Source organism: Pseudomonas sp. A-RE-22, from assembly GCF_019956035.1.
In the GTDB taxonomy this organism is placed as follows: Bacteria; Pseudomonadota; Gammaproteobacteria; order Pseudomonadales; family Pseudomonadaceae; genus Aquipseudomonas; species Aquipseudomonas brassicacearum.
The window spans coordinates 57,672-115,342 of the sequence record NZ_JAHBCZ010000005.1 but is presented as its reverse complement, the minus strand read 5'-3'; the positions used below and the strand labels follow the sequence as shown (position 1 = coordinate 115,342).

General features: G+C 62.5%; 48 protein-coding genes (1 of these 48 only partly in view). 22 read left to right on the top strand and 26 right to left on the bottom strand.

The genetic code is table 11. The annotated features are described in order from the left end of the window. A protein-coding gene (locus KGA89_RS03425) for a WG repeat-containing protein (RefSeq protein ID WP_223470609.1) crosses the window boundary here: on the bottom strand, positions 1 to 1,081 show its 5' portion. Its footprint begins 1,073 nt before the window's first position; 1,081 of the gene's 2,154 nt are visible here — the first part of the coding sequence; it begins with the start codon at positions 1,079 to 1,081; its stop codon lies off the left edge, out of view. 255 nt (positions 1,082 to 1,336) lie between these two features. On the opposite strand from KGA89_RS03425, the gene KGA89_RS03420 reads away from it, so the two are divergent. From KGA89_RS03420 to KGA89_RS03400, 5 genes are all read left to right on the top strand, one after another. Then, on the top strand, positions 1,337 to 2,362 hold the full coding sequence (locus tag KGA89_RS03420; RefSeq protein WP_013693550.1) for a LacI family DNA-binding transcriptional regulator: 1,026 nt from the start codon (positions 1,337 to 1,339) through the stop codon (positions 2,360 to 2,362). A gap of 153 nt (positions 2,363 to 2,515) precedes the next feature. Then, positions 2,516 to 3,298 (top strand): sugar phosphate isomerase/epimerase family protein, encoded by a 783-nt coding sequence (locus tag KGA89_RS03415; protein WP_013693551.1) that lies wholly within the window; start codon positions 2,516 to 2,518, stop codon positions 3,296 to 3,298. Further along, positions 3,291 to 4,271: a sugar kinase gene (locus KGA89_RS03410; protein WP_223470607.1), complete on the top strand. Its 981-nt coding sequence runs from the start codon at positions 3,291 to 3,293 to the stop codon at positions 4,269 to 4,271. Before KGA89_RS03415 ends, KGA89_RS03410 begins: the two co-directional genes overlap by 8 nt. Before the next feature lie 86 nt (positions 4,272 to 4,357). After that, the gene (locus tag KGA89_RS03405; protein WP_003202651.1) at positions 4,358 to 5,656 is read left to right on the top strand and encodes an MFS transporter; all 1,299 of its coding nucleotides are present in this window, start codon (positions 4,358 to 4,360) and stop codon (positions 5,654 to 5,656) included. A gap of 15 nt (positions 5,657 to 5,671) precedes the next feature. Next, positions 5,672 to 6,649: an NAD(P)-dependent oxidoreductase gene (locus KGA89_RS03400; RefSeq protein WP_223470605.1), complete on the top strand. Its 978-nt coding sequence runs from the start codon at positions 5,672 to 5,674 to the stop codon at positions 6,647 to 6,649. Between the two features lie 164 nt (positions 6,650 to 6,813). Here KGA89_RS03400 and KGA89_RS03395 read toward each other — a convergent pair whose 3' ends face one another. Further along, positions 6,814 to 7,182: a DUF6124 family protein gene (locus KGA89_RS03395; protein ID WP_223470603.1), complete on the bottom strand. Its 369-nt coding sequence runs from the start codon at positions 7,180 to 7,182 to the stop codon at positions 6,814 to 6,816. A 584-nt stretch (positions 7,183 to 7,766) separates the two neighbouring features. On the opposite strand from KGA89_RS03395, the gene KGA89_RS03390 reads away from it, so the two are divergent. From KGA89_RS03390 to KGA89_RS03350, 9 genes are all read left to right on the top strand, one after another. Beyond that, the gene (locus KGA89_RS03390) at positions 7,767 to 8,726 is read left to right on the top strand and encodes an AAA family ATPase (protein WP_003202654.1); all 960 of its coding nucleotides are present in this window, start codon (positions 7,767 to 7,769) and stop codon (positions 8,724 to 8,726) included. A gap of 9 nt (positions 8,727 to 8,735) precedes the next feature. Further along, positions 8,736 to 9,680, top strand: a complete 945-nt coding sequence (locus KGA89_RS03385; protein ID WP_003202656.1) for a DUF58 domain-containing protein — start codon at positions 8,736 to 8,738, stop codon at positions 9,678 to 9,680. After that, positions 9,677 to 10,171, top strand: a complete 495-nt coding sequence (locus KGA89_RS03380; protein WP_223470601.1) for a DUF4381 domain-containing protein — start codon at positions 9,677 to 9,679, stop codon at positions 10,169 to 10,171. Before KGA89_RS03385 ends, KGA89_RS03380 begins: the two co-directional genes overlap by 4 nt. Then, entirely contained in the window at positions 10,164 to 11,243 is a 1,080-nt protein-coding gene (locus KGA89_RS03375) for a vWA domain-containing protein (RefSeq protein WP_223470599.1), read from the top strand. The genes KGA89_RS03380 and KGA89_RS03375 overlap by 8 nt, the downstream gene beginning before the upstream one ends. Continuing rightward, positions 11,240 to 12,976, top strand: coding sequence for a tetratricopeptide repeat protein (locus KGA89_RS03370; RefSeq protein WP_223470598.1), 1,737 nt, complete (start codon positions 11,240 to 11,242; stop codon positions 12,974 to 12,976). The genes KGA89_RS03375 and KGA89_RS03370 overlap by 4 nt, the downstream gene beginning before the upstream one ends. Then, positions 12,973 to 14,610, top strand: coding sequence for a BatD family protein (locus tag KGA89_RS03365; protein ID WP_223470596.1), 1,638 nt, complete (start codon positions 12,973 to 12,975; stop codon positions 14,608 to 14,610). The genes KGA89_RS03370 and KGA89_RS03365 overlap by 4 nt, the downstream gene beginning before the upstream one ends. A 226-nt stretch (positions 14,611 to 14,836) precedes the next feature. Beyond that, a complete protein-coding gene (locus KGA89_RS03360) occupies positions 14,837 to 16,081 on the top strand; it encodes an exonuclease SbcCD subunit D C-terminal domain-containing protein (RefSeq protein ID WP_223470594.1) in 1,245 nt (414 codons plus the stop codon). Beyond that, positions 16,078 to 19,719, top strand: coding sequence for an AAA family ATPase (locus KGA89_RS03355; RefSeq protein WP_223470592.1), 3,642 nt, complete (start codon positions 16,078 to 16,080; stop codon positions 19,717 to 19,719). Before KGA89_RS03360 ends, KGA89_RS03355 begins: the two co-directional genes overlap by 4 nt. Beyond that, positions 19,716 to 20,318, top strand: a complete 603-nt coding sequence (locus tag KGA89_RS03350) for a glutathione S-transferase (protein WP_223470591.1) — start codon at positions 19,716 to 19,718, stop codon at positions 20,316 to 20,318. The genes KGA89_RS03355 and KGA89_RS03350 overlap by 4 nt, the downstream gene beginning before the upstream one ends. Positions 20,319 to 20,461: 143 nt before the next feature. On the opposite strand, the gene KGA89_RS30500 is transcribed toward KGA89_RS03350, so the two are convergent. From KGA89_RS30500 to KGA89_RS03320, 7 genes are all read right to left on the bottom strand, one after another. Beyond that, positions 20,462 to 20,587 (bottom strand): hypothetical protein, encoded by a 126-nt coding sequence (locus KGA89_RS30500; RefSeq protein WP_003202672.1) that lies wholly within the window; start codon positions 20,585 to 20,587, stop codon positions 20,462 to 20,464. A gap of 175 nt (positions 20,588 to 20,762) precedes the next feature. Continuing rightward, positions 20,763 to 20,942 (bottom strand): hypothetical protein, encoded by a 180-nt coding sequence (locus tag KGA89_RS03345; RefSeq protein ID WP_003202673.1) that lies wholly within the window; start codon positions 20,940 to 20,942, stop codon positions 20,763 to 20,765. A 156-nt stretch (positions 20,943 to 21,098) separates the two neighbouring features. Beyond that, positions 21,099 to 22,274 (bottom strand): lactonase family protein, encoded by a 1,176-nt coding sequence (locus KGA89_RS03340; protein ID WP_223470590.1) that lies wholly within the window; start codon positions 22,272 to 22,274, stop codon positions 21,099 to 21,101. Next, complete coding sequence (locus tag KGA89_RS03335; RefSeq protein WP_043042412.1) at positions 22,261 to 22,557, bottom strand: DUF5629 family protein; 297 nt, start codon at positions 22,555 to 22,557, stop codon at positions 22,261 to 22,263. The genes KGA89_RS03340 and KGA89_RS03335 overlap by 14 nt, the downstream gene beginning before the upstream one ends. A gap of 236 nt (positions 22,558 to 22,793) precedes the next feature. Beyond that, positions 22,794 to 24,374: an aldehyde dehydrogenase (NADP(+)) gene (locus KGA89_RS03330; RefSeq protein WP_223470589.1), complete on the bottom strand. Its 1,581-nt coding sequence runs from the start codon at positions 24,372 to 24,374 to the stop codon at positions 22,794 to 22,796. A gap of 12 nt (positions 24,375 to 24,386) precedes the next feature. Beyond that, positions 24,387 to 25,379, bottom strand: coding sequence for an AraD1 family protein (gene araD1 / locus KGA89_RS03325; RefSeq protein WP_079305527.1), 993 nt, complete (start codon positions 25,377 to 25,379; stop codon positions 24,387 to 24,389). Between the two features lie 138 nt (positions 25,380 to 25,517). Further along, on the bottom strand, positions 25,518 to 26,840 hold the full coding sequence (locus KGA89_RS03320) for an MFS transporter (RefSeq protein WP_003202683.1): 1,323 nt from the start codon (positions 26,838 to 26,840) through the stop codon (positions 25,518 to 25,520). Between the two features lie 193 nt (positions 26,841 to 27,033). Between KGA89_RS03320 and KGA89_RS03315 the strand changes: the two genes are divergently transcribed. The 3 genes from KGA89_RS03315 to KGA89_RS03305 all read left to right on the top strand — a co-directional run bounded on the left by KGA89_RS03315 (position 27,034) and on the right by KGA89_RS03305 (position 34,664). Then, complete coding sequence (locus tag KGA89_RS03315; protein WP_003202685.1) at positions 27,034 to 28,770, top strand: IlvD/Edd family dehydratase; 1,737 nt, start codon at positions 27,034 to 27,036, stop codon at positions 28,768 to 28,770. A gap of 257 nt (positions 28,771 to 29,027) precedes the next feature. Then, complete coding sequence (locus KGA89_RS03310) at positions 29,028 to 29,747, top strand: FadR/GntR family transcriptional regulator (protein ID WP_003202686.1); 720 nt, start codon at positions 29,028 to 29,030, stop codon at positions 29,745 to 29,747. Between the two features lie 216 nt (positions 29,748 to 29,963). Next, positions 29,964 to 34,664, top strand: coding sequence for a dermonecrotic toxin domain-containing protein (locus KGA89_RS03305; RefSeq protein WP_043042406.1), 4,701 nt, complete (start codon positions 29,964 to 29,966; stop codon positions 34,662 to 34,664). A gap of 136 nt (positions 34,665 to 34,800) precedes the next feature. Here the strand turns inward: KGA89_RS03305 and KGA89_RS03300 are convergent, their stop codons facing one another. The 10 genes from KGA89_RS03300 to KGA89_RS03255 all read right to left on the bottom strand — a co-directional run bounded on the left by KGA89_RS03300 (position 34,801) and on the right by KGA89_RS03255 (position 47,020). Continuing rightward, positions 34,801 to 37,176 carry an efflux RND transporter permease subunit gene (locus KGA89_RS03300; protein ID WP_043042404.1) on the bottom strand — a complete coding sequence of 792 codons (2,376 nt, stop codon included), beginning with the start codon at positions 37,174 to 37,176 and terminating at the stop codon, positions 34,801 to 34,803. 43 nt (positions 37,177 to 37,219) lie between these two features. Next, positions 37,220 to 38,272: a WD40/YVTN/BNR-like repeat-containing protein gene (locus tag KGA89_RS03295; protein ID WP_028237622.1), complete on the bottom strand. Its 1,053-nt coding sequence runs from the start codon at positions 38,270 to 38,272 to the stop codon at positions 37,220 to 37,222. A gap of 256 nt (positions 38,273 to 38,528) precedes the next feature. After that, positions 38,529 to 41,186, bottom strand: a complete 2,658-nt coding sequence (pepN, locus tag KGA89_RS03290) for an aminopeptidase N (RefSeq protein ID WP_043042402.1) — start codon at positions 41,184 to 41,186, stop codon at positions 38,529 to 38,531. Positions 41,187 to 41,199: 13 nt separating this feature from the next. Beyond that, complete coding sequence (locus KGA89_RS03285; protein WP_223470588.1) at positions 41,200 to 42,030, bottom strand: DUF2797 domain-containing protein; 831 nt, start codon at positions 42,028 to 42,030, stop codon at positions 41,200 to 41,202. Then, positions 42,027 to 42,287 (bottom strand): YeaC family protein, encoded by a 261-nt coding sequence (locus KGA89_RS03280; protein WP_043042398.1) that lies wholly within the window; start codon positions 42,285 to 42,287, stop codon positions 42,027 to 42,029. Before KGA89_RS03280 ends, KGA89_RS03285 begins: the two co-directional genes overlap by 4 nt. A 74-nt stretch (positions 42,288 to 42,361) precedes the next feature. After that, positions 42,362 to 43,285, bottom strand: a complete 924-nt coding sequence (locus KGA89_RS03275) for a tetratricopeptide repeat protein (RefSeq protein WP_043042396.1) — start codon at positions 43,283 to 43,285, stop codon at positions 42,362 to 42,364. Further along, entirely contained in the window at positions 43,285 to 43,770 is a 486-nt protein-coding gene (locus tag KGA89_RS03270) for a hypothetical protein (RefSeq protein ID WP_043042394.1), read from the bottom strand. The genes KGA89_RS03275 and KGA89_RS03270 overlap by 1 nt, the downstream gene beginning before the upstream one ends. After that, entirely contained in the window at positions 43,770 to 45,119 is a 1,350-nt protein-coding gene (locus tag KGA89_RS03265; RefSeq protein ID WP_043042393.1) for an ATP-binding protein, read from the bottom strand. The genes KGA89_RS03270 and KGA89_RS03265 overlap by 1 nt, the downstream gene beginning before the upstream one ends. Positions 45,120 to 45,158: 39 nt before the next feature. Continuing rightward, a complete protein-coding gene (locus KGA89_RS03260) occupies positions 45,159 to 46,133 on the bottom strand; it encodes a metallophosphoesterase (protein ID WP_200893678.1) in 975 nt (324 codons plus the stop codon). Beyond that, positions 46,130 to 47,020 (bottom strand): NAD(+) kinase, encoded by an 891-nt coding sequence (locus tag KGA89_RS03255; protein WP_003202709.1) that lies wholly within the window; start codon positions 47,018 to 47,020, stop codon positions 46,130 to 46,132. Before KGA89_RS03255 ends, KGA89_RS03260 begins: the two co-directional genes overlap by 4 nt. 105 nt (positions 47,021 to 47,125) lie before the next feature. Between KGA89_RS03255 and KGA89_RS03250 the strand changes: the two genes are divergently transcribed. Further along, positions 47,126 to 48,094 (top strand): DUF1853 family protein, encoded by a 969-nt coding sequence (locus KGA89_RS03250; RefSeq protein WP_003202712.1) that lies wholly within the window; start codon positions 47,126 to 47,128, stop codon positions 48,092 to 48,094. A gap of 121 nt (positions 48,095 to 48,215) precedes the next feature. Here the strand turns inward: KGA89_RS03250 and KGA89_RS03245 are convergent, their stop codons facing one another. From KGA89_RS03245 to KGA89_RS03235, 3 genes are all read right to left on the bottom strand, one after another. Then, a complete protein-coding gene (locus KGA89_RS03245; protein ID WP_223470587.1) occupies positions 48,216 to 49,499 on the bottom strand; it encodes an arsenic transporter in 1,284 nt (427 codons plus the stop codon). 37 nt (positions 49,500 to 49,536) lie between these two features. Further along, positions 49,537 to 49,887: a metalloregulator ArsR/SmtB family transcription factor gene (locus KGA89_RS03240; protein ID WP_223470586.1), complete on the bottom strand. Its 351-nt coding sequence runs from the start codon at positions 49,885 to 49,887 to the stop codon at positions 49,537 to 49,539. 197 nt (positions 49,888 to 50,084) lie between these two features. Further along, on the bottom strand, positions 50,085 to 50,642 hold the full coding sequence (locus KGA89_RS03235) for an NADPH-dependent FMN reductase (RefSeq protein WP_003202716.1): 558 nt from the start codon (positions 50,640 to 50,642) through the stop codon (positions 50,085 to 50,087). A gap of 185 nt (positions 50,643 to 50,827) precedes the next feature. On the opposite strand from KGA89_RS03235, the gene KGA89_RS03230 reads away from it, so the two are divergent. Together KGA89_RS03230 and KGA89_RS03225 are read left to right on the top strand one after the other, a co-directional pair. Beyond that, positions 50,828 to 51,091: a hypothetical protein gene (locus tag KGA89_RS03230; RefSeq protein WP_223470584.1), complete on the top strand. Its 264-nt coding sequence runs from the start codon at positions 50,828 to 50,830 to the stop codon at positions 51,089 to 51,091. Positions 51,092 to 51,177: 86 nt separating this feature from the next. After that, positions 51,178 to 52,071, top strand: a complete 894-nt coding sequence (locus tag KGA89_RS03225; RefSeq protein ID WP_223470582.1) for a LysR family transcriptional regulator — start codon at positions 51,178 to 51,180, stop codon at positions 52,069 to 52,071. Here the strand turns inward: KGA89_RS03225 and KGA89_RS03220 are convergent. The 4 genes from KGA89_RS03220 to KGA89_RS03205 all read right to left on the bottom strand — a co-directional run bounded on the left by KGA89_RS03220 (position 52,037) and on the right by KGA89_RS03205 (position 55,220). Then, complete coding sequence (locus KGA89_RS03220; protein WP_223470580.1) at positions 52,037 to 52,651, bottom strand: GNAT family N-acetyltransferase; 615 nt, start codon at positions 52,649 to 52,651, stop codon at positions 52,037 to 52,039. The two genes, KGA89_RS03225 and KGA89_RS03220, sit on opposite strands and share 35 nt — an antisense overlap. A 264-nt stretch (positions 52,652 to 52,915) precedes the next feature. Then, positions 52,916 to 53,677, bottom strand: a complete 762-nt coding sequence (gene dnaQ / locus KGA89_RS03215; RefSeq protein WP_013693564.1) for a DNA polymerase III subunit epsilon — start codon at positions 53,675 to 53,677, stop codon at positions 52,916 to 52,918. A gap of 244 nt (positions 53,678 to 53,921) precedes the next feature. Beyond that, the gene (gene rnhA / locus KGA89_RS03210; RefSeq protein ID WP_223470579.1) at positions 53,922 to 54,374 is read right to left on the bottom strand and encodes a ribonuclease HI; all 453 of its coding nucleotides are present in this window, start codon (positions 54,372 to 54,374) and stop codon (positions 53,922 to 53,924) included. Between the two features lie 87 nt (positions 54,375 to 54,461). Continuing rightward, positions 54,462 to 55,220, bottom strand: a complete 759-nt coding sequence (locus KGA89_RS03205) for a methyltransferase domain-containing protein (RefSeq protein WP_223470577.1) — start codon at positions 55,218 to 55,220, stop codon at positions 54,462 to 54,464. Positions 55,221 to 55,285: 65 nt separating this feature from the next. Between KGA89_RS03205 and gloB the strand changes: the two genes are divergently transcribed. Next, entirely contained in the window at positions 55,286 to 56,053 is a 768-nt protein-coding gene (gene gloB, locus KGA89_RS03200; protein ID WP_223470575.1) for a hydroxyacylglutathione hydrolase, read from the top strand. Between the two features lie 99 nt (positions 56,054 to 56,152). Next, a complete protein-coding gene (locus KGA89_RS03195; protein WP_223470573.1) occupies positions 56,153 to 57,601 on the top strand; it encodes a transglycosylase SLT domain-containing protein in 1,449 nt (482 codons plus the stop codon). Positions 57,602 to 57,671 lie beyond the last annotated feature (70 nt).

The following is a 57,671-nucleotide window of genomic DNA, read 5'->3' as shown; positions in this document are numbered from 1 at the left end:
TCGGATCGAGCACATGAATGACGATGCGTTGCGGGGTGGCCTCGAATTGATAGTCGACCTCGGTGTTTTTCAACGGCCCCACCTGAGCGGCCAACGCCTGGGTCAGGCGCTCCAACTGCTGCTGTACCGCCTGGCCGGTCTTGAGCTGCTTGAGATCGTCCTTGGTCTGCAGCAGCGCTTTGTAATAGTCGTGCAACGCCGCGATATCGCCTTCGGAGGGGAACGCGCGGGAGTTGTTGCCGTTGCTGTAGAGCGCCTTGCCCGCGTCCTCCAGCCCCTGCACCACGAAGGTCGACATCTTCGGCGTACTCAGGCGCACAGAGGCGCTGGCGTCACCCAGGGCGGTGAGCTGGAAGGACTGGCCATCGTCCAGGGTCACCTTCGGGTGATCCTTGTCCAGGACCACTTTCCTGAACGCCGGATAACTGCGGTAAGCGACCGTCAGGCCGAGACTCGCCAGAGGCTTGTTCACCGCAAGTGCGAAGGCGTCATGGGACGTGATCATGTCGTCGGACTCGACCTTGGGCGGCGCCTTGAGATCGGCGAAGGTTTTTTCGCTGCCATCGCGAAACCGCAGGCGCTGCGGCAGGTACTGCTCGGCCACCGGTTCATCCGGCGTCGCGGCGCGCTTCCAGAGCGGATCAAGGCTGCTGGTGTCGAGCCTCACTTCGGAACCGTCGGCGAATAGCCTCTGGGCAAAACGCAGGCCCTGGATCGAGGCCAGTTCAGCTTTCAGTTGCGCACTGGTGAGTGGGACAAACAGCGGTTCGTACTGCAACGGCCGCTCGTCGGCAGGCTCGGTCGTCTCAATACTCAGGCTCAATTGCGCGTCACTGATCAGCTCCAGGGAACGGAGCGTTTCACCGGTGTCCTGAATCAAATAGTTGAGGCGTCTCTCCACCTCGGGCAGTGCCAGCGTGCCGATGTCTTCCATGCCCCCTTCGTTCAGTTGCTCGGCGGCGAAACCTTCATCCACCGGCGCGCCGCTGTGGCGAAACAGGGTGTAGGACGCACAACCCAGCACCAACAAGGTCACGCTCAGTATCGACAGCAATCTCACGCGAGGCTGGGAGAAGTTCATGGAGGCTTCGATCGTCAAAGGGCTTGGGGAAGGCAGGCAGCTAACCACACGGCCTTACGCGCTGCAAATCGCCCTGGAGGGCCTGTTCTGTTACTTCGGCCTGCCGACCTGCCTGGATCGTCGCCCTTGTCCGGCTGAAGTGAACCACCGTCGGTCGTGCCTCTGACACGTCGCCCTTGACGGAGGGATGGATTCTGATGTTTCCTGAAACCGGTTTCAGAACCGCTAATAAATCCAATAAGCAGGTTTCAATCCGTGAATTCTTTCTCCGCCGCCCAGCGCAGCCGCGTGACCATGCTTGATGTCGCCGAACGCGCCGGGGTCTCCAAGGCCAGTGTCTCGCGTTTCATTGGCGAGGACCGCGCCCTGCTCTCCGAGGCCATTGCCCGGCGTATCGAGCAAGCCATCAGCGAACTGGGCTACCGGCCGAACCAGATGGCCCGCGGCCTCAAGCGCGGGCGCACACGCCTGATCGGCATGCTGGTGGCCGATATCCGCAACCCCTATTCGATTGCCGTGATGCATGGCGTGGAAACCGCCTGTCGTCGCCATGGCTACAGCCTGGTGGTGTGCAACACCGACCGTGATGACGAGCAGGAGCGCCAGCACCTGGCGCTGTTGCGCGCCTACAACATCGAAGGGTTGATCGTGAACACCCTGGGTCACCACCGTGACGAACTGTTTGAACTGCGCAGCGAAATGCCTCTGGTGTTGGTGGATCGCAAGGTCGATCAACTCGACAGCGACCTGGTCGGCCTCGACAACCCAAAGGCCGTCGAGATGGCCCTCGATCACCTCGAACAACGGGGCTACCGCGATCTGTTGCTGGTGACCGAACCGTTCGACGGCACCAGCTCACGAATCGAGCGAGTCGAGAGTTTCAAGACCGGCATCGCGCGACGCCCTGCCCTGACCGGCGCCGTGGTGGAAACCTGCGATCAACTGAGCGCGCGCATCAAGGCTTTCCTGGCCCAACCGGGGCAAGGCCCCAAGGCGCTGTTCTGTGCCAATGGCATTGCCGCGCTGGCCGCCACGACGGTGTTGCGCGAGCTCGGTTGCCACTTGTTCGACGACGTAGGCCTGATTGCCCTCGACGATCTGGATTGGTACCCCTTGGTGGGCAGCGGCATCACGGCCCTGGCCCAACCGACAGCGGAGATCGGCGCCAGTGCGTTCGACTGTCTGCTCAAGCGTTTGCGTGGGGATAAAGGGCCAGTGCGGACCTTGGATTTTGCGGCGCGGTTGATCGAGCGTGGGTCGACGCGTGGGGTTTCTCGATGATCGAGCCGGCCTTATCGCGAGCAAGCTCGCTCCCACAGGGATTTCCAGCGCGACGCAGATCCCGTGTGGGAGCGAGCTTGCTCGCGATGAGGCCCTGAAGCACACCACCTTTTTTTGCACAAAACTGAAACCGGTTTCAGAGGTATAAAAACAATGCACAATCCACCCGTCTCCATCAGTCTTTCCAGCTACGGCGCCGACCTGGTACGGCAACAAGGCCAAGGCAGTTTCATCGATCTGCTGGCAGCAGCCGGTGCCTCGCGCATCGAATGGCGCGAAGAATTGCTCACCACCGAACAGCCCGCCGAGCTGGCCGCTCGCGCTCGCGCCCAGGGGCTGCAAAGTATTTTCTCGTCGCCACTGGAGCTGTGGCTCGCCGGGCAGTCCAGGCCCAACCCCGCCCTGGCGCTGACCCTGCAACGGTCCGAGGCGTTCGGCTCGGCATGGCTGAAAGTCTCCCTCGGGCACTTCACCGACTCCCATGATCTGTCGGCATTGGCGGATGTGCTCGGCGCAAGCCCGGTGCAGTTGCTGGTGGAAAACGACCAGACCTTGCAAGGCGGACGGATCGAACCGTTGCAACGTTTCTTCAGCGCAGCAGAAGCGCACGCATTGCCCGTCGGCATGACCTTCGACATCGGCAACTGGCAATGGCAGGACCAATCGGCCGCCGTCGCCGCCCGACAGCTCGGACGGTATGTGGCTTACGTGCATTGCAAGGCAGTGGCCCAGCGCGCCGACGGCAAACTGGTCGCCGTGCCTCCGGCCATGACCGACCTGCACCTGTGGGAACAACTGCTCAAGCACATGCCCGTCGGTGTGATGCGCGCCGCCGAATATCCGCTGCAAGGCGAAGACTTGTTGCAATTGACCGCTGGACATGTCGCCACGCTGTCCCGTCTCGGACAATCGCGCCGGGAGCCTGCCCATGCCTGAGTTCGATGTGTTGTCGTTCGGCGAAACCATGGCGATGCTGGTGGCTGACCAGCGCGGTGAGCTGGCCAGCGTCGACCAGTTCCACAAGCGTATCGCCGGGGCCGACAGCAACGTGGCCATCGGCCTGTCGCGACTGGACTTCAAGGTTGCGTGGCTGAGCCGGGTCGGCGCTGATTCCCTGGGACGCTTCGTGGTGCAGACCCTGGAAAACGAAGGCCTGGATTGTCGCCACGTAGCGGTCGATCCAACGCACCCCACCGGCTTTCAGTTCAAGTCGCGTACCGACGATGGCAGCGACCCGCAGGTCGAGTATTTCCGTCGTGGCTCGGCGGCCAGTCATCTGTCGATCGATTCCATCGCGCCAGCGCTGCTTGAAGCCCGTCACTTGCACGCCACCGGCATCGTCCCGGCGTTGTCGGCCACGGCCCGCGAGATGTCCTTTGAATTGATGACCCGCATGCGCGAAGCCGGCCGCAGCCTGTCGTTCGACCCCAACCTGAGGCCGAGCCTCTGGACCAGCGAGTCGGCCATGATTGCGCAAATCAATCGCCTCGCCGCCCTCGCCCACTGGGTCCTGCCGGGGCTCGGCGAAGGTCGCTTGCTGACCGGTTTCGACGACCCGGCCGATATCGCCGCGTTCTATCTGGATCAAGGCGCCGAAATCGTCGTGATCAAGCTCGGCGCGGACGGTGCCTATTACCGCACGCACCTGGACCAGGGCGTTATCGCCGGCGTACCGGTAGCCCGGGTGGTGGACACCGTGGGCGCTGGCGATGGCTTCGCCGTCGGCCTGATCAGTGCGTTGCTCGAAGGCCGCGCCATCACCGAGGCCGTGCAGCGCGCCAACTGGATCGGCAGCCGCGCGGTGCAGAGCCGTGGGGATATGGAAGGGTTGCCGACGCGCACCGAGTTATTGGCTGAATTTGAAACCGCCTATCGCGAGCAAGCTCGCTCCCACATGGGATCGAGTTAACCCCTGTGGGAGCGAGCTTGCTCGCGATAGAGCTACCACAAAACGCACCTGCTGCAACAAAAACAACAAGCTCAGGAGTCAACGACATGCAAACGCTCAACCTCGCCACCCGTCGCTGGTGGTACATCATGCCCATCGTGTTCATCACCTACAGCCTGGCCTACCTGGACCGGGCCAACTATGGATTTGCCGCCGCCTCGGGCATGGCCAAGGACCTGATGATCACCCCGGGGCTGTCATCGCTGCTCGGCGCACTGTTTTTCCTCGGCTACTTTTTCTTCCAGGTACCGGGGGCGATCTACGCGCAAAAGCACAGCGTGAAGAAGCTGATCTTCGTCAGCCTGATTCTCTGGGGCTCACTGGCCACCCTGACGGGCGTGGTCTCCAACGCCTACTGGTTGATCGTGATCCGCTTCATGCTCGGGGTGGTCGAGGCCGCCGTGATGCCGGCGATGCTGGTGTACCTGTGCCACTGGTTCACCCGGGCCGAACGCTCGCGCGCCAATACCTTCCTGATCCTTGGCAACCCGGTGACCATGCTCTGGATGTCGGTGGTGTCGGGTTACCTGGTGCAGCAGTTCGACTGGCGCTGGATGTTCATCATCGAAGGCCTGCCGGCGGTGCTCTGGGCCTTTATCTGGTGGCGCCTGGCCGATGATCGCCCAGCCCAGGCCAAGTGGCTCAGCGATCAGGAGAAACGGGACCTGGAAAGCGCCTTGGCGGCCGAACAGGTCGGCATCAAGGCAGTGAAGAACTACGCCGAGGCCTTTCGCTCGCCCAAGGTGATCATCCTGGCGCTGCAGTTTTTCTGCTGGAGCATCGGGGTCTACGGGTTCGTGCTGTGGTTGCCGTCGATCCTCAAGGCCGGCCTGCAGATGAACATGGTCGAGGCCGGGTGGCTATCGTCCTTGCCTTACCTGGCGGCAGTGATCGGCATGCTGGTGGTGTCCTGGGCGTCGGACAAGGCGCAGAAGCGCAAGCGTTTTGTCTGGCCGCCCCTGCTGATCGCCTCCGTCGCGTTCTACGCCTCCTACCTGCTGGGGGCCGAGCATTTCTGGTGGTCCTATGGCTTGCTGGTGGTCGCCGGCGCTTGCATGTACGCGCCGTATGGTCCGTTCTTTGCCATCGTTCCGGAAATCCTCCCGGCCAACGTCGCCGGCGGCGCCATGGCGTTGATCAACAGCATGGGCGCGCTGGGTTCGTTCGGCGGCTCGTATCTGGTGGGCTACCTCAACGGCACCACCGGCTCCCCTGGCATGTCCTTCCTGCTGATGAGCGGCGCTTTGCTGCTGTCGGTGGTACTGACCCTCGCCCTCAAGCCCGGCGCCAGCGACCGGGAAGTCTCCAATACCGCGACGCCACACCCGGCGCCCGCCCGTTCCTGAATCGAGACCCGTCCCATGAAAAAGCATGTGGTGTTGTACAAAGCGCTGTCCCCTCAATTGATGGCCCGTCTGCAAGCCCAGGCCCACGTCACGCTCATCGAGCGCCTCGATGCCCAGGGCCTGGCGCAACTGCGCGACGCCCTCCCCGCCGCCCACGGCCTGCTGGGCGCCAGCCTCAAGCTGGATGCGGCGCTGCTGGACCTGGCGCCGAACCTGCAAGCCATCGCCAGCGTCTCGGTGGGGGTCGACAACTACGACATCGATTACCTGACCGAACGCCGGATCCTGCTCAGCAATACCCCCGACGTGCTGACCGAAACCACCGCCGACACTGGGTTCGCCTTGATCCTGGCGACCGCTCGACGCGTGGTGGAACTGGCCAACCTGGTTCGCGCAGGAGAGTGGCAACAGAGCATCGGCCCGCGGCATTTCGGCACCGACGTCCATGGCAAGACCCTGGGCATCATCGGTATGGGCCGCATCGGCGAGGCCCTGGCCCAACGCGGGCATTTCGGCTTCGGCATGCCGGTGCTCTACCACAGCCATTCACCCAAGCCCGCGGTCGAGCAGCGTTTCGGCGCGCGCTATTGCAGCCTCGAGACACTGTTGCAGCAGGCGGACTTCATTTGCCTGACCCTGCCCTTGACCGCTGAGACTCAAGGGCTGATCGGTGCACAAGCGTTCGCGCAGATGCGCCCTGAAACCATTTTCATCAATATTTCCCGGGGCAAGGTGGTCGATGAAGCGGCGCTGATCGACGCCCTGCGCAACCAGCAGATCCGTGGTGCGGGGCTGGATGTGTTCGAGCGCGAACCCTTGAGTGCGGATTCACCGCTATTGCAGATGGACAACGTGGTCGCGACGCCGCACATGGGCTCGGCCACCCACGAGACACGGGAGGCGATGGCGCGTTGTGCGGTGGACAATTTGCTGATGGCATTGGCGGGGGAGCGCCCGGTGAATCTGGTGAATGCGGGGGCGTGGGTAGGCTGAGCAATCATCCGAGCACAGCAGCGCTTCTGTGGCGAGGGAGCTTGCTCCCGTTCGTCTGCGTAGCAGTCGCAGGCCCGGCGGGCGCGGTGTGTATGGGGAACCGCGCCGCCTCGGTTTGGGGCTGCTGCGCAGCCCAGCGGGAGCAAGCTCCCTCGCCACGGGGGTTATGTCGGCTGACGGGTTTCGATGTTGTCCAGTGCACGGTTCGCCAGCAGGCTGCCCAGTTCGATCAGTTGCTGAATGCCCAGGAGGAAATGCCGGCGTGAACCGTCCAGGTCGAAAGCCAGGTCATTGGCCATGGCATTGGCCGAAGCCAGGGTTTCGCTGAGGTAGGCAAGCAAGCTTTCGGTGTCGATGTCTTTGTTGACGGTGAAGAGTTGGCCGGGGACAGGTTCTGCTTCGGGTTTGTCCGGTTTGGGGTTCAGGTAATGGTCGAGGACTCGGTCGGTGACTTCGTCGTGTTTTTGGGACTTGGTTTTTGGGCGCGGTGAGGACGAATCGGTGTTCGGTGGGTTGGGGGTTACTTTGAACATAGATGAAACTCCAGATTAGAAAATTGGAGCCATCTCTCTCGCTACCAAACGAAGGGAGGTGGCCATACGAAGGTTGGTAGACCGGTTACCTGGCAACCCGGCGCGTCCAAGGACGCCCTGCGCATGACCACCATAAAACAGAGGACGAAAAGCCCCCTATATCAGGCTGCACCTGCGCCAGAAAACCGGGCTACCAAACCCGATCGCTGATTCATCAGCGACCCGGAAACGATAGAACCTGCCTCCCAAGCGCACAAGCCGGCGGATTCTGGCGCAGTTGTAGGCAATGGCGCAAGACAACGTAGCCTGTTCCAGAGCACTCCTACGTCCGGATAAACACCCCTTCATTTTATGAGTGCTTCGCACTCAAGCGGGAGCAAGCTCCCTCGCCACGGGGTAAGTGCGCCTGTCCGGGTGGGATTCATGGCAAGCAAACCCAGCCCACAATGTTTCCAAGCTGATCACAATTCACACGGCTGATCAAAATCCCGTTAGTCGCCACCCCCCGCCATGCATTAAAGTAACGCCCCCAGCCCCGGCGTTATCCGAACGCCTGGGGCCACCCTTTCCAGGAACAGTCACCGATGGAACATCGTGAAGCGCTGCTTGCGCTGCGAACCTTTCTTTCAACGCAGATTCTCGGCCAGGAAAAACTCATCGAGCGCCTGCTCATCGCCCTGCTTGCCGACGGCCACATGCTGGTGGAAGGCGCGCCGGGGCTGGCCAAGACCAAGGCCATCAAGGAACTGGCCGAAGGCGTCGAAGCGCAGTTCCATCGCATTCAGTTCACCCCCGACCTGCTGCCCGCCGACATCACCGGTACGGAAATCTACCGCCCGGAAACCGGCAGTTTCGTGTTCCAGCAAGGGCCGATTTTCCATAACCTGGTGCTGGCGGACGAAATCAACCGCGCCCCAGCCAAGGTCCAGTCGGCCTTGCTCGAAGCCATGGCCGAGCGCCAGGTCAGCGTCGGGCGCAGCACCTATGAACTGTCGCCGCTGTTCCTGGTGATGGCCACGCAGAACCCGATCGAGCAGGAAGGCACCTACCCGCTGCCCGAAGCCCAGCTCGACCGGTTCCTGATGCACGTCAAGATCGGCTTTCCCGATGCCGCGGTGGAACGCCGTATCCTGCAGCAGGCCCGGGGTGAAGCGCTGAACGGCGAGACCAAGCCCGAACGCCGCGTGAGCCAGCAGGCGATTTTCTCCGCGCGCAAGGAAATCCTCGGGTTGTACATGGCCGACGCCGTGGAGGAATACTTGGTGCAACTGATCATGGCGACCCGTAACCCGGCCAAGTTCGACCCGGAAATGGCCGAGTGGATCGCCTACGGCGCCAGCCCGCGGGGTTCCATCGCCCTGGACCGCTGCGCCCGTGCCCACGCCTGGCTGGCCGGACGCGACTTTGTCAGCCCGGAAGATATCCAGGCCGTGCTGTTCGACGTGCTGCGCCATCGCATCATCCTGTCGTTCGAAGCCGAGGCCGCTGGCATCGACCAGGACCGGGTCGTGCAGCGGATTCTCGACGTCGTCGCTGTCGCTTGAGCATGAGTCATGAATAACCCGTTGGCGCCCGCACCGGGCATCCGCGTCAGCCTTTCGGAGCTGATCGAGATGCGCCATCGTGTGCGCGAGGTGCAGTTGTTCTCGACACCGGGACAGCGCAGTCCGCTGATCGGCCTGCATCACTCCAAGCTGCGCGGACGCGGGGTGGATTTCGACCAGGTGCGGGTCTACCAGGCCGGCGACGACGTACGCACCATTGACTGGCGCGTCACCGCCCGGACCCAGGAGCCCCACACCAAACTGTTCCACGAAGAACGCGAGCGGCCGATCTTCATCATGATCGAGCAAAGCCACCGGCTGTTCTTCGGTTCGGGGCTGATGTTCAAGTCGGTGCTCGCCGCCCAGGCCGCCAGCCTGATCGGCTGGGCCGCGCTGGGGCACAACGACCGGGTCGGCGGCCTGGTGTTCGGCAATAACACCCATTACGAGGTCAAGCCGCGGCGCAGCAAACAGAGCCTGTTGCAATTGCTCAACCGGCTGGTGCGGGTCAATCAGTCACTGCACACCGAAGGCGAGCCGGATCGCGACTCGTTCGGCATCGCCCTGCGCCGCGCCCGGGAAGTACTGCGGCCCGGCAGCCTGGTGATCGTGATTTGCGACGAGCGTGCGTTGTCCGACAGCGCCGAACAGCAGTTGAGCTTGCTGTCGCGCCATTGCGACCTGTTGCTGCTGCCGCTGTCGGACCCGCTGGATCACGCCCTGCCCGCCGCCGGCCTGCTGCGCTTCGCCCAACACTCTTCACAGTTGGAGCTCGACACCCTGAACTTCGAACTGCGCCAGGCCTATCGCGCCCAGGCCGAGGCACGCCAGGAGCGCTGGGAAATACTGGCGCAGAAGCTGCGGATCCTGATGATGCCCCTCAGCACCCAGGGCGACATGGTCGAGCAACTGCGCGAATACCTGAACCCCAAGCGGGCCGGGAAAAGTCGATGAGCAACCTGGATAAATTGCAGCCACTGATAGCGCCGCCCCCTATCGGTTTCTGGCCTCCCGCGCCGGGCTGGTGGTTGCTGCTGGTGTTGATCCCCTTGCTGGGCCTGGGCCTGTGGCAGTTGCGCCGGTTCATTCCCGCCAAGCGCACCGGCCCCCGTGCCGAACAACCCCTGGACCCGGTGCGACTGGCCGCGCTGGCCGAACTCGCCCTGCTGCCCAAACCCTACGATGGGGCGCCGGCTGGGGCCTGGCTGCAACAGCTCAACGGGTTGCTCAAACGCCTGTGTCGCAACCATTACCCCTACAGCCAGAGCCACACCCTCAACGGGCGCAAATGGCTGGCTTTCCTGGATAACCGCTGCCCGGCAGCTGGCCTGACCCGCTGGATGGTGCTGGTGGAAGGCGCTTACAAACCCGAATGCAAGCTCGATGACAAAGCCATCGCCGGCCTGACCCAGGCGGTCGAAATCTGGATTCGCAAACATGTTTGAGTTCGCCTGGCCGTGGGTATTCGCCCTGTTGCCGCTGCCTTGGCTGATGCGCCTGGTGCTGCCGGCGGCCGACAGCGGCGAGCCAGCGCTCAAAGTCAGTTTCCTCGGCGACCTGGAAGGCCTGGTGGGGCGGCGGGCCCGGGCCAATCTGCCAACCTGGCGGCAACAGGCGCCCTTCATCCTGCTCTGGCTGCTGTTGCTGATCGCCGCTGCCCGACCGCAGTGGTTGGGCGAGCCATTGCCCATTGCCGCCAGCGGTCGCGACCTGCTGGTGGCGGTGGATGTCTCGGGTTCCATGGACTTTCCCGACATGCAATGGAAAGACGAAGAGGTCAGTCGCCTTGCGCTGGTCCAGCACATGCTCGGGGATTTTCTTGAAGGCCGCGAAGGTGACCGGGTCGGCCTGATCCTGTTCGGCAGCCAGGCCTATCTGCAGGCACCGCTGACCTTCGACCGCCGCACCGTGCGCCACTGGCTCGATGAGGCGCGCATCGGTATCGCCGGCAAGAATACGGCCATCGGCGACGCCATCGGCCTGGCCCTCAAGCGCCTGCGCCAGCGGCCGGCCCACAGTCGCGTGTTGATCCTGGTCACCGACGGCGCCAACAACGGCGGCGAAATCGACCCCCTGACCGCCGCGCGACTGGCCGCCGACGAAGGCGTGAAAATCTACCCGATCGGCATTGGCGCCGACCCGGAACAAAGCGGCACCACAGGTTCGCTCGGCGTCAACCCGAGCCTGGACCTGGACGAACCGACACTCAAGGAAATCGCCCAAGTCACCGGCGGCCAGTATTTTCGCGCTCAGGATGGTGAGCAATTACTGGCGATCAAGACCACCCTCGACCAGCTCGAACCGGTGACCCAGCAACCGACCCAGGCCCGTCCTGCCCTGGCGCTGTATCACTGGCCCCTGGCCGTTGCGCTGCTGTTGAGCATGTTGCTGGTGGCCCGGGCGCGCTGGCCGGACAATCCGTTGCAGCGCCTGTTCAACCAGCCGCTGTTCCAGCCAGCCCAACACACCGAGTGGCGCCAGCGGCTCAAGCGCCTGCGCTTGCGGAGGCGTCGATGATCGCCCTCTGGCCACATTGGCTACGCCCCTGGTTCGTGTTGCTGCTGCCTCTGCTGGGCTGGTTGCTCTGGCAACTGTGGCACCGGCAGAAACGCGTGGGCCGCTGGCAGATGATCCTGCCTCCCGCCTTTCATGCTGTGCTGCTCAGTGGCGGCAGTGGCCGTGAAAGCCGGTTGCCGTGGATTGCCCTGGGCCTGGGTTGGCTGTTGATCGTGCTGGCGTTGCTGGGGCCGAGTTGGGCGCGGGTCGAACAGACCAGCCAGAAACCCGCCGACCCGCTGGTGGTGGTGCTGGAGCTGACCCCGGAAATGCTCGCCACCGACGTCCCGCCCACGCGCCTGGAACAGGCTCGGCGCAAGGTACTGGACCTGTTGCAGAACCGCAGCGACGCCCAGACCGCGATCATCGTCTATGCCGGCAGTGCCCATACGCTGGTGCCGCTGTCCGACGACCTGTCCACCAGCGCCAACCTGCTCGAAGCCCTCGCGCCGTCGATCATGCCGCAGAGCGGCCATCGTGCCGACCTGGCGGTCCGCAAGGCGCTGACCCTGCTGGACCAGAGCGAGCTTGGACAGGGTCGGATCCTGCTGATCGGCTCATCGCTGAATGAGCAGGAGCGCCAAGGCATTCGCCAGGCCCTGGACGGTTCCGCCACGCAATGGCTGATGCTGGGCATCGGTACCCGGGAAGGTGCCCCCGTGGCCCAAGAGGATGGCAGCTACCTCAAGGATGCCCAAGGCGCGATTCTACTGCCGCGCCTCGACAACCCGGGCCTCAAGGCGTTCTCCAATGAGCTGGACGGCCGCTACCGGCCGGCGCGCCTGGATGACAGCGACCTGCGCGGCCTGGGTCTGTTGGACGGTCCTCGCCATCTGCGCAGCGATGGACAAACCCTGCGCCTGGACACCTGGGCCGACCAGGGTTATTGGCTGCTCCTGCCCCTGCTGCTGTTGGCCGCCTGTGCCGGGCGGCGAGGCTGGCTGTTCTGCCTGCCGCTGTTGTTCGTGTTGCCGCAAACCGGCCACGCCTTCGAATTCCAGGACCTGTGGCTGCGCGCCGACCAACAGGGCCAGCACTTGCTCAAGCAAAAACGTCCCGCCGAAGCCGCCGCCCACTTCGAGGACAGCCAGTGGCAAGGCGTCGCCCTGTACGAAGCCGGTCAATACAGCGAAGCCGCCCGACGCTTCGCCGAAGGCAATGACGCCCGCGCGCACTACAATCGCGGCAACGCCCTGGCCAGGAGCGGCGAACTGGAAGCCGCGCTGGATGCCTATGAGCAGGCCCTGGAGTTGCAACCCGACCTGCGCCCCGCCCAGACCAACAAGGCCCTGGTGGAAAGCTTGTTGAAAGAGCCGGCCGCTGTACCGGAAGAACCCAAGCCTGCCGAAAACGAGGAACCGGCCCCCGCCGAGCAATCGCCGGATGTCGACTCACCCACCCAGTCTTCCGAACCGGGACAACCCTCCCACGAGCCAAGCACGACATCGGACCAGTCCCAGCCCCCGCGGACGGCACAACCGCCTGCCGCCCAGGATGTACCGGGCAGCGAACTGCCCGATGAGCAGACCACCACCCCGCCACTGCGTCCTGCCGCAGGTCAGCGCAATGAAGAAGAACAGCGCCAGGCACTGGAACAATGGCTGCGCCAGATCCCGGATAATCCAGGGGAGCTGCTCAGGCGTAAATTCTGGTATGAACAGCAAAGCCATCAGGCCCAGGAAAAAACCCAATGACCCGCTTCACCGCCTACCTCCTCGTGTTGCTGCTCTGGGCCTCTGGAACCCAGGCTGCACAGCTGACTGCCAGTGTGGACCGCAGCCGCCTGAACTCCGGGGAAACGGTGGAACTGACCCTGGAATCCAACGACGCCACGTTGTTCGGCAAACCGGACCTGGGCCCGCTCCAGGCCTTGTTCGATGTGCGCGGTACCCGTCAGGTCAACCAGTTGACGACCCTCGACGGTGAGAACCGTGCCACCACCCGCTGGATCGTGACCCTGCTGCCGCGCCAAAGCGGCACCGTGATCATTCCGCCGTTGCAACTGGGCGAAGTGACCAGCCAGCCGATCACCCTGCAAGTGGTCGAAGGCGAAACCCGCAACGCCTCCCAGCCCCTGGCAGCAGTGTTCATCGAGGCCAGCCTCGACCAGACCGAAGTGTATGTTCAGGCCCAGGCGATCTTGACCCTGCGCATCTACCATTCGGTGTCGCTGTACGACGACAGCAGCCTCACGCCGCTGCACATTCCCGATGCCCGCACCGAGCAACTGGGCGAATCGCGCACTTATGAAAAAGTCATCAACGATGTCCGCCATGGCGTGATCGAACTGCGCTACGGCATCTATCCGCAACGCAGCGGCGAACTGACGATTCCGGCCCAGACATTCAGTGCCACCTTGGTCGAGCCGGTGGCCCAGGACACCGTACCTTCGGGCCCCAAACCCGGCCAGTTGATGCGGGTAAGCTCCACGCAACTGTTGCTGCGCGTCAAGCCCAAGCCTGACAGTTATCCGGCCGACGTGCCCTGGCTACCCGCACGCAGCCTGTCCTTGAGTGAAAGCTGGAGCCCGGAACCGACCCACAGCCAGGTGGGCGATTCCCTGACCCGCAGCCTGACCCTGGAAGCCGAAGGCCTGGCCAGCGCCCAGTTGCCACCGCTACCGGCCACGGAGATCAACGGCCTGCGACGCTATCCGGACCAACCGGTACTCAGCAGCCGCAACAGCGAGCGCGGGCTGGTGGGCAGCCGCGAAGACCGCGAGGCCCTGGTGCCCAACCGCAGCGGGACCATCGAGCTGCCACCGGTGGAAGTGGTCTGGTGGAACACCCTGGAAGACCACCTGGACCGCACGAGCCTCCCGGCACGGACCCTGCAAGTGGCGAATAATCCAAGCCTGATGGTGGACACGCCGGCCGGCACGACGCAGATCGTGACAACGGTCGACAGCGAGGCCCTGTGGTACTGGCAACTGAGCACCTTCCTCCTCGCCTGCACCACGCTGCTGGGCTTTGGCTTGTGGTGGCGCGCCCGCTGGCAGCCGGCAATCCTGCGCTCGACCCAGACCGGACCGAGTCCACGCACCCTGCTCGATGATCTCAAACGTACCTGCCTGGCCAACGACCCCCACGCCACCCGCCAGGCCCTGGACGCCTGGGCCCGCCAGCAGCCGGAAACCCTGGCCGACATGGCGGCGCGTTTCGTGCCGCTGTCCGACGCCCTGGACGGCCTCAACGGCGCGCTCTACAGCGAAACCGGCCAGCATTGGCAGGGTGAAGACTTGTGGCGGGCCATCCGCACCATCCCGCCCACCGAAGGGGGGCTGGGCTCGGCGGGTGATTCGGGGTTGCCGCCGCTTTACCCCAAATAAACCCGCTTTTTTCGTAGCCTTTGTGGCGAGGGGTTTTATGTGCGAGCAAAACGGGTGGGAGCATGGCGGGCAAGCCTTGCTCCCACATAAATATCCTTGCCACAGGATCAGTGTTCATAGATCCAGCAAAGTTGAACAAGTCCTAGCCCCGGTTTCCCAGTAAACTCTGCTTCTTTTAGCCGCCCTCTTCTTCACCGCGGCCATCATCAGTTTCCTGGAGTTCACCTTGCGTCTGTTTCACACCTCCGACTGGCACCTGGGGCAAAACCTGCACGGCCAGGAACGCGATTTCGAACACGCCTGCTTCCTCGACTGGCTGCTGCGTCAACTGACCCACGAAAAGCCCGACGTATTGCTGATCGCTGGCGACATCTTCGACACCGTCAACCCGCCGGTCAAAGCCCAGGAGCGGCTGTATGATTTCATCGTCAGCGCCCATGAACAGAACGCCAACCTGACCATCGTGATGATCGCCGGCAACCACGACTCCGGCTCGCGGATCGAATTGCCTGCGCCGCTGATGCGACGCCTGCGCACCCATGCCCTGGGCCGGGTGCTGTGGCTGGACGACGGTCAACTGGACGTCGAGCGCCTGTTGTTGCCGTTGCCCGATGCCAAAGGCAAGGTCAAGGCGTGGTGCCTGGCCCTGCCGTTCCTGCGCCCTGCCGAAGTCACCGGTGCGCAACTGGGCGACGACTACCTGCGAGGCATCGGCCAGGTGCATGAGTGGCTGATCGCCGCGGCCAACAGCAAGCGCAAGAAAGGCCAGGCGCTGATCGCCATCAGTCATGCGCACATGGCCGGTGGTTCGGTGTCCGAGGATTCCGAGCGCAGCCTGATCATCGGCAACGCCGAGGCCCTGCCCGCCAGCCTGTTCGGCCCGAGCATCAGCTACGTCGCCCTCGGCCACTTGCACAAGCCGCAGAAGGTCAACGGTGAAGAGCGTATCCGCTACAGCGGTTCGCCGATCCCGCTGTCATTTTCGGAGATCGGCTATCAGCATCAGATCCTCGACATCACCCTGGACGGCGAAGCCCTGGTCAAGGTCGAGCCGCGCCTGATCCCGCGGGCCGTCAACCTGCAACGCCTGGGCCCGGCGCCACTGGCCGATCTCCTGGTGCAACTCAAGGACCTGCCCGACATCGACCTGCTGGCCGATGTCCAGCGCCAACCCTGGCTGGAAGTGCGGGTGCGCCTCGATGAGCCGCAGCCGGACCTGCGTCACCAGGTGGAGACCGCACTGCAAGGCAAGGCCGTACGCCTGGTGCGGATCGCCGCCGAGTATGCCGGCAACGGTGGCGCTGGCAGTGCCGATGATGGCAGCGCGCTGGTGGAGCTGGATCAACTCAGCCCGCAGGAGTTGTTCAGCCGCGCCTGGCAGGACACCTACGGCAACGAAGTGGACGAACAGACCCTCAAGGACTTTGCCGTGCTGTTGCAAGACGTGCAGATGGAGAGCGAGCAGCCATGAAGATCCTCGCGATCCGCCTCAAGAACCTGGCGTCCCTGGCCGGGCCGTTTGAAATCGATTTCACCGCCGAACCCTTGGCCAGCGCCGGCCTGTTCGCCATTACCGGCCCCACGGGCGCCGGCAAGAGCACGCTGCTCGACGCCCTGTGCCTGGCGCTGTTCGGCGCCGTGCCGCGCCTCAATAACACCGGGCGTGACGCCAAGGTACCGGACGTCGATGGCGAGATTGCCACGGGCGATCCGCGCACGCTGTTGCGCCGAGGTACCGGCGATGGCTATGCCGAAGTGGATTTTCGCGGCATCGACGGACGCCGCTATCGGGCCCGCTGGGAAGCCAATCGCGCCCGGGAAAAAGCCGGCGGCAAGTTGCAAGCCAGCCGCCAGAGCCTGCGGGACCTGGACAACGATCAACTGCTGGCGAGCCAGAAAGGCGAATACAAGACCCAGCTCGAAGCGGCCCTGGGCCTGAACTTCGAACAGTTCACCCGGGCCGTGCTGCTGGCCCAGAGCGAGTTCAGCGCGTTCCTCAAGGCCGATGACAACGATCGCAGTGAACTGCTGGAAAAGCTCACCGACACCGCCCTGTATACCCGCCTCGGCCGCCGCGCCTTCGACAAGGCCAAGCAAGCCAAGGACAGCCACCGGCAATTGCAGGACCAGGCCACCGGTGTCACGCCGCTGGCCCCCGAGGCCCGGGCCGAGCTGGACCAGCGTTTCAACGACGCCCAGCAACAACTCAAGGCCCAACAGGCACAACTCAAGCAACTGGAGCAGCAGCACACCTGGCTGCGTGACCTGGGCCTGTTGCAGGATGAACACGCCGGCGCCGCCGAACAGCTGCAACAGGCCCAGGCCGATTGGAACGCCCTGGCCGACGAACGCCTGAAACTGGTCCGCCTGGAGCAACTGGCGCCCCAGCGCCATCAGTTCATCCGCCAGGCCGAACTGAGCCGACAGCTCGATCCCTTGGCCGTGCAGATCCAGCAGCTTACCCAGCAGCAGCTCAATCTCCATGACCAGCAGGCCGAACTGGAAAAAAGCCTGGGCGCCGCGCAACTGGCGCTGGCTGCGGCCCGGCAACACAGCAGCGACAGCGCGCCGTTGCTGCGCCAGGCCTTTGAAGAGCAAAGTACCCTGGCCCGCCTCGCCAGGGACGCCAGCCAGGGCGCCGAGCGCCAGGAACAGGCACAGCAGGCCTGCACCGAAGGCCAGCGCACCATCGACACCTTGCTCGAACAGCAAAGGCAGGTGGCAGAGCGCTTGCAGCGCATCGCCGGCACGTTGGAACAAAGCACGCACCTGACCCCGCTCAGCGATGCCTGGAACGCCTATCGCGATCGCCTCCAACAACTGATGCTGATCGGCAATCGCCTGAACCAGGGCCAGGCCGAACTCGCCACACTGGAACAAGGCGCCGCCCGCGCCGCCGAGGAACTGGCCACCCACCGGCAAGACCTCGAAGTGCTCTACAAGGAAGCCGGTGCCGAGCCGGAGGCAGTGGCCGAACAGATCCAGTTGCTTGGCAATCTGCTGCAAGACAACCGCAAGCAATTGCGTGCTTTTGAAGACCTGACCCGGCTGTGGGCCAGTCAGCAAGAGCTGGACAAACGCGGCGCCGAACTTGAACAACGCCAGCAACGGGCGTTGCAGGAACGTGACCGGCTGGTGCGTGAAGGCGGCGAAGCCAAGGCCGAACTGACCATTGCCGAACAGACCCTGACCGTCACCCGTGAACTGCTGGAGCGCCAGCGCCTGGCCCGCAGCGAAAGCGTCGAGCAACTGCGCGCACAGTTGCAGGATGAACAGCCCTGCCCCGTGTGTGGCAGCATCGAGCATCCTTATCATCAGCCCGAAGCCTTGCTGGAAAATCTCGGGCGCTTTGATGAAACCGAAGAGGCCAACGCCCGCAAGGCCGTCGACCTGCTCAATGAAAAAGTCATCGACCTGCGGGCGCAATACAGCGGGGTCATCGCCCAGCTCAAGGAACTCAAACAGCAGCAGGAACAGCTCGCCAGCCAGCAACAGAGCCTGGCACCCAGCCTTGAAGCCCACCCGTTGTCGGCGCAACTGCTGGCCCAGGAAGCGAACAAGCGCGACGCCTGGCTGACCCAGCAGAACAGCCAACTGAACCTGCGCATCAGCCAGGACGAACAACGGCAAACCGCCCTGCTGACCCTGCAGCAGGACGCCGCGCGCATGGCGCAGCGGCTGCGTGAAGCCGAGGCAGCCAGCCAACAGGCCTCACAGCACCTGGGCAACCAGCAGCAGGAGCTGGCCCGCGACCGCCAGCGCCTGGCCGAGGAACTGAGCCACTTCAGCGCCCTGCTACCCGCTGACACCCTGCAAGCCTTGCGCAGCGAACCCGCCGCAACCTTCTTGCAGCTCGACCAGCAGATCGCCCAGCGCCTGGAGCAACTGGAACAGCAGCGCGACGAACTGGGCGAACAGCTCCAGCGCCAGCAGACCCTGGAGAAAGAACAGGACCGCCAGCAGACCCGCCTCCAGCAACTGGAAGCGGCCCGCCTGCAATTCAGCGCCCTGAGCGAGCAACAACAGGCCTGCCAGGAGAAACTCACGCAATTGCTCGGCGAGCACACCAGCGCCGAACAGTGGCAGCAACAACTCGACCAGCGCCTGGAACAGACGCGGGATGCCGAGGCGACGGCCAATCAGCAGTTGCAGCAATTGCGCAACGATCTGGTGCAACTGGCCGCCGAACTCAAGGCCCGACAGGAACAGGCGCAATCCCTGGACCACGAACGCCAGGCGCTGGCCGCCGGTATCGCGCAATGGCGCACCACCCATCCGGAACTGGACGATGCCGCCCTCAAGGCCCTGCTCGGCCTGGACGAGCAACACGTCAGCCAGTTGCGCCAGCGCTTGCTCAACAGCGAAAAAGCCATCGAACAAGCCCGAGTCCTGCTCACCGAACGCGAGCAGCGCCTGCAAAACCACCAGGCCCAACACAATGGCAACCTGGCGCCTGAGCAACTCGCCCAGGCTCTCACCGAACTGCAAGGCCAATTCGCCGTAAGCGAACAGCACTGCGCCGAACTGCGCGCCGAACAGGCCGAAGACCAGCGCCGGCAGAACGCCAACCAGGCCCTGGCCCAGCAGATCGAACAGGCCTACAACGAGTACCAGCGCTGGGCGCGCCTCGATGCCCTGATCGGTTCGGCCACCGGCGACCGTTTCCGCAAGCTGGCTCAGGCCTACAACCTCGACTTGCTAGTGCACCACGCCAATGCCCAACTGCGGCAACTGGTGCGCCGCTACCGGCTCAAGCGCGGCGGCAGCATGCTCGGGCTGCTGGTGATGGACACGGAAATGGGCGATGAACTGCGCTCGGTGCATTCGTTGTCCGGCGGCGAAACCTTCCTGGTCTCCCTCGCCTTGGCATTGGGCCTGGCCTCGATGGCGTCCAGCACACTGAAGATCGAATCGCTGTTCATCGACGAAGGCTTCGGCAGCCTCGACCCCGAATCGCTGCAACTGGCGATGGACGCCCTCGACGGCCTCCAGGCCCAGGGCCGCAAGGTCGCGGTGATCTCCCACGTGCAGGAAATGCACGAGCGGATCCCGGTGCAGATCCAGGTGCGTCGCCAGGGCAACGGCTTGAGCACAGTGGAGGTGAAATGAGCCACGCCACGCTCTATTCCTTCCGCCGCTGCCCCTATGCGATGCGGGCGCGCATGGCCTTGCGCTACAGCGCGGTCGCACTGGATATTGTCGAAGTCAGCCTGAAGGCCAAGCCAGCCGAGATGCTCGCGCTTTCCAGCAAAGGCACGGTGCCGGTGCTGCAGGTCGATGGCCGGGTGATCGATGAAAGCCTGGAGATCATGAACTGGGCCTTGGCCCAGCACGATCCGCAAGACTGGAGGCTACGGGACGACCCCGAAGGCCAGGCGCTGACAGCGGCGTTGATCGAGGAAAACGACCAGGTATTCAAGCTGCACTTGAATCACTACAAATACCCCGAGCGCCATCCCGAGTACCCGAAGGAACATTACCGTAGCGAGGGTGAAAGCTTTCTGCGCAGGCTGGAGGCCTTGCTTGAGACCCGGACGTTTCTGGCGGCGCATCACCCGAGCCTGGGCGACGTGGCAGTGATGCCCTTCATACGGCAGTTCGCCCACGTCGACCGCGACTGGTTTGCCCAGGCGCCCTACCCTCGGCTACAAGACTGGTTGCAGAGGTTCCTGGATTGCGAGCTGTTCGTGGCGATCATGGCCAAGTAGCAGCCTGCACACAACCCTGTGGCGAGGGAATATCTGTGGGAGCAAGGCTTGCCCGCGATGAAGACGATGCGGTCCTTCAGAAATCGAGTCGACTGTATCGCGGGCAAACCTTGCTCCCACACAATCTCTATGACCAGATCCAATCAGTCGCTAAGCAAGCTCAACAATCGCTCACGCGCCGCTTCCAACTCGCCGGAATCTGGCTGGGCCGCGGAAACAATCGGAGTGGAATAGAGAAACAGCAGCATCACCGCCAGACGCATCGCCATGGTGTCGGTCCTTAATCGGCAAAGGAGTCAATTTATCAGCGTCAAATTTAAACACATGGCCAAGTGATATTACAGCAGGATTTCTCCAGAAACGGCGAAGCCTGCGATCTTTTCTCTTGCACCTGAGGGTCGGTGAAGATGAAAAGATCGCAGGCTTCGGTCGTTGCGCGATATTTCAGTGTTGGGTCTTGTGGTCCAACGCCGCATAGAAGTTAGCGCTTTGTTGCAGGTATTTCTCGGTGTAGCTCTGGGTGCGATTTTTCTTGTCGCTGATCTCGACGCTGGCACTGGCGGGCAGCGCCACGGTGGCAGAGATGGCAGAAGCGGCGATCACGGAGAAGAGATTCAGATTCATGGCGGTAGACCTCGGATTCAGTTGGCTGACTTGCCCGGTTGGGCCGTGAAGCAAACTTACGCGCCGAGGCGTCCCGCGTTGAAATGCTTTACATCACTTGCGAATATCAGTCTCGTTGATACAACGGCGCAGGCCCCGAAAAACGGGGCCTACGCTCTATTGACGGACGATGAACTTCAAATCGCTGGGCGCATCCATCGGCATTTTCTGCACGGTTTTACCCAGCAGGCCGGTCTTCGGATCGCGCTCGATCACCACGATCTGGTTGCTCTTCTGGTTGGCAATCAGCAGGAATTTCCCGCTCGGGTCGAGGCTGAACTCCCGTGGATGATCGCCTTCGACCGAGCGTCGCTGCAGCTCTTTGAGCGTGCCGGCGGCCGGGTCGATGGCGAACACCAGCACTTCGTTGGTGGTGCCACGGTTGCTGACGTAGAGGAACTTGCCATCCGCGGAAGCATGCAGCGCAGCCGCCGCCCTGCCCGGCTGCGGCTTGCCAGCCGCCAGGTCGACCAGTTGACGCTGGGTCAATCGGCCATCCTGATAATCGAACACCGCCACTTGCGCGCTCATTTCCATGGTCAGCCAGGCGTGCTTGCCATCAGCGCTGAACAACAGATGACGCGGGCCGCTGCCGGGTGGCAACTGCACGAAGGCTGGATCGGCGGCGGTCAATGGCAGCTCTGGATTGGCCTTGGGGTCGTAGCGGTAGATGAACACCTTGTCCGCCCCCAGGTCGTTGGCGAACACGTACTTGCCATCGGGCGAGGACACTGCGGCGTGCACATGGGCCGACATCTGCCGCTCAGGGTTGACCTTGCTCGGCTGATGACTGCTCAACTGCACCACCGACGCCAGCTTGCCATCGGCGCCTACCGGCAATACCGCCAGGGTGCCGCCCGGGTCTTCCACCACCGAGTAGTTACTGACCAGCAGATGCCGGCCATCACCGCTGAGGCTGGAATGGGTCGGCTCGTTGCCCAGGGACTGCACCTGGTTGATCAGGCTCAGTGCATGGGTCTTCGGGTCAATGGCGTAGCTGCTGACCTTGCCCACCGGGTCTTTCTGGCCCGGCCCGTTTTCGTTGACCACGAACAGCCGGGTCATGTCCTTGGAAAGGGTCAGCCACGAAGGGTTTTCGGTCTTGATCACTTGCAACGGGTTGGCATCGAGCTGGCCGGTGCGGCTGTCGAATTGCATCCGGTAGATGCCCTGGCTCTGGCCGGCGGTGTAGGAGCCCACCAGCAGTTGATGGTGTTCATCGGTACCTGCCTGGACACCCATGGCGCCCATGCTACCGGCCATCAACAGCGGCCAGAGACTACGCATTTTCATCTTCTTCGTCCTCATCGTCGTGGCCGCTGGTGGCTTCCACGCACTCCAAGTGGTGGTCGCCCGAATCGCTGGTGATGATCCAGTGGTTCGTGGCTTTATCGAAGGTCGCCGCCTGCATCTGCGCTGGCGTGAAGCGCCAGTACTCGAGGGTGCGACCGTTCATGCACTCGACGTGCAATTGGTCCTGCTCGTCGAGGTAAAAATCGAATGCATGCAGCCCGTCTATGATCAGCATGTCGCATTTGTGAAGGGCATTGAGCAGGGTGTCAGTTACGGCAGTCATGGTGATCAGTCGGTCATTGGGAAAGTAGTCATGATAACCCAATGTGGGCTTGGGCCTTGGGCCATAAGGTTCGAAAACGGTGTCACCTGCAAAACCGCCATCGCGAGCAAGCTCGCTCACAGTTGGATTTTCAGCGAACACAAACTCTGTACTCACCAAAGCCCCCCTGTGGGAGCGAGCTTGCTCGCGATGAGGCCGGCACATTCAACTTGAATGTAACGGCCTCACCGCAACCGTCAGAGCGCCTCGCGCCCCGGCACGCCATCCACCAACCGCAGGATCCCCAGCGGGTTGGCGTTCTTCAGCGGCTCGGGCAACAGGCTGTCAGGATAGTTCTGGAAGCACACCGGACGCAGGAAACGATCGATCGCAAGGGTGCCCACCGACGTACCACGGGCATCGGACGTCGCCGGGTAAGGCCCGCCGTGCACCATCGAATCACACACCTCCACCCCGGTCGGATAACCGTTGAGCAGGATGCGGCCAACCTTCTGCTCCAGCAACGGAGTCAGTTCGCTGAACCGTTCGAAGTCCGCTGGCTCGCCGATCATCGTTGCCGTCAGTTGCCCGTGCAGGCCGTGCAGCGCGGCGCCCAGTTGCGCCTGGTCCGCGACTTCGACAAACACCGTAGTCGGGCCGAACACTTCTTCCTGCAGCGCTTCGTCACCGTTGATCAGCAGGCTGGCGTCAGCCTTGAACAACTGCGGCAGGGCCTGGTTGCCCTGCTGCTCGCGCCCGGCCAAATGCTCGATGCCCGGGTGAGCCAGCAACTTCTGCAGGCCCTTGCCGTAGCTTTGCAGCGTGCCGGCGTTGAGCATGGTCTGGGGCGCCTGGTCGCCGATCAACGCCGCCACTTGCTGGGTGAAGGCGGTGAACTGCGGCGAACGAATACCGATCACCAGGCCAGGGTTGGTGCAGAACTGACCGCAGCCCTGCACCACCGAGGCGGTCAGGTCGCGGGCGACGCTCTCGGCACGGGTTTCCAGCGCTTGTGGCAACACGATCACCGGGTTGATGCTCGACATTTCGGCAAACACCGGGATCGGCTGCGGCCGTGCGGCCGCCATGTCGCACAGGGCACGCCCGCCCTTGAGGGAACCGGTGAACCCCACGGCCTGGATCGCCGGATGCTTGACCAGCCATTCGCCAACGCCACCGCCGTAGATCATGTTGAACACACCCGCCGGCATCGCGGTCTTTTCAGCCGCGCGGATGATCGCATCGGCCACGTGCTCGGCGGTCGCCATGTGGCCACTGTGGGCCTTGAACACCACCGGGCAACCGGCCGCCAGGGCCGACGCAGTGTCGCCACCGGCGGTGGAGAATGCCAAGGGGAAGTTACTGGCGCCGAACACCGCCACTGGCCCGAGACCAATGCGATACTGGCGCAGGTCCGGACGGGGCAACGGCGTGCGCTCAGGCAACGCCCGGTCGATGCGTGCACCGTAGAAATCGCCACGACGCAGGACCTTGGCGAACAGACGCATCTGGCCGCTGGTACGACCGCGCTCGCCCTGGATCCGTGCCGCCGGCAGCGCGGTTTCACGGCAGACCACGGCCACGAACGCATCGCCCAAGGCGTCCAGCTCATCGGCAATGGCCTCGAGGAACTCGGCCCGGCGCACCGCACTCAGGCTGCGGTAGGCTGGATAAGCCGCCGCCGCGGCCTTGGCGGCGGCGTCGACTTCTTCTGCCGTGGCCTGGACGAAGTCATGGGGCAAGGCCTCGCCGGTGCTGGCGTCGACGCTCTGCAGGCGAGTCTGGCCGGCTGCGCTGCGCGCCCCGCCGATGTAGTTGTGGCCAAGGATCTGGTTCATCGCAAGTCTCCTTTAAAGTGTGCCGATAGTACCCGGGTTGAACACCGCGTCCACCGGGGCAATACCGTTGACCAGCGGCGCGCCGAATTCAGCCTGGCTGATTTCGAACACATCCCCCGGCTGCGTGCGGATGCCATCGGCGAACGACAGGGTCGCGGTGCCGAAGAAGTGAACGTGGACATCCCCCGGTCGCAGGAACTGACTGTACTTGAAATGGTGGAATTCCAGGTTTTCGAGGCTGTGGCACATGTTCGCCTCGCCGCTGAGGAATTCGTTCTGCCACAGCACTTCGCCGTTGCGCAGGATACGACTGGTCCCGGACAGATGTTGAGGCAGTTCACCCACGCGAAGTTCCGGGCCAAAACTGCAACTGCGCAATTTCGAATGGGCCAGGTACAGGTAATTCTTGCGCTCCATCACGTGGTCGGAAAACTCGTTGCCCACGGCAAAGCCCAGGCGATAGGGCTTGCCGTCGTGGCCGATGACATACAGGCCGCTGATTTCCGGCTCCTCGCCAGCGTCTTCGGCAAAGGGCGGCAACGGGAACGGATGACCCGGACGGACAACGATGCTGCCGTCGCCCTTGTAGAACCATTCCGGCTGCACGCCAGCCTGCCCGGCCTGGGGCTTGCCGCCCTCCACGCCCCACTTGAAGATGCGCATGGTGTCGGTCATGGCCGCTTCGTCGCCAGCCTGCTGGTGCATCTTGTCCCGGGCCGAGGCGCTGCCCAGGTGGGTCAGGCCGGTGCCGCTGACCAACAAGTGCGCCGGGTCCGGGTGGTCCAGTGGCGGCAGGATGCGCAGGTCACTGAGCAACCGGGCGTAGTCATGGCTCGCCCCCAGGCCCAGGCCGTTGACCTGCTGCTCAAGCTTCACGCCCGCTTCGATAGCCGCCAGCGCCAGGTCACGCACGGTGCGAGCGCCCTGCACTTCGCGCACCTGATCGCCCTCGACCACACCGACGCGGCGTTCGCCGTTACTCAATTCGAACTGAACTAAACGCATATCTTTCTCCTTGTAAGCAAAACTTGAATTCGGTGCGTCCCTTGTGGGAGCGAGCTTGCTCGCGATAGCAGTCTTACATTTACCCCAGATGTCGACTGTCAGATCGTCATCGCGAGCAAGCTCGCTCCCACAGTGACCTCAGGTACGTGTCGCCCCACGGGCGCTGGCGGCGAACTGATCCGCCGGCAGCACATGCTTGCGCTCCAGCAGGCGATAGACCACGCCGGTCAACACCAGGCCGAACACCATCACACACGACAGGAAATACAGCCCCGAGGCCAGGTTGCCGGTGTACTCCTTCAGCGCACCGATCACGAACGGGCCGATGTAGCCGCCCAGGTTGCCCACCGAGTTGATCAGCGCAATACCCGCCGCCGCACTGGCGCCGGCAAAGAAACGCCCCGGCAAGGTCCAGAACACCGCCGTGCAGGAAAATAGCGCGAACGCCACCAGGCACAGCGCCGCCAATTGCAACACCGGCACCGACAACCAGGCGCTGAGGAACAGGCCGATGGCGCCCAGCACGTACAACACGGCCAGGTGACCGTAGCGGTCGTTCAAGCGGTCGGAGCTGCGGGGAATGATCAGCAAACCGATGATGCCGAAGATGTATGGCACCGACGATACGAAGCCAGTCACCAGGTCACTGCCGCCGAACTGCTTGATCAGCGTCGGCAACCACAGGCCCAGGCCGTAGATGCTCAAGGTCACCGGCAGGTAGAACAGCGCCAGCAGCAGGACACGCTTGTCCTTCAGGGCATGTAGCGGATTGCCGTGGCGGGTCTGGCCGTATTCCTGCAGGTCTTTTTTCAGTTCACCGGTCAGCCAGTCCTTCTCGGCCTGGTCCATCCATTTCACTTGTTGCGGGCCGTCCGGCAAGTAACGCAGCACCGGCCAGGTCAACAGTACCGCTGGCAGGCCGATGACCATGAACAGCCACTGCCAGCCGTGCAGGCCAAGGATGCCATCCATGCCCAGCAGGCCACCGGACACGGGGCCGGTGATCATCATCGCGATGGGTTGGGAAAGAATGAACAGGCCGAGGATCTTGCCGCGATGGCGCACCGGGAACCACTGGGTGATGTAGTACAGCACGCCCGGGAAGAACCCGGCTTCGGCCGCGCCGAGCAAAAAGCGCATCACATAGAAGCTATGCGGGCCTTGTACGAACGCCATGCCGATGGTGATGGCGCCCCAGGTGATCATGATCCGCGCGAACCAGCGCCGGGCACCGAAGCGCTCCAGCATCAGGTTGCTGGGGATCTCCAGCAGGAAATAACCGATGAAAAACAGCCCAGCACCCAGGCCGTAGGCGGCGTCGCCGATACCGAGGTCGGCGCCCATGTGCAGCTTGGCAAAGCCCACCGCAGAGCGGTCCACGTAGGCGATCAGGTACAGCAGGATCAGGAAGGGAATCAGTTTCAGCGTGATGCGACGTATAAGCCGCAATTCCTGGCTCATGGGACCGGTCTCCGATTGTTGTTGTTATGGAACCTCGGGGGATTTCTCTCGCGAATGACCGCCAGGACAATCCCTCCATTGAATCGGACTATATAGTAATACTATTTACCCAACAACACTTCCAAACCGCACAAATTGCGCTTATGTTACGCTTCAGCTAGAACAATATAGTCATACAATAAGAGAATCGATCATGTCTGATAAGAAACCCTCCCTGCGCTCGGCCCAATGGTTTGGCACCGCCGACAAGAACGGCTTCATGTACCGCAGCTGGATGAAAAATCAGGGCATCGCCGACCATCAGTTCCACGGCAAGCCGATCATCGGCATCTGCAACACCTGGTCGGAGCTGACGCCGTGCAACGCGCACTTCCGGCAAATCGCCGAACACGTCAAGCGCGGAGTGATCGAGGCCGGGGGCTTCCCGGTGGAATTCCCGGTGTTCTCCAACGGCGAATCGAACCTGCGCCCCACCGCCATGCTGACCCGCAACCTGGCGAGCATGGACGTGGAAGAGGCGATTCGCGGCAACCCGATTGACGGCGTGGTGCTGCTCACCGGTTGCGACAAGACCACCCCCGCCCTGCTGATGGGTGCCGCCAGTTGTGACGTACCGGCCATCGTCGTTACCGGCGGGCCGATGCTCAACGGCAAGCACAAAGGCCAGGACATCGGCTCGGGCACCGTGGTCTGGCAATTGAGCGAACAGGTCAAGGCCGGCACCATCACCATTGACGATTTCCTCGCGGCCGAGGGTGGCATGTCCCGCTCGGCCGGCACCTGCAACACCATGGGCACCGCCTCGACCATGGCCTGCATGGCCGAAGCCCTCGGTACTTCCCTGCCGCACAACGCGGCGATTCCGGCCGTGGACGCACGGCGCTATGTGCTGGCCCATATGTCCGGCATGCGCGCCGTGGAAATGGTCCGTGAAGACCTGAAACTGTCGAAGATCCTGACCAAGGAAGCGTTCGAAAACGCCATCCGCGTCAATGCGGCCATCGGCGGTTCGACCAACGCGGTGATCCACCTCAAGGCCATTGCCGGTCGCATCGGCGTGCAGCTGGACCTGGACGACTGGACCCGCATCGGTCGCGGCATGCCGACCATCGTCGACCTGCAGCCGTCCGGGCGCTTCCTGATGGAAGAGTTCTACTACGCCGGTGGCCTGCCCGCCGTGCTGCGTCGCCTCGGCGAAGCCAACCTGATTCCCCATCCGAACGCCTTGACCGTCAACGGCAAGAGCCTCGGCGAGAACACCAAGGACGCACCGATCTACGGCCAGGACGAAGTCATTCGCACCCTGGACAACCCGATCCGCGCCGACGGCGGTATCTGCGTGCTGCGCGGCAATCTGGCGCCACTGGGTGCGGTGCTCAAGCCGTCCGCCGCCACCGCCGAACTGATGCAGCATCGCGGTCGCGCGGTGGTGTTCGAGAATTTCGACGAGTACAAGGCACGGATCAACGACCCGGAACTGGACGTGGACGCCAACTCGATCCTGGTGATGAAAAACTGCGGGCCGAAGGGTTATCCGGGCATGGCCGAAGTGGGCAACATGGGCTTGCCGGCCAAGCTACTGGCCCAGGGCGTGACGGACATGGTGCGGATTTCCGACGCCCGCATGAGCGGCACCGCCTACGGCACCGTGGTCCTGCACGTGGCACCGGAAGCCGCCGCCGGCGGACCTCTGGCGGCGGTGAAGGAAGGCGACTGGATCGAACTCGATTGCGCCAGCGGCCGCCTGCACCTGGACATCCCGGACGCCGAACTCGCGGCGCGCCTGGCAGACCTGCCGCCACCGCAGAACCTGTTGGTGGGCGGTTACCGGCAGTTGTACATCGACCACGTGCTGCAAGCGGACCAGGGCTGTGACTTCGACTTCCTGGTCGGCTGCCGCGGCGCCGAGGTGCCACGCCACTCCCACTGACCCCACCCATCCCCCTGTGGAAGCAAGCCTCTGTGGGAGCAAGCTTTTTGTGGGAGCTGAGCTTGCTCGCGATGAGGCCCTTCCAGTCAACATCTCTGTTGTCTGTGACACCGCTATCGCGAGCAAGCTCAGTTCCCACAAAAAGCTCGCTCCCACAATGGGTCTGTATCCAAATCAAAAATCGCATTAGCGACCCGCCATCGCCGCGCCTGCTATCATGCGCAGCACTCCCCTCGCACAGGATCGCGCCGCATCCCATGGATTACCGTAAACCCTCCGACCGCAAAAGCATGCACGCGCGCATCGTCCAGGAACTGGGCATGCAGATCGTTTCCGGGCGCTTCAAACCGGACGACAAACTGCCCGCTGAAGCCTTGCTGTGCGAAGAGTATGCGGTCAGCCGCCCGGTGCTGCGCGAAGCCACGCGAGTGCTGGTCGCCAAGGGCCTGGTGTATTCGCGCCCGCGCGTGGGCACGGTGGTCAAGGCTCGGCGGGAGTGGCACATGCTCGACCCAGATGTGCTGCATTGGCTGATGCAGAGCAGCCCGCAGAATGAATTCTTCAACCTGCTGACCAGCGTGCGCAGCATCATCGAACCGGCCGCCGCCGCCCTCGCCGCACAGTTCGCCAACGAGGACGACATCGCTTCCATCCGCGAGGCCTACCAGCGCATGGAAGCGGCCCCGACCCCCGAGGCCGTGCTGCAACCGGACCTGGACTTTCACAGCCGCATCGCCGACGCCACCCACAACGACCTGCTCGCCAACCTCTGCAACATGTTGTCAGTGGCCATCGCCGAAGCGCTCAAGCATTCCAACCAGCGGCCCAACCTGCATGAACTGGCGATGCCGCGACACAAGGCGATCCTCACCGCCATCGAGAACCGCGACGCCCTCGGTGCCCGCCATGCCACGCTGGTGCAACTGGACGATGCCCGCAGCGCGCTGAATGTGGTACTGGGCAACGATCCAGCCTGAGCCCCGCAGGAGCTGCCGAGTGCAACGAGGCTGCGATCTTTCCCCTGCCCATTGAATCCCAAGCGAACGGATCGCAGCCTACGGCAGCGACTACCAGGCCTGCCACAACGCGCGCTCAACCGGGCAGTAGCTATATACCGCACACCAGGAAAACAGGAGGTCGATACTTGACTCGTCGTCATCCCGACGGCCATGAGCTCAGGAAAAGGACTTCTTATGACCTCGCCCTCCCCGGCTGACAGCCCCTCTGCCCTTGCGCAAACCGTCAGCCAGTCATTCGCCGACCGCCCGACCTTCGAGCAAGTCGCGCAACAAATGCTCCAACAGGCCATCAAGGCCAGATACCCCTCGCTGACCATCGATCTCGCCAAGACCCAATTGGCCACACCAAATGCGATCACCCGTGGCTGGCACTTTCAACCGTTCATGCCGCGGGTGCTCGAATACCTGGCCCTCGGCACCTCCGTGGATTTCAGCCCCCGGGGAAATCTTGATTGCTACCTCTCCGACACGCCGCCGCAGCGCCTTTGGCCACGGGATGAAAAGCTCGACATGCAGGTCATCGAAAAACTGCTGCTTGAACTGCCCTCGACCGCTCCAATCGGGCTGGAAGACGCACTGACCCGTTATTGGAACGCTGACATCGGCCCCCGCCCGCAAACCGATGCCCCTGTCCGCACCAGCCGCTGGCAATGGCTCAGCGACACACTCAAGAACATGCTGCATATCCGGGGGCTGCAACAGCCAGGACTGACCGAACCGGCACGCGAGACCCTGGCCCAGATCGTCCGCTGGCCGGACCGTGAACAACGCTTTAGCCACAATGTCCCGCCCGTCTACGCCTACAGCCTGGAAAGCACTGTCACCCAAGGCACCTCCAACAGCGTGCTGCCCAGCAACGAGATCCTGCTGCTCCATTACACTCGCTACGGCCTCGTCATTGTGCTTTGCAGCCCCGGCAGCGCCGTGCAGTCCTTCGAGTCGATGGAAGCCTTCAACCGGTATTGGGGCGAACGGATCGCCAGTCGCTATGTCGTCGACAGCGTGACCTGTCAACGCTACGAAATCGACGGGCATGCCTTCGACACCCAGGCCGCCATGATCTTGGAGCAACAACTGGCCGATGTGCAGGCGGTACAGTTGCCCTCCCGAATCGGCCTGCCAGACCTCAAGACGCTCTACAGCGAGCTGAGCGATCCCGCTCGCTATCTGCACGACGCGCCGCGCCTCACGCCTGAAACATCGGCACGACTCGGGCCGTTGCTGCCCGAATGGCTGAAAAAAGCCTCCGTCGTCGATCGAGCAACGTTCCAGCGATGCAGCCTGGCACTGGCCAGCCTCAAGCAACGCACTCAAGGACGTCCCGCACTCAGCGACATCAAGGCTTTTACCGCAGACGAGTTGCTCACGCAGATGGGCAAGACTAACGACAGCAGCCCGGCCAAGGTGCAACCCAGTCACTACCAACCCGACGATGTGGTACTGACGTTCACCGTCTCGGCGGGATACCCCGGGACCGTTGGCATCCGCGCGAAAAGAACGATGAGCCTGACGCAACTGGCCATCGACAACCTCGTCGCACGCCCCAGTGGCAACCTGCAACTCAGTCATCGCCGGGGTCTGGCCTTGCCTGCCTGGTTGACGCCGGACTTCATTACCCGAAGGGGCGGGCTGATCGAACAGGTCGACATCGGCACGGTTTATCCGCGCTACCTGCAACAAGCCCTATTGAGCGACTCGCCTCAAGCGCAGGCATTTCAACGGACGTTCGCCGAACAACTCCCGGCGCAGTTGCCGCTCGAGGCGCTGCAGCAAATGCTCGACAACAAAAACGGCATGACTCGCCAAGGACTGCATCTGATCGAGGCCCTGCTGCAACCCGATGCTGAGGACCGACAGGTTGACGGTCGCCCCGTGGTCATTCGACACCTGGCCTTCCTGCGCAAGCCCCAGGCCCGGCCCGACCTCGTGAGCAACATGTTCATCGTCGAGGCGCAGGACGCCAGAACGGGCCCGCACCTGTTGTATCGCCCCCTGTACGCGCCCGTGCTGTTGGAGTTTGCGACGCGCCAGGCACTGTTGCAGTCCGTCGTGAGCGCCGCAGACTTGCAGAACAGCGTCCTGACCTGGATGTCCGACGACGCACGCCCGGTGTATGCCAATGGCGGCTTCCTCGAACCGCACATCGTGCGTTTCTTCGAGGGCGACGAGTTCAGCGTTCCCGAAAAGCCCGTTCCGGCAACGCTCGCCGTCGACGCCGGCAACGATGAACTGCTGCAATACCTGCGCAACGGCAAATTGATGCAGTACCTCTACGGCTGCAACGCCCGAGCCCTGGTCACCCAGGCCGACCGCAACTCTGTCTCCAACAGCGAAAGCCGCTGGGCGGTGTTACTCAAGGGCGGCAGCCTGCTGTTCAATACACTGCTGTTTCCGTTGCTGCGCGGCCCGGCCATGGCCACCGTCTGGCTATGGAGCCTGATGGCCAGCGCCAGTCAAGATATCCCGGCCCTGAGCAGTGACGATCCGGCAACGCGGGAGCTGGCCACCGTCGATTTGCTGGTCAACCTGGCCATGCTGGTGAGCCATTTTCCCGCCGTCCGTGCACCGGTTCGCGCAGTCACGCCCGCATCGATCAAGGACCACGCGATGCGTGCCCCCGCGCCACGTGTCGTTGCACAGCAGTGGCCCGAACCGACCTCGCCGAGCGTTCTGGAAGGATCCGTCGCCTTGCCTGGCGAACAACCCAGCAGGTCGCTGGACTTCAGTTTCAGCAGCCCTCGCCGTCACCTGACACAGGAACAACGCACCCGCATACGACGCATGCAGGTGGCGCGTCCGACTGCCTTGCCTGAGCCGATTGGAAATGGCCCGTTCAAGGGCTTGTACGTGATCGCCAACAAATGGCACGCGTTGCTGCAAGACGGGCTGTACCCGGTCAACCCGGACCCGGACGGCAGCACCACGATTGTCGACCCGCTCGACCCGACACAGACCGGACCTGCGCTGCAATCGGACCTGGACGGCAACTGGTCCCTTGACCTGCGCTTGCGCCTGCGCGGCGGTGCGCCGCCCAAGCGCCTGGCTGACCAGCGTCGCCTCAATGCCCACAAAGCCATTGAGCTGAGCGCTGAAATGAACAATTACCTCGCCCAGGAGAACGAACGACAACGATCCCTGGACATTGCCCAACAAGTGATGACCCGGCTCGAGGAAGGAAACGCCTATACCGAGGAACAGCGCGCGCCAAAACGAAAAGTGTTTTATGACCTGCTCAACGAGCAGACCGACATCTATTTGAAACTGCTGGACAGTGCGCCCGAGCGCGCAAGACTGGGCATTGGCTTGCCCTCTGGAAGCCTCCGCGGGCTGATGGAGAATGTGGTCAACAATGCCCGCAAGGCCTTCCTGGTCGTCGAGATGGATCAACGGGCCCTGAATGCCGCTCACCCGCAGTTTTCCGGAACGTTTGTGGAAGAAGCCGTGGTTCGCGACATGCAGGGCTACGTGATCTTCCTTGAAGCCATGAGCGACATCAATGATCGCGCCATCCATTGGCTGCAACTCAAGGATGAGTACCTGGAGAAGCTATTGAACCTGGATTCCGTGGGAGCCCAGGCATTCGAACGCCTGACCCGCGGCCGTCCGCAGAATGAACGGAATGTCATAGGCACCAAGGCCCTGCAATTGGCCGCCCTGCCGATGCTGGCCATCAAACACCCCGAAACCAGCTTGCCCGATAGCCTGTATCGCATCGTCAGGCCATTGGCCGAGCAGGTGCGCTCCCACGCTGACCTGCAACTGTACGACCTGACCGCCTCTGAGCAGCTTGAGGTACTGACCAGCCTGACCGAGCATTATGGCGAGGCCCTCGACGCGTTGCAGGGCATGAAGGCGCTTTATGTCGACGATATCAACGAGTCCTATTTCGACAGGCTGGCCACGCTGCTTGACAGCCTGTACCAGGACGCTTCCGGAAGACTGGCGGCAGAAGTCAAACCCGAACCGACACCGCGCAAGCGTGCGCCCAAACGCCCGAAGACGCACTCCGGGCGCCTTCAGAAAAAGGTGATCACGACCCGCAGGAGTGGCGTTCTGATTGGTGACCTGAAACCTGCCGGCACCTCCTTGCCGATTGAAGTCGTCGAGTTGCGCTCCGAAGTCGACAATCAGGTGCTTGCCACCTATTCGCGTCACGACGACGTATGGGACGTTGTCGACGTACACCGACCGGTTCCAGCCCCCAGGACCCGATCGATCAACGCGATAAACGGCGATGCGCGAACACTGCTGGAGGAACTGGAGAAACGTCTCCGCCGCGCTGAAAGCTATAAAAAGCGTTGCCGTCATCCTCAGGAAATCGAGGAGATCATGAACAATGAGGCAAGTCGCTTCCGCACGCTTTCTGAAGAACTCGACAGGGCCTTCGTCGCCTCACAAACGCCACGCACAGCGGCTGATCAAGCGCTGGGTAGACAGTTGGCCGAGGCCATCTCCAGACTGACGTCCAGGGGCAGCGCCCTGCGTGTCCAACTGAGCCTGCACCTGCCGCCCACCGACGGCAACCTCCAGTACCTGTTCGAAAAAGACCTGGTTCAAGTTGCACGACTGGGTGAACGCAAGGCCTTGAAAGGAGCCCGCCAGGATTTCCTCCAGGAATATGCCATCAACGACCGGGACGGCTTCCCCCTTTGGTATGCGCATTTTCACTACGAAAAAATCGATACGCCGAAAGCCGACTACAGCGTCGCGCACCTGAAAACCAAGGCACAACGCAGGGAAGACTATCACTCGCTGCTCGCCAAGGCTGATAGCCCCTACGCGGTGGTGAATGTGCATCGAGGGAAAATCGGCAAGCTCATGGCACAGAGCAAGTTCTTGCCGTTGGCGCCTGATGACAGCGATGCATCAGGCTGACCTCGCCACCGAGGCTGTAAAAACCTGTGGGAGCGAGCTTGCTCGCGATTGCGCACTGACATTCAACACCTTCATTGACTGTCACAGCGCTATCGCGAGCAAGTTCGCTCCCACATTGGGCAGGTTCTACCGTCGATCAATGCGCAAACAACGAATTACCCTTCTGCCCCGCCAGTTTCTCAGGCTTGATCAGGAACCGCGCCAGCGCCGGCAGCAGCCACAGCGCGCCGAACATGTTCCACAGCAACATGAACGTCAGCATCAACCCCATGTCCGCCTGGAACTTGATGGCCGAGAAGATCCAGGTGCAAACACCGATGGCCAGGCACAAACCGGTGAACAGCACCGCCTTGCCGGTGGATTTCAGCGTCTGGTAGTAAGCCTCCTGCAACGGCAACCCGGCGCGCAGGAAACTCTCCAGGCGGCTGTAGATGTAGATGCCGTAGTCCACGCCAATCCCCACGCCCAGTGCCACCACCGGCAGGGTCGCGACCTTCACGCCAATGCCCATGAACGCCATCAGGGCGTTGCCCAGCACCGAGGTCAGCACCAGCGGCAACACGATGCACAGCGTCGCCGCCCAGGAACGGAAGGTGATCATGCACATGGTCGCCACGCAGATGTACACCAGGATCAGGATGGTCAGCTCCGATGCCTTGATCACCTCGTTGGTGGCCGCTTCGATGCCTGCGTTACCGGCGGCAAGGATGAACTCCAGACCATCGCGGTTGTTTTCCTTGGCGAAGTCCTGCACCGCCTTCACCGCGCGGTCCAATGTCTCGGCCTTGTGGTCGTTGAGGAACACCAGCACCGGTGCCAGGGAGCAACTGTTGTTGTACAGGCCATCGGCCCGGGCGATGGAGTTGTTCAGCACGTCAGGGTTGCGCGACAGGGTTTCCCATTTCAAGTTGCCCTCGTTCATGCCCTTGATCATCTGCTTGGACACGGTCACCAGGGAAATCGCCGACTGCACGCCCTCGGTGTTCTGCATCGTCCACATCAGCTCGTCGATGGGGGCCATGGCTTCATAGCGCGAGCAGCCTTCGGCCTTGGTCTTGACCATCACCACCAGTACATCGGAGCTGGTGGAGTAATTGCTGATGATGAAGTTGTTGTCCTGGTTGTAGCGCGAGTCCGGACGCAGTTCCGGCGCGCCCTGGTCCAGGTCGCCGATCTTCAGGTTCTGGCTGTACCAGAGCCCACCGCCAAAGGCGATCACCGCCAGGGCAATGGACACCGGCGCGACCTTGGCGCTGGCGAAGTTCGACAGCAGGCGCCAGAACGGATGTTCGCGGGTCGCGTCTTTCTTGCTGCGCTCGACCGCACGCTTGCTGATGCCAGCGTAGGAGATCGCCACCGGCAGCAGGATCAGGTTGGTGAACACGATCACCGCCACGCCGATGGAGGCGCCAATGGCCAGTTCGCGGATCACGCCGATGTCGATGATCAGCAAGGTGATGAAACCCACGGCGTCCGCCAGGATCGCGATCATCCCCGGCAGGAACAACTGCCGGAAGGTGCGCCGCGCCGCTGTCAGGGCGTTGTCCGCATCGCTGGACTGCAAGGCGATGCCGTTGATTTTCTGCACCCCATGGGAAATGCCGATGGCGAAGATCAGGAACGGCACCAGCATCGAGTACGGATCCAGGCCGAAACCGGCCGCATGCATCAGCCCCAGTTGCCAGACCACCGCCACCAGGGTGGTGGTCAATACCGCGACGGTACTGCGCATGCAGTTGGTGAACCAGTACAGCAGGATCAGGGTGATAACGAAAGCCACGCCGAAGAACAGCACCACCATGACCAGGCCGTCGATCAGGTCGCCGACCTTCTTGGCGAAACCGACGATATGGATCTGCACGTTGGGGTTCTGGGCTTCGAACTTGTTGCGGATCTTGTCTTCAAGCTCGTGGGAAAACTTCCGGTAGTCGAGGGCGAGCAATTTGCCCTGGTCCTGCGGGTCGGGATAGGACTCCAGCAGCGGGATGTCGATGATGCTCGACTTGAAGTCGTTGGCCACCAGGCGCCCGACCTGGCCGGACTTGAGCACGTTATTACGCAGCAGATCGAGGCTGTCGGCCGAACCGTTGTAGCTCTGGGGGATCACCTCGCCGCCGGCGAAGCCCTCCTCCGTCACTTCGGTCCAGCGCACGCTCGGGCTCCACAACGACTTGAGCCCGGAACGGTCGACGCCGGAGATGTAGAAGACCTCATCGTGGATCTGACGCAGGGTCTCCATGTATTCCTTGGAGAAGATGTCGCCGTTGGTGGCCTCCACGGAAATACGCACCGTGTTGCCCAGGTTCGCCAGGTCGTTGCGGTGCTCGAGCATCTTCTGGATGAAGGGGTGCTCGAGGGGGATCATTTTTTCGAAACTGGTGGACGGCCGGATCAGCGTGGCCTGCCAGAACAGGAAAATGCTGACCAGCAGGCAAATGATGATCACTGCCGGGCGGTTGTTGAAAATCAGGCGCTCGAGGAACGTCGCCTTGTCTTGGTGATGACTGCTCATGGGGTCCGCCTTCTTGTTTTTGTGCCCGTCTTGCAGGCGTGACTCATTTGCTCAGTTCGGCGCCGGTGGACGTGGTGGCACGAACGCCACCTTGCCCCGCCAGAATCAGGTTGCCGTTGCCTGCCGCCGTGACGGCCGCCACGGAAATTCGGTCCGGGCGGTTGAACACGCTGAAGGTCTCGCCGTCGTCGGTACTGCGCACGACGCTGCCGCCGTTGCCGACAATCACGATGGAACCGTCCGCCAGTAGCGTGGCGCCTGACAGGCCGAACTCCAGGGCACCGCGCGCGGCCTTGAGCTCGACCTGATCCCAAGTGCCGCCGAAGTCAGTGGAACGATAAAGGTTGCCGCGCAAGCCATAGGCCAGCAACGTCGAAGGCTGGGCCGTACCGATGACCCCGAACAGCGAGCCTTCGTACGGGCCTTCGACCTTTTCCCAGGTCTGGCCCCAGTCGGCGGAGCGGAACATGCTGCCAGCCTCGCCGACAATGAACAGCCCGGCATCTTTCACGGCGGCTATCGCATTGAGGTGGAACTGGTCTTCGTTTTCGAGGCGGTCGCTGGCGTCTTCCCAGTGCTTGCCGCCGTCGGTGGTTTCCAGCAGTGCGCCGTAGGCGCCCACGGCGAAACCGTTGCTGGCATCCTTGAACCAGACGTCCAGCAGGGGTGCTTCGCGGGTGAGGTCTTCGAATTGCTTGGTCCAGCTGCTGCCGCCGTCATCGCTGGCGAGGATCTGCGCGTCGTGCCCCACGGCCCAGCCGTGTTTGTCATCGACGAAAAATACCGCCGTGAGCAGTTGGCGAGTCGGCACCTTGGCCTGGGTCCAGGACTTGCCCTGGTCGTCCGAATAGACAATGTGCCCGCGATCACCGACCGCCACCAGGCGCTGGCCGGCGTGGACCACATCGAGCATCAGGGTTTTGCTGGCCTTGGCCGATTCGACGGAATAGATGACATCGGACGTCGACGCCGCAACAGCCATCACCGGTGCCGACAACACCGCAGAGCCCAGCAGCGAGAGCGCCGAAGCCAGCAACGCGACTCTGCGCAGCATCGGCGGCCGGCTGCGGCCCACAGCCATGACAGGCTCATTCATAGACCTTTCCCCCATTATTATTGTTATGGCTTGGTACGTTGCCAGTCCTGGAGCATAGTCCTGAAACCTGCAATCTAGAGCCACTTCGGAAGCAGACCTATCCTATCGGGCTTTCGAAAGGTCTGACAATCGACGCCACGTTATCTTTTGTTAACCGGGGGGATATCGGCCAAGGGTGAATCAGAAGACATTCGTGAGGGTGATGAATGTGGCGAGGGGATTTATCCCCTCGCCACAAAGGTAAGGCAGTGCCTGTTTATGCCAGGCTCTTGCTCACCACCTCGAACACATCGGCGGAAAGCGCGCCGGATGCCAGGATGCGCTCCAGTTCGGCCTTCATCAGCGCCTGGCGGGCGCTGTCGTATTTGCGCCAGCGAGTCAGCGGGGCCAGTTGCCGGGAGGCGATCTGCGGGTTGAAGCCATTGAGCTGGATGACCAGGTCCGCCAGGAAGCGATAACCCGAACCGTCGGCCGCGTGGAAGTTGATCAGGTTCTGCCCCGCAAACGCTCCCACCAGCGCCCGCACCTTGTTCGGGTTCTTGATATTGAACGCCGGGTGCTCCATCAGCGCCTTGACCCGCGCCAGGCCACCCGGCAACGGGCTGCCGGCCTGGACGCTGAACCATTGGTCCATGACCAGCGGGTTGCCCTTGAAGTTTTCCGCAAACACTTCCAGCGCCTTGGCCTTCTCGGCTTCGAACGGCGAGTTGACCAGCACCGCCAGCGCAGTCAGCCGCTCGGTCATGTTATCGGCGGAGTCGAACTGCTCCAGGGTCGCACTCAGCACCTCAGGCTTGCCGGTGAGCATCAGGTACGACAGCGCGATGTTCTGCAACGCGCGACGGGCGAAATGCTCGGCCTCGGCCACATAAGGGGTTTTCTTCGACAGGTCGCGGTTGGCTGCATAGCGCAGCCAAAGGGCTTCGAACAGGTTCTCGGCCAACTGCTGGCGGGCGAACTCACGGGCGGCATGGATCGCCTCGACGTCAGCCACTTCGCTGATTTCCGTCAGGTAGGCTTCGCTTGGCAGCGAGAGCATTTCGGCGACCATGGCCTGGTCCAGGGACTCGTCCGACAGCACGCTGCGCAATGCACTGACCAGGCGCGGGTCCAGCACCAGGCTGGCGCCCTGCTGATGCTGGGCGATCAGTTCCTGCAGCACCTGTACCGACAATTGCTGGCCGGCATCCCAGCGGTTGAAGCCGTCGCTGTCGTGCTGCATGAGGAACATCAACTGGTCGCGGTCGTACGGAAAGCTCAGCTTCACCGGCGCCGAGAAACCACGCAGCAACGAAGGCAGCGGCTGTTCGGCGATGTCGACAAAGGTGAAGGTCTGCTCGGCTTCGGTCACCGAGATCACTCGGGACGTGCCGTCTGCCGCCGCTTCACCGGCCAGGCGCAGAGGGATTTCAGCGCCCTGGCTGTCCAGCAGGCCCAGCTCCACGGGAATCACGAACGGCAGCTTTTCCTGCTTGTCCGGGGTCGGCGGGCAACTCTGGCTGAAGGTCAGGCTGTAGGTCTTGGCGGCGGCATCATAAGACTCGCTCACCGCCAGCCGTGGTGTACCGGCCTGGCTGTACCAGCGCTTGAACTGGGCCAGGTCGACGCCGTTGGCATCTTCCATGGCCTTGATGAAGTCGTCGCAGGTCACGGCCTGGCCGTCGTGGCGTTCGAAGTACAGGTCACTGCCCTTGCGGAAACCCTCAGGCCCCAGCAGGGTGTGGATCATGCCAACCACTTCCGAGCCCTTCTCGTACACAGTCAGGGTGTAGAAGTTGGAGATCTCGATAAAGCTGTCCGGACGCACCGGGTGCGCCATGGGGCCGGCGTCTTCGGCGAACTGGTGGGTACGGAGGTACGCCACGTCCTGGATGCGCTTGACGGTGGCGGAGTTCATATCGGCCGAGAACCCGGCGTCGCGGAACACCGTGAAACCTTCCTTGAGCGACAGTTGGAACCAGTCGCGACAGGTCACGCGGTTGCCCGACCAGTTATGGAAGTATTCGTGGGCAACGATCGCCTCGACCCGCTGGTGCGCGGCATCGGTGGCGGTTTCGGCGCGGGCCAGCACGGCGCCGGAGTTGAAGATATTGAGGCCCTTGTTCTCCATGGCGCCCATGTTGAAATCGTTGACCGCGACGATCATGAAGATGTCCAGGTCGTACTCGCGCCCGTACACCTCTTCGTCCCAGCGCATCGACTTCTTCAGGCTGGTCATGGCGTGCTGGCACTTGTCGATGTTTTCCGGCTCGACATAGATGCGCAGCGCTACGGTGCGCTCGCTCAGGGTGGTGAAGGTGTCTTCGACGCACCACAGGTCGCCGGCCACCAGGGCAAACAGGTAGGCCGGCTTCTTGAACGGGTCTTCCCAGGTCGCCCAGTGCCGGCCGTCTTCGCCGGGGCCGCTGGCAATCGGGTTGCCGTTGGACAACAGCACCGGATAGCTGTGCTGCTCGGCCACCACGGTGGTGGTGAACTTGCTCATCACATCCGGGCGGTCGAGGTAATAGGTGATCTTGCGGAAACCTTCGGCCTCGCACTGGGTGCAGAACATGCTGCCGGACTTGTACAAACCTTCCAGGGCGGTGTTGGTTTCCGGGTGGATCCGGACAGTGGTGTCGACCGTGAAGGCCTGGGCCTTGGGGTGAACGGTCAGGTGACTGTCGTCCAGTTGATAGTCGCCCTGCCCCAGGTCGGCATCGTCGAGCTTGAGCGAGAGCAGTTCCAGGTGCTGGCCATCGAGCACCAGCGGCGGCAGCCCGGCACCGCGCTCGGGGTTGCGGCGCATCACCAGTTGCGCATGGACCAGGCTGTGGTCCTCGAACAACTCGAAGGTCAGGTGCGTCTCATCGATCAGGTACTCGGGCGCCTGATAGTCCTTCAGGTAAATCATCTTCGGTTGTTCGGTGCGCATAGGTCGAATCCTTCTACTGATGCACGGCGAGCTGGTAGGCCGTGTATTTACGAATATTGATCACGCCGGTGTCAAAAATCAGGTACTGGCCCTTGATCCCCAGCAGCGTGCCTTCGGCGATCGGGTTCTTGTCCAGGTTGAAGCTGACGATCTTGGCCGGGTATTGCTCCACCGGATAACGGATCTCGATGGGTTCGACGTCCGCTATGGTCTGGATCGCTTGCAGGCCGAATCGTTCCTGCAACGCCTGCAATCCCTGGGCGCAGCTTTCGAACAGCGAGTCGCGGATCGCCGGTAGGTCCACCGCCACGGCGTCGCCCTTGAGCAAGGCGCGCCAGTTGGTCTTGTCCGCCACCTGGCTACGGAACAGGTCTTCGACAAAACCCGACTGCTGGCGGGTGGCGACCCGCAGGATCGGCAGCGCCTGGCTGGCGCCCTGGTCCAGCCAGCGGGTCGGCAATTGCGTGGCGCGGGTGATGCCGACCTTCACGCCCGAGGAATTGGCCAGGTAGACCACATGATCGGTCATGCAGAACTGCTCGCCCCAGGCCGGGTCGCGGCAGGTGCCCGCCTCGTAATGGCAACGCTCGGGGCTCATGATGCACAGGTCGCACTGGGCCAGTTTGGTCATGCAGGGGTAGCAATAACCCTGGCTGAAGCTGGTCTTGGTCCGGCGTCCACAGTGGGTGCAGTGGATAGCACCGAGGTACTCCAGGCGCACCGTGCTGCCGATCAACGGATTGACCGGCACCTCGACATTGCCCAGGCGAAAGGCGTATTGAACGGTCGGCCCGTCAAGGCGCGCCGACATCTTGCTGATTGCACCGCGGCCAATCTCGATCAATGGATGGCGTCCGACTTGAACAGGATATTCGGCACTTCAGTGGACTTCGAATGGCATTCCTGCGCGCCCATGTAACCAGTGCGCTCCTCTTCGGGCAGGTTCTGGATTTCCCAGGCGATCATCGCCTGCAACGACAGTTCGCGTTGCTCGGCGGTGAGTTTGTTGCCGTCGGCCCATTTACCGATTTCCACCGCCAGTTTCAGGCTCCGGTAGATATCGGGTGTGATGTTCTCGATCATTTCTGCAAAAGACGACATGTTAAGCAATCTCCAATAATGTCGTGGTTTTCCAAGGCAAAGCACGACTGACAGCCGTGTGGATACCCGCTAATTTAGAATTCCCTGGACAGCTTGACCTGGGCCAGCTCTTTTTCCAGGGAGCGCCTGAATATCTGTGGCGCGGTAAAGGTGTATGCGGCAAACCCCAGCCACAACCAGTCAATCACCTGGGCCACCTGCGGGTAGCCCTGGGCCGTCAGGGTGATGACCACCACCCGATAGACCACGAACATGAGCAACAGCACCACAATGGCGCGACTGGCGCTACGCTCGCTCATCCAACTGTTGAAGCGCCACCATGTTCCTAAAAACAGACTGCTGCGGGCCTTGACGGCGGTCAGCAAGTGCAGCGCGGCCCGGTCATTGGCGTTTTCCTGCAAGGCCCAGATGGCGTGCTCACGCGCGCCCTCGACGTCACCTTCGCGCAACAACAGATGCCCAAGCACCACCACGGCCCCGGTATGCCCCGGTTCGGCCTGCAAGGCCTGGCGGGCGAACTGGTGCGCCTTCCCCCAGTCACCGCTGGCACGATAAAACTGGGCCATGGCAACCAGATTTGACGCATCGTCGGGCCCCAGTTCCAGGGCTTTTTCCAACGGCTCGCGGCTTTGCTCCAGACGGCCGGTCAACTGGTAAAGATCGGCCAGGGTGCGGTAATTGACCGGATTGAGCGGTTCCATGTCCAGCAACTGGGTCAAGTGTTCCTGGGCCAGCTTGAACTTGCGCAGGGCAATGGCAACCTGGGCGGCGGCGTAATGGGCGAGCGGCAGTTGTGCATCGGCTGCCAGCGCCAACTGCACCTCGCGCCTGGCAGCATGCACGCGGCGCAGATTGATCAGGCATACCGCCAGCAACGCATGGGCTTCGGCCGAATCCGGATCGCTCGCCAGCAATTGGCGCAGCGCGTCGATAGCACCGTCGTAATGGTCGGCCTGCAAGCGTTGATACGCCAGTTGCAGCAGATAATCGGTATTCATCAGCTCACCACCAGATACCAGAGAGTGGCAGGCACCCACTTGATGACCATGCCCTTGAGCACGAAAGCGCCAACCAGCACGACGGGCAAGCCAAAGCGGTTCAGCACGCCACCGTAGTACTGGTAGATCTCGATGGTCGCATTTTGCTGCATGAACAGCAGATACCCGATGGCAAGTTTCCACACCACCAGGGTCAACAAGGCGTATTGGATCTGCGCCTGGTTCTGAATGTAACCGGCGTCCACCAATTGCAGCAGCACCACGCCGATGACCAGGCTGCCCACCAGGCAAAGGCCGGCCAGCAACCACTCACGTACGCGGGTCGGGCTGCCCACCGCGATGGCGTTGAAGACAAACCACGGCAAGCCGAGCCAGGCGCCCCCCAGCATCAGCCCCAACAACGGCCAAAAAGGCGAGACGGCCCACTTGGCCAGAGCGCCCGGACGCGGTTCGTCTTCAATGCGATAACCACCGTACTGCGCCATCAACGGCCCTTCCCATGTTTGTCGAGGAAGGCCAGCACTTCGTCGTACTGGTTACCTTCATTGGCGTAACGCGCGTAATTGCGCGCCGTGGTCAGCCATTCCAGGGTGGTTGCCCGTACTTCCTTGAGCGCCTGCTTGAAATGTCGGTCGCAGATCGGTTGCTCGCTCGCGCCGCTGATGGACTCTTCGATCGCTTCGTCAGCGGCGGTTTCCACCAACTCACCCAGGTCCGCACCGGAAAAGCCCGAGGTGTTTTTCGCCAGGAAGGCAAAGTCGATGTCCTCGGCCATCGGACGGCCTTGCATCATCAATTTGAGCATGGCTTCCCGGGCCGGCCGGTCCGGCGGCGGCACGAACAGTACCCGGTCAAAACGCCCCGGACGCCTGAAAGCCGAGTCCACCGACCAAGGCACGTTGGTCGCGGCGAGAATCAGTACGCCGTGATTGTCCTTGGTAAAACCGTCCATCTCGGACAAGAACTGACTGACAAGCTTCGAAGACGTCGAATCCCGGGTATTGGAGCGCTTGCCCCCCAAGGCCTCGACCTCGTCGAAAAACATTACCGCCGGCGCCTGGGCACGGGCCTGTTCGAACAGCGCGTGCAACTTGCGCTCGGACTCGCCGATGTACATGTCCAGGACATCGGAAATGGCCACGTTGAAGAACGTCGCCTTGCACTCCCCGGCCGTGGCCCGGGCCAGCATGGTCTTGCCACACCCTGGAGGCCCATAGAGCAACACGCCACCGCCGACCCGCTTGCGAAAGCGCTGGAACAGGCCGGGCTTCTGATATGGCAGGATGATTTTTTTGTGGATGGTTTTCTTCAGCTCGTCCAGGCCACCGATGTCATCGAAGGACAGGACTTCCTTTTCCGGCATCAACAGTCGACGGACCTCGGTCTGGTCCGTGTTGTCATTGGAGATCACGCGCAAGCGCGGACGCCCTTGCGCAGCTGAAAAGTCGGTCACGGATACGTTCAACCGACGCCATAGCGCCATGTCTTCAAGGGCCGGGTTGGCATCCACCGCGGCGCGGTATTCCACCTGGGCCTCCTTCATCTGCTCCAGGGCCGCAAAGGCGCGCGCCCTGAGCATCCGCGCAGCAGGCTCGTCGCCTTCAATCAGGCGAAGGGCCCGTTGCGCCTGGCCCGCGGCGATACATAACCCGGCCGCAGCCATTTTCAAGGCCTGGGCATCGCTCCATTGCTCAAGATCGGCAGGCAGCAACTCAAGCCCGCGCGCGTACTCGCTGCGCTCGACACTGGCGTTGAGCAGCAGTGTCAGCAGCGCGACGTTACCGGGCGCGGCAAGGAGCGCGGCCTCCAGTTGGTCGAACGTCGAATCATCCATGGCACTTCCTCAAAAAATGCGTTCGCGTGACAGACAGCCTCACTGCACCACCTCCGGCCGCTCGACATCGACCCAGACGAACTTGTGCGGATCCAGGCGGGTTTCCTGGTCGAGGCGATAGGCGACCAGCTTGCCGTAAAGCACCGCGCTGTAATCCAGGCAGGCCAGGTTCGGGCGAATGGGCGCGGGCTTGCCGCTGCGCCAATAGTGGCCGACGAACAGCAACGGTTCATGGACGCCATAGCGCAGCAGGTTGTTTTTTTCATCCGGCGACAGCGGTGTGCGGGCCACCGGTTCTGGCAAGGCGTCGGGCTGGAACACGATGTCGCCGTAGGTCTGCGGGTCGTCTTCCCAGAACTTGGTGCGGAAAAACGAACGAGTCAGGCCATCGCCACCGGTCAGCGTCAGGCCGTGGGGCAGGCGCATGTCGGTGCCACGCAGCAAACGATCGAACACCGTGCTGGCAAAACTGCCCGGTTGCGCCGAGGCCTGGAGGAAATGCTCGTCGACACAACCGTCCGGGAACAGGCCGCGCAGCGGTTCGATCAGGTCCGAATCCCAACAGGCATGCACCACCCGGAACCGGCCGGCGTCGACAAACAGCGGCAGCTCATAGAACCACTTGAGAAAGTCATGCCAGTCGCCGGGATGCTGCTCGAACTGGGTCAGGGTCTCGTTGAGCAGGCGAGCATGACGAGGCGTGTGTTCGCGCACGTAGCGCTGGCCGCTGCCGGGCAAAGCCGGTGTGCTCCAGCCCAGGGCGTTGAACTCGTGGTTGCCCATGATGCACAGCGCCTGGCCGGCCACGACCATGTCGTGGACGATGTGCAGCGCCTCGCGAATCCGCGGGCCACGGTCGATGATGTCCCCCAGGAACACAGCCATGCGCGACGGATGCCGCCAGACCCCACCCTGCTTGTGGTAACCGAGTCGGTCCAGCAGGTGTTCCAGGGTCAGGGCGCATCCATGCACGTCACCGATCAAATCGTAACTGCGCGCAGGATCGAGCATCAGTCGCCTCCACCCCCCAACCGGCTGCCCCAGCCGAGCTTGGTCCGGCAGACTTCGTAGTAATTGTGATCCAGCGGATGGATCAGGCGCAGCTTCTGCGCTTTTTTGCTGACGGTGATGGTGTCACCCGGCGCGCAGGTGAAATGGTTCTGGCCGTCACAGGACACTTGCGGGTAGATCTGCATATCCTTGGACACGACGATTTTCAGCTCACTGTTGCCATCGACCACAATCGGTCGCCCAGACAAGGTATGGGGGTACATGGGCACAATCACAATAGCGTCGAGCTTGGGGTGCATGATCGGCCCGCCGGCCGACAGCGCGTAGGCCGTGGAACCGGTCGGGGTCGCGACGATCAGGCCGTCGGCCTTCTGGCTGCAGACGAACTGGCCGTCGATGTACAGCTCGAATTCGATCATGCGCGTGGATTTGCCGGGGTGCAGCACCACGTCATTGAGGGCATCGCCCTGGCCGATGGCCTCGGCGTGACGACGGACCTCGGCTTGCAGCAGGAAGCGGTTTTCCACCAGGTAGTGGCCATCCAGCACCTCGGCGACCTTGGTTTCCAGCTCGTCAGGGCGGATATCGGTGAGGAACCCCAGGCTGCCCCGGTTGATCCCCAGCACCGGGATATTGTGCCGCGCCAGGGCCCGGGCGGCCCCCAGCAGACTGCCGTCGCCGCCGACCACGATCACCATGTCGCAGACCTCGCCCAGCATCTTGCGCGACGACGTCTGCAGGCCATGGCCCGGCAAGACTTCGGCGATGGTATCTTCGAGGATCACATGCAGGTGTCGCTCCAGGAGGAAACGTTTGAGACGGCGAACGGTGTCCAACACCTGCGAACTGCCCAGGCGACCGATGATGCCGATATTGCGAAATTGCTCCATGAGGCTCCTGCGAGGGTCTGCGACGGGCGAAAACCACGATTATGGGCGAAAGCGCTCCATAGACAAAATCCTTTAAGCCTTCGTCGCAGCAGCTATGCTCGCAAAATGATCCTGTTCCCTGAATTGCTGGACTTGCCCCGCCGCCTTCGCCATCCCGAAGTGCGCGACCTCGCGTGGGCGATCATCGCCCCGCCGATGCTCATCGACACGCCCTGGCCCCAGCGCCATCCCCTGGCCGGCAGCGACTGGGTGCAGGCGCCTGATCAGCTGGAGCACTGGCTGCGACAACTGGACCGCGACAGCTACCCGCTGCTGCACTGCCTGTCCCTGGGACGGACGCGACGCCTGGGCCTGTATTACGAAAGGCTGTGGCAGTTTGCCGTGCAGCACGCGCCTGGCATCGAACTGATTGCCGCGAACCTGCCGATCCGCCACGAAGGCCATACGCTGGGCGAACTGGACCTGCTGCTGCGCGATCGTGACGGCATCCATCATCTGGAGTTGGCGATCAAGTTGTACCTCGGCCCGCAGCAAGGGGATGGCCGGGACACCGCGCAGTGGCTCGGGCCGGGCTGCCATGACCGACTCGACCGTAAACTGGCGCATTTGCGCGAGCACCAACTCCCCATCTCAGCCCGCCCGGAAAGCCGCGAGGCCTTGGCAGCATTGGGCATTGAGCCGACCGGCCTCGAGGTGTTCCGCTCCGAGCTCTGGCTCGGCGGCTACCTGCTCTACCCCTGGCCGGGCCACGCCGACCCGCCGACCGGTGCGCATCCCCGGCATTTGCGGGGCAGTTGGCTGCATCAGCGGGATTGGCCTGCATTCGTCGCCCAGCGCCCACCTGGGCGCTGGCAACCCCTGCCCCGCGCCGCCTGGTTGGCCCCGGCGCATTATCCGGCGGAGCAGACCTGGAGCACCGCGCAACTGGACGCCTGGCGACTGGACCTTGACCCGATGGCGCCAGCGCAACTGATGGTGCGCCTGACTGAAAATGCCGAGGGGGAGTGGGAAGAAGCAGAGCGGCTATTCCTGGTGGCCGATCTTTGGCCGGATGTGCCGGGCCAAAACAGCTGAGTTTTGGAGTGTCTGCCAGGGCCTCATCGCGAGCAAGCTCGCTCCCACAGGGGAGCACATTCATAGAGGAGAATGCATTCCAATGTGGGAGCGAGCTTGCTCGCGATGAAGCCAACTCGGTCTAGAGTGACAACCGCACCGCCAGCGCTGCCAATGTCACCAGCAACACCGGCACTGTCAGTACGATCCCGACCTTGAAGTAGTACCCCCAGCCGATCTGGATGTTCTTGCGCTCCAGCACATGCAGCCACAGCAAAGTCGCCAGGCTGCCGATCGGGGTGATTTTCGGGCCCAGGTCGCTGCCGATGACGTTGGCGTAGATCATCGCCTCCTTCACCACCCCGGTGGCCTGGCTGGCATCGATGGACAAGGCGCCGACCAGCACCGTCGGCAAATTGTTCATGGCCGACGAGAGCAACGCCGTCAGCACGCCGGTGCCCATGGCCGCACCCCACACGCCATATTCGGCGAAGCCGTCGAGCCAATGGGCCAGGTAGCCGGTCAACCCGGCGTTGCGCAGGCCATAGACCACCAGGTACATGCCGAGGGAGAAAATCACGATCTGCCAGGGCGCTTCCTTCATCACCTTGCGGGTGGAAATCTTGTGGCCGCGGGCCGCGACAGCCAGCAGCAACGCAGCACAGACCGCGGAAATCGCGCTGATGGGAATCCCCAGCGGCTCCAGCGCAAAGCAGCCCAGCAGCAGGATCACCAGCACCACCCAGCCGGCATAAAACGTTGCCTTGTCGTGGATCGCCGTCGCCGGATCATCCAGTTGAGCGGGGTCGTAGTCGCGCGGGATGTCGCGACGAAAGAACCACAGCAAGATCGCCAGGCTGGCCGCGACACTGACCAGGTTCACCGGCACCATGACCGCCGCGTAGCGGTTGAAGCCAATGCCGAAGAAGTCCGCCGAGACGATGTTCACCAGGTTCGACACCACCAGCGGCAGGCTCGCGCTGTCGGCAATGAAGCCGGCACCCATCACGAATGCCAGGGTCGCCGCCGGGGAAAACCGCAACGCCAGCAGCATCGAAATCACGATGGGCGTCAGGATCAACGCCGCCCCGTCATTGGCAAACAGGGCCGACACCAGCGCGCCCAGCAGCACCATGAACGCAAACAGCTTGCGCCCGCTGCCCTTTCCCCAACGGGCCACGTACAAGGCCGCCCAGGCGAAGAAGCCGGCCTCGTCCAGCAGCAGGCTGATGATGATCAGCGCGACAAACGTACCGGTGGCGTTCCAGATGATCTGCCAGACCAGCGCAATGTCGCCGACCTGCACCACCCCGCTCAACAACGCCAGCAGCGCGCCGAGCGTCGCGCTCCAGCCGACGCCAAGCCCCTTGGGCTGCCAGATCACCAACGTAATGGTCAGCAGGAAAATCAATGACGCGATCAGCATGCGCAACAGCCTTGAAAGAAGGATAGAAAAGAGGAAATCAGCAGCAACGCGCCACCGGACGATCAGCCATGGCACCCAAACGCTCGACATCCGCCATCAGCCACGCCGTGTTGGCCGCCAACGCCTGCGCCAGCAAAGTGCTGACCCAGGCCGGCAACTGCGGATGCAGACGGTAGTAAACCCATTGCCCCTGGCGCCGGTCGCTGAGCAGGCCGGCGTTACGCAACTGCGCCAGGTGCCGGGAAATCTTCGGCTGGCTCAGGCTCAGCGCGGCGGTGAGCTCACAGACACACAACTCGCCTTCACGGGCCACCAGCAGCGCAATGCGCGTACGGGTGTCATCGGCCAGCGCCTTGAAGACATGGACAGGGTTGTGGGAATCAGACATGGCGAAGGAAGGCCTGGATGAGCGAAGGGCGAATATATGGAAATTCGAATATCCAGTAAAGCGGGGATTGGATTGTCGATGCATCCGCGATGAGGGAATGTATCCCACTGTGGGCGCGAGGCCTGTGGGAGCAAGGCCTTGCTCCCACAGAAAGTCACTTCACCACAAAGGTGCCTTGCCTTAAGTCCAGAGGAGCATCAAGCCTTCTTGTGTTGCTCGACCCACTTGCCGTAGGCATTGATGAACGTCTGCAGGAAGGGCCGTACCGACTCCGACAGGTTGCCCGCCTCGTCAAACGCCGTCCCGGCACCGCTCAGGTAGGCTTCCGGCTGCTGCATGCAGGGAACATCAAGGAATACCAGCGACTGGCGCAAATGATGGTTGGCACCAAAACCACCGATGGCGCCCGGCGAAGCACTGATCACCGCGCCCGGCTTGCCACTCAGGCAACTCTGGCCGTAGGGACGCGAGCCGACGTCGATGGCGTTTTTCAGCGGCGCAGGTACCGAGCGGTTGTACTCAGGCGTGACGAACAACAAAGCGTCGGCCGCGCCCACCTGCTGACGGAAAGTGCTGTAGGCTGCCGGAGGGGAAACATCGATGTCTTCGTTGTAGAGCGGCAACTCGCCGATCTCGACGATGTTCAGCTTGAGGTTGGCTGGCGCCAGGTCAGCCAGTGCCAGCGCGACCTTACGGTTGATCGATGCCTTGCGCAGGCTGCCCACTAAAACGGCCACTGTGTAGACATTACTCATGAGAGGCTTCTCGACTATCGGCTCAAAGGAGCCTGTAGTTATAGATGATCGGGGTGACAATTGGACCAGCGGAGCGACGAAAACCTGTCGGCTGGACTATTTTTTTCATGTAGGAAAACTTACCGCGCTTGACCAAGGTCTACAGAACCGCAAATCGAGTGATTTATTTCCAGAGGTTCTAAGCAATGGCAGCAGTACTTGTCGGACAATTTCATGCGCGGGACGCCGAAGGTCGCGTCTACTCAGTGCATGAGTTTCAGGAATCGACCCCGTCGCCCGACGGAAACGGCAAGGAGCCTGTCACCACTTATAAGCTGGCCATCGGTGATCGAGTCAATAAACTCGAAGACGGCAAATTTATGCTGGTGCAATCTCAAATCGAATTGACGCGCGAACCGGAAACGCCACTGCAGGTGCAAACACCCACTGAAACGCAAATAGCTTCATAACCGGCAGTTATGAGCAGAAGTCGTGCCCGGACTTGGGTTAGGATTCAGCCACTCAATGGCTCACCCGCCGAACATGGACTTCTTGCATGCGTTTACGCCACATCGAAGTGATCCAGGCGCTGCTGCAGACCGGTCACCTCGGCACGGCGGCCGAGTGGCTGCAACTGCCGGTGGCGGAGGTCGAGGCGATCCTGCGCGATGCCGAGGCCCAGCTGGGCTTCATGCTGTTTGCCAGCGTGCGCGGGCGCCTGCAGGCCACCCGGGAAACCCTCGAACTGCGCGACGGCATCACGCGGGTGTACGACACCCTCGAACCGGTGCAGCGCCTGGCCAGCAGCCTGAAACACTATCAGGCGCCACCCTTGCGCATTATCTGCACCCCGCCGCTGGCCCAGCAGTTGTTGCCCCAGAGCATTGCCGCCATGCGTCGCCGCCATCCGGATGCGCCGTGCACCCTGCTCAGCCAACCGACCCGCGACATCGTCCACAGCCTGCTGTTGCGTGAAAGCGACCTGGGCCTGAGCTTGCACGACCCCGAACACCCCGACATTCATTGCCAGATGATCGCCCAGGGCAAACTGCAATTGCTGGCACCTCACGGCTGGCTGCAACCACGACAGAAATACATTTCGCTCCAGGACCTGGCGGGCCAGCCGTTGGTAGGCCTGGATGGCCATGACCCGCTGAGCCCTGCCTTCGAGCATAAACTGGCGGCGCTGCGTCCGGCGCCAATGATCCAGATCCGCGTCCAGACCCATCAGATGATGCGTGTCATGGTCGAGGCCGGCGAAGGCCTTGCCATCGTCGACCCGTTCACGGCCTCGGGCGCCAAGGGCAGTGGCCTGGACGTCTGCCCGGTATCACCCGCCATTGCGATCGGTCTCTATGCCCTGAGCCTGAACGGCACGCAGCCCTCACCCGCCGTCCAATCGCTGCTGGAACGGGTTACGGAACAAGCCGAGGCGTTGCTGAGCCACTGATCGACATGCCCAGCGGATCATCGAACAGCCGGTACCAGAACAACGCCACTTCGTCGGTATGCCGGTCAATGCCGCGATAGCGCAGGTGATCGATACCGCCGAGCACGTAGCCGCAACGCTCATAGAGCCGGCAGGCACCCAGATTGTTGTTCTGGGTCTCGAGCATGATGCCCGGCAGTTTTTTCTTGCGACTCCAGAACTGGGCGACATCGAGCAACGCCTTGGCCACCCCGTGGCGACGGGCCGGCGCATGCACCGCCAACTCGTCGATGTGGGCATAGCCGTTCCAGTTGGTACTGACCACCAGATGCCCCACGGGCTGGTCGTCGAGATAAGCCATGAAGATCTCGCTGTCCGGGGCATTGCGGAAGCTGCTGAATTCCTCGGGATCGATGCCATAGCACTTGCGATAGGGAACAATGGGCGTCACCGCCCATTGGTTGACGGGCCGGCCGATCTGCGCCGTCGCGTAGTCGCTGACTTCGAAGCTGAAGTCGCTGCCCCAGATATAGGCGGCAAAGCCGTCATCGACGATGCGCACCGACAACCCGGGGTGTTTGGGATTCATGACCGGTTGCATACTGGGGAAGGTCCTCATTCCTTGAGACAACCAACGGCGTGGTGCCATCCATTGCCCTTGCCTTTCAAATCTTCACACATCAAGCGGGATCCGTAGCCTGCCCGTTACCTCAGGTTAGAAGGTCGTGGCGATTGTGGCGAGAAATGAAACGAAAGAGAGTGACAGTCTTTGTGGGAGCGGGCTTGCTCGCGAATACGGCGGCACCTTTGGCATCGATGCAAACTGACTCACCGCTTTCGCGAGCAAGCCCGCTCCCACAAGGGGTCAGTTCGCCGTAGCCTGCGACTCGGCCAACTGCGTCCACAATGCCGGAGCACCTGCGGACTTGGCGATGGCTTCCAGACGCGCGGCATGTTCGGCCAGGTCGCTTTCGCTGGCGCGGATAATCCGCGATGGCTGGCGGTCAGCGGGCAAACGCCGGATTTCCGTGGCCTGGTTGCCAGAGCCTTCACCGGTACCGTTGCCGTCCGAGGCGTTACCGGCCAGGGACAGGCTGGTCTGGCCGCCGGTCATGGTCAGGTAGACGTCGGCCAGGATCTCGGAGTCGAGCAAGGCGCCGTGCAGTTCACGACCGGAGTTGTCGACGCCGTAGCGCTTGCACAGGGCGTCGAGGCTGTTGCGCTGCCCAGGGTGACGTTCCCGGGCCATCATCAGGGTATCGAGGATGGTGCAATGCTGGGTAATGTCAGCCCGGTCGTGCTGGCCCATCAGGGCGAATTCGTTGTTGATGAACCCGACGTCGAACGCCGCGTTGTGGATGATCAACTGCGCGCCCTGGATGAATTCGAAGAACTCATCGGCCACTTCGGCGAAACGCGGCTTGCCCACCAGAAATTCGTTGGTGATGCCGTGCACGCCGATGGCGCCCTCGTCACTTTCGCGATCCGGTTGCAGGTAAACGTGGAAATGGCGACCGGTCAGGCGCCGGCCGATCAGCTCGACACAACCGATTTCAATAATCCGGTGACCATCGGTCACCGGCATGCCGGTGGTTTCGGTATCCAGTACTACAGATCTGTTGGCCATCAGTGTTCAGCTCTCAGCGGGCAGTCTTGCAAAAGCGCGGATCTTAACACGCTCTTGTGGCAAGGGGATTTACCTGGGAGCCAGGCTGGTGGAAGCAAGTGATGAGCGAAAGCAAACACTGTGGGAGCAAAGCTTGCTCGCGATGAAGATCACGCGGTCTTTCAGGAAAACCGGGGCGCCTGTGTCGCGAGCAAGCTTTGCTCCCACACAAGCGCCTCGTCACAGGAGGGTACATCCGGCTGAATCAGGCCTGCTTGTAGCCCCGAACCTCATCGACCCCACGATTGGCCAACTGGTCGGCCCGTTCGTTGCCGTGGTGGCCGATGTGGCCGCGCACCCATTTCCAGGTGACGTTGTGGCGGCTGACCTGTTCATCCAGCAGCTTCCAGAGGTCGGCGTTTTTCACCGGTTCCTTCGCCGCCGTCTTCCAGCCACGTTTCTTCCAGTTCGCCATCCACTCGTTGATGCCCTTCATGACGTACTGCGAGTCGGTCACCAGCAACACATCGCAAGGCCGCTTGAGCTCTTCCAGGCCACGGATGGCGCCCATCAGCTCCATGCGATTGTTGGTGGTATTGGTTTCGCCGCCCCAGAGTTCCTTCTCCACGCCCTTGCACACCAGCAACGCGCCCCAGCCGCCTGGACCGGGGTTGCCCTTGCAGGCGCCATCAGTGAAGAGTTCTACGCTATCGCTCATGCCAATCTATCCAAAAAAATGCAAAGGCCCGCCGATCGGGCCCGACAACACCCGCAGCCCAATGCCGGCAAGAACCATCGAAAAAGGTTACGGCTCGATATGGCGACGATTGACCTTGGCCATTGGCAAGGGAATCAGCTTGCCCATCGGCTCGCGTCGCGCCTGGCGCACCGGGCGCAGCCCGACCGCGATCTTGCGTGCCACCAACAGGTAGAAACCGCCGCCGGACAGCTGCCAGTCACCGGCCTTGCGCTCCCAGCCGGCCAGGCGCGCCTGCCACTTGGGCGACGCAAGCGGCGGACGATAGCACCCGAAGCGGCGTTTCTCCAGCGCAAAGCCCAGCAGGTTCAGCCAGTCGCCGACCCTCGACGCCGAGATGCAGCGGGCCTGGCGCAAGGCGTCGTGGGCAAACACATGACGCAAGCCCCAAGCGCTCCAGGGATTGATGCCGATGATCAACAGGTGCCCACCGGGGCGCACGCTGCTGGCGGCTTCACGCAACAGACCGTGGGGCGACAGGCAGAAATCCAGGCCGTGCTGCATGAGCACCACGTCGGCGGCATGCTCGCTCAACGGCCAGGCCTGCTCTTCGCAAACGATTTCCACCCCGGGCAACGGCGCTCCCAGGCGCACGTTGCGCTGGACTTGCGGTGCCGACGGCGGCGTTTGCGCCGAAGGCCCGTAGTGCACCAGGTAGCCGCCGAAGAACCGGCCCAACTCGTCTTCGAGCATGTGCCGTTCTTCTTCCAGCAAAAATTGCCCGACAGGGCCGGACAGCCATTCACGGGCGGCGCTGATCAACGCCAGCCAGTCAGGATCAGCCTGAGCGAACGCTTCATCGGTCATTGCATTCTCCAACGCGTCAGGAAGTTCTAAGATGCGCCTTTGTTTTCCGCTTGGCGAATTCCACGATGATACAGATCAGTGCCCTGCCCGCATTCACCGATAACTACATCTGGTTGTTACAGGACCACGCCACCCAGCGCTGCGCCGTGGTCGACCCGGGTGACGCCGCGCCGGTGCAGGCCTGGCTCGAGACCCATCCGGGCTGGGTCCTGAGCGACATCCTGATCACCCACCATCACCATGATCATGTCGGCGGCGTCCAGGCGCTGAAGAATGCGACGAACGCCACCGTTTACGGTCCGGCCAGCGAAAACATCCCGGCGCGGGACAAGGCCCTGCATGATAACGACAAGGTCAGCGTGCTCGGCTGGGACTTCGATGTCTATGCCGTGCCTGGCCATACCCTGGGGCACATCGCCTACTACCATCACGGCCTGCTGTTCTGTGGCGACACCCTGTTCGCCGCCGGTTGCGGCCGGCTCTTCGAAGGCACGCCTGCGCAAATGCACCATTCGCTCAGTCGCCTCGCCGCCCTGCCTGAAGATACGCTGGTCTACTGCACCCATGAATATACCCTCAGCAACCTGAAGTTCGCCGCCGCCGTGGAGCCCGGCAACCCGGACGTCGCCGCCCGCCTGGAAAAAGTCAGCCAGCAACGCAGCGAAGGCATCATGACGCTACCCTCGACCCTGGCCCTGGAAAAACTCACCAACCCGTTCCTGCGCACGACTGAAACATCTGTTAAACAAAAAGCAGACGAACGGAACGGCCAGCGAAACCAGACGCCGAGTGAGGTTTTTGCGGCCTTGAGGGCTTGGAAAGATACGTTCTAAGGCAGCTATCGATTGATACAAAAATTCTGAAAGGTTGACCTGTTGGGGTGCGCTTCCTAGAATCGGCCGACATTTTTGCCCGGAACTTACTTCCAGCCAATGTCGTCATCTATACGCAGGTCCGTCCAGTCAGACACATTGACCCGCTTGGCTCAAGCCATTGCGGTGGCCGTGTCCGCCACATTGGCGGGCTGCCAGAGCACGAGCCAGCTGCCGCAGACCGACGCGGCGCACACGCCGAATATCGCCGCTCGCGCCAAACAGAAGCCGGTATGGCTCAGTGAGAAACCCAGCCCTCAAGTACCCCAGGACGTCTGGGAGCGCATGCGCCAGGGTTTCCAGCTGCAGGAAACGGCCGGCGTCAATCCACGTATCGAGCAACAGCGCCTGTGGTTCGCCAGCAACCCTTCCTTCATGGAAAACGCCGGTGAGCGTGGCAGCCTGTACATCCATTACATCGTCGAACGCCTCGAAGAGCGCAACATGCCGCTGGAGCTGGCGTTGCTGCCGGTGATCGAGAGTGCCTACAACCCCATGGCCTATTCCCGGGCCAACGCAGTGGGCCTGTGGCAATTCATCCCGTCCACGGGGCGTTACTTCAACCTGCGCCAGACCCGCTTCTATGACGGGCGTCGCGATATCACCGCCTCCACCACGGCCGCCCTGGACTACCTGACGCGCCTGCACGACATGTTCAACGGCGACTGGTTGCTGGCGCTGGCCGCCTACAACGCCGGCGAGGGTACGGTCAGCCGCGCCATCGAGCGCAACGAGAAGCTTGGCCTGCCCACCGACTACTGGAACCTGCCGCTGCCCAGCGAAACCCAGGCCTATGTGCCGAAGTTGCTGGCGCTGTCCCAGGTGGTGCTCTCGCCCGATGCCTATGGCGTGAACCTCAACCCGATCGCCAACGAACCCTATTTCCAGGTCGTCGAGATCAACCAGCGCATGGACCTGTCCAAGGTCGCGGCGGTGGCCAACATCGACGAAGACGAGCTGTTCCAGCTCAACCCGGCCTTCAAGCAGCGCACCACCATCGACGGCCCCCAGCACCTGCTGGTGCCCACGTCCAAGGCCCAGTTGCTGACCGCCAGCCTGTCGACCATGCGCCCCGAAGAGCTGATCAGCCAGCGCTCGCTCAAGCCGGTGTTCGAGACAGCCGACGACAGCGACGTGGAAGGCGCCCGGCGAACCTACCGTGTCAAGCGCGGCGAAAACCTCGCCCAGATCGCCAAGGCCAACAACGTCCAGACCAAAGACTTGCAACGCTGGAACAAACTCAGCGGCAACAAGCTCAAGGTCGGCCAGACCCTGGTGATGCAGGACGCCAAGGCCAGCAAGACCACCGGCAAGCGCATCAGTACCGTGGTGGCCGCCAATAGCAAGGACCAGAAGAAGCAGACCCAATACAAGGTCAAGCAAGGTGATTCGCTGTACGTGGTCGCCAAGCGCTTCAACGTGGAAATGCAGCACCTCAAGCGCTGGAACCCGCGGATGGGCAAGGCACTCAAGCCTGGACAGATGCTGACGGTCTACTCCCCGCACTGAGGTGACCGGGGAGCTTTGTGTGGTGAGGGAACTCATCTGTGGGGGCAAGCCTTGCTCCCACAGGTATCCG

Excerpts from the sequence above, each read along its gene's own strand:
- KGA89_RS03345 (WP_003202673.1), bottom strand. The coding sequence starts at position 20,942 with ATGAATCTGAATCTCTTCTCCGTGATCGCCGCTTCTGCCATCTCTGCC.
- KGA89_RS03310 (WP_003202686.1), top strand. The coding sequence starts at position 29,028 with ATGGATTACCGTAAACCCTCCGACCGCAAAAGCATGCACGCGCGCATC.
- KGA89_RS03315 (WP_003202685.1), top strand. The coding sequence starts at position 27,034 with ATGTCTGATAAGAAACCCTCCCTGCGCTCGGCCCAATGGTTTGGCACC.
- KGA89_RS03225 (WP_223470582.1), top strand. The coding sequence starts at position 51,178 with ATGCGTTTACGCCACATCGAAGTGATCCAGGCGCTGCTGCAGACCGGT.
- pepN (WP_043042402.1), bottom strand. The coding sequence starts at position 41,186 with ATGCGCACCGAACAACCGAAGATGATTTACCTGAAGGACTATCAGGCG.
- KGA89_RS03250 (WP_003202712.1), top strand. The coding sequence starts at position 47,126 with ATGATCCTGTTCCCTGAATTGCTGGACTTGCCCCGCCGCCTTCGCCAT.
- KGA89_RS03230 (WP_223470584.1), top strand. The coding sequence starts at position 50,828 with ATGGCAGCAGTACTTGTCGGACAATTTCATGCGCGGGACGCCGAAGGT.
- KGA89_RS03380 (WP_223470601.1), top strand. The coding sequence starts at position 9,677 with ATGAGCAACCTGGATAAATTGCAGCCACTGATAGCGCCGCCCCCTATC.
- KGA89_RS03405 (WP_003202651.1), top strand. The coding sequence starts at position 4,358 with ATGCAAACGCTCAACCTCGCCACCCGTCGCTGGTGGTACATCATGCCC.
- KGA89_RS03340 (WP_223470590.1), bottom strand. The coding sequence starts at position 22,274 with ATGAAAATGCGTAGTCTCTGGCCGCTGTTGATGGCCGGTAGCATGGGC.
- KGA89_RS03270 (WP_043042394.1), bottom strand. The coding sequence starts at position 43,770 with ATGGCGCAGTACGGTGGTTATCGCATTGAAGACGAACCGCGTCCGGGC.
- KGA89_RS03385 (WP_003202656.1), top strand. The coding sequence starts at position 8,736 with ATGAATAACCCGTTGGCGCCCGCACCGGGCATCCGCGTCAGCCTTTCG.
- gloB (WP_223470575.1), top strand. The coding sequence starts at position 55,286 with ATGATACAGATCAGTGCCCTGCCCGCATTCACCGATAACTACATCTGG.
- araD1 (WP_079305527.1), bottom strand. The coding sequence starts at position 25,379 with ATGCGTTTAGTTCAGTTCGAATTGAGTAACGGCGAACGCCGCGTCGGT.
- KGA89_RS03220 (WP_223470580.1), bottom strand. The coding sequence starts at position 52,651 with ATGCAACCGGTCATGAATCCCAAACACCCCGGGTTGTCGGTGCGCATC.
- KGA89_RS03395 (WP_223470603.1), bottom strand. The coding sequence starts at position 7,182 with ATGTTCAAAGTAACCCCCAACCCACCGAACACCGATTCGTCCTCACCG.
- KGA89_RS03195 (WP_223470573.1), top strand. The coding sequence starts at position 56,153 with ATGTCGTCATCTATACGCAGGTCCGTCCAGTCAGACACATTGACCCGC.
- KGA89_RS03265 (WP_043042393.1), bottom strand. The coding sequence starts at position 45,119 with ATGGATGATTCGACGTTCGACCAACTGGAGGCCGCGCTCCTTGCCGCG.
- KGA89_RS03365 (WP_223470596.1), top strand. The coding sequence starts at position 12,973 with ATGACCCGCTTCACCGCCTACCTCCTCGTGTTGCTGCTCTGGGCCTCT.
- KGA89_RS03375 (WP_223470599.1), top strand. The coding sequence starts at position 10,164 with ATGTTTGAGTTCGCCTGGCCGTGGGTATTCGCCCTGTTGCCGCTGCCT.
- KGA89_RS03255 (WP_003202709.1), bottom strand. The coding sequence starts at position 47,020 with ATGGAGCAATTTCGCAATATCGGCATCATCGGTCGCCTGGGCAGTTCG.
- KGA89_RS03390 (WP_003202654.1), top strand. The coding sequence starts at position 7,767 with ATGGAACATCGTGAAGCGCTGCTTGCGCTGCGAACCTTTCTTTCAACG.
- KGA89_RS03335 (WP_043042412.1), bottom strand. The coding sequence starts at position 22,557 with ATGACTGCCGTAACTGACACCCTGCTCAATGCCCTTCACAAATGCGAC.
- KGA89_RS03295 (WP_028237622.1), bottom strand. The coding sequence starts at position 38,272 with ATGAATGAGCCTGTCATGGCTGTGGGCCGCAGCCGGCCGCCGATGCTG.
- KGA89_RS03205 (WP_223470577.1), bottom strand. The coding sequence starts at position 55,220 with ATGACCGATGAAGCGTTCGCTCAGGCTGATCCTGACTGGCTGGCGTTG.
- KGA89_RS03320 (WP_003202683.1), bottom strand. The coding sequence starts at position 26,840 with ATGAGCCAGGAATTGCGGCTTATACGTCGCATCACGCTGAAACTGATT.
- KGA89_RS03355 (WP_223470592.1), top strand. The coding sequence starts at position 16,078 with ATGAAGATCCTCGCGATCCGCCTCAAGAACCTGGCGTCCCTGGCCGGG.
- KGA89_RS03305 (WP_043042406.1), top strand. The coding sequence starts at position 29,964 with ATGACCTCGCCCTCCCCGGCTGACAGCCCCTCTGCCCTTGCGCAAACC.
- KGA89_RS03410 (WP_223470607.1), top strand. The coding sequence starts at position 3,291 with ATGCCTGAGTTCGATGTGTTGTCGTTCGGCGAAACCATGGCGATGCTG.
- KGA89_RS03330 (WP_223470589.1), bottom strand. The coding sequence starts at position 24,374 with ATGAACCAGATCCTTGGCCACAACTACATCGGCGGGGCGCGCAGCGCA.
- dnaQ (WP_013693564.1), bottom strand. The coding sequence starts at position 53,677 with ATGGCCAACAGATCTGTAGTACTGGATACCGAAACCACCGGCATGCCG.
- KGA89_RS03415 (WP_013693551.1), top strand. The coding sequence starts at position 2,516 with ATGCACAATCCACCCGTCTCCATCAGTCTTTCCAGCTACGGCGCCGAC.
- KGA89_RS03240 (WP_223470586.1), bottom strand. The coding sequence starts at position 49,887 with ATGTCTGATTCCCACAACCCTGTCCATGTCTTCAAGGCGCTGGCCGAT.
- rnhA (WP_223470579.1), bottom strand. The coding sequence starts at position 54,374 with ATGAGCGATAGCGTAGAACTCTTCACTGATGGCGCCTGCAAGGGCAAC.
- KGA89_RS03300 (WP_043042404.1), bottom strand. The coding sequence starts at position 37,176 with ATGAGCAGTCATCACCAAGACAAGGCGACGTTCCTCGAGCGCCTGATT.
- KGA89_RS03235 (WP_003202716.1), bottom strand. The coding sequence starts at position 50,642 with ATGAGTAATGTCTACACAGTGGCCGTTTTAGTGGGCAGCCTGCGCAAG.
- KGA89_RS03275 (WP_043042396.1), bottom strand. The coding sequence starts at position 43,285 with ATGAATACCGATTATCTGCTGCAACTGGCGTATCAACGCTTGCAGGCC.
- KGA89_RS03370 (WP_223470598.1), top strand. The coding sequence starts at position 11,240 with ATGATCGCCCTCTGGCCACATTGGCTACGCCCCTGGTTCGTGTTGCTG.
- KGA89_RS03400 (WP_223470605.1), top strand. The coding sequence starts at position 5,672 with ATGAAAAAGCATGTGGTGTTGTACAAAGCGCTGTCCCCTCAATTGATG.
- KGA89_RS03350 (WP_223470591.1), top strand. The coding sequence starts at position 19,716 with ATGAGCCACGCCACGCTCTATTCCTTCCGCCGCTGCCCCTATGCGATG.
- KGA89_RS03245 (WP_223470587.1), bottom strand. The coding sequence starts at position 49,499 with ATGCTGATCGCGTCATTGATTTTCCTGCTGACCATTACGTTGGTGATC.
- KGA89_RS30500 (WP_003202672.1), bottom strand. The coding sequence starts at position 20,587 with ATGGCGATGCGTCTGGCGGTGATGCTGCTGTTTCTCTATTCCACTCCG.
- KGA89_RS03280 (WP_043042398.1), bottom strand. The coding sequence starts at position 42,287 with ATGTCGTCTTTTGCAGAAATGATCGAGAACATCACACCCGATATCTAC.